This window comes from Phascolarctobacterium sp., from assembly GCF_045124115.1.
In the GTDB taxonomy this organism is placed as follows: Bacteria; Bacillota; Negativicutes; order Acidaminococcales; family Acidaminococcaceae; genus Phascolarctobacterium_A.
Genome location: NZ_JBGVLF010000065.1, coordinates 57,672 through 109,716 on the forward strand (window position 1 = coordinate 57,672; position 52,045 = coordinate 109,716).

The following is a 52,045-nucleotide window of genomic DNA, read 5'->3' on the forward strand; positions in this document are numbered from 1 at the left end:
GCTTTATTTCTGATATTGTTGAGCAGAATCAGCTTGTCGCTCCATTTTGGATCGATACCGATAACACCATTGAAGGCTCTACCTTCCATGCCAAGCTCTTTGCGGAGATTCTTGTCATTCATGTTAATGGTATCAATGTAGGTACCGTTTCTCTTATCAAAGAAGTGCATCTTGTAACCATTAGCTTCCTGAATAACAAGATAGCTCTTAGTGGAGATTACATGGCTGGGTTCCTTGAACTCGGATACGTCATGACGACCTGCCAAGGTGTATTTCTCCTTGCCATTGGTATTGAAGGCTGCAACTACAGCTTCACGCCCCATGCTGGGAGTTTGGCGCATGCCTGCAAAGTAAACAGTATCACTATCCATTTCCACATAGTTCAGTTTAGCCATATATGCGGCAGATTGCCAACCAACAGGTGGGAAGACATTCTTCTTAGGCTGTTGATCCAGCTTGCCATTGGACAACTTATAAACATCAATGGGCATATCCGGATTAATTACCAGACCGGTGCGTCCTTCGCTAGCAACGAACATACCGCCATCCATCTTCAAAGTCATTCTTGCAGGGCTAGCAAGCTCAATCTTCACATTATTGGAAACAGAATTAGTAGAGATAGCACGAACCTCTGCCTGATACAGCTTGTTAGGTACATCGTTAACAAAGTACAGATAGGAACCATCTTGGCTGATTTGATTCTTTTGCAGGGAGGAAGTCTTCAAAACGCCCTTATTGATCAGCTTATAGTTCTTATCGATTTCGTAAGTAAAGGTACCAATCGGACCGTTGTTGACATAGATTTTGTTTCTGTTGCTGGTACCATTGATTTTTTCATCATAGTTGTTGCTCAGAACTAAATCAGTAGAATCAAGTTTAACTACAACAGCTTTCTTGTTGCCTTTCAGGTCAAATACCTTCTTGAATTTCAGATTAGTGTCATTCATAATCTGCTCATATACAGGTACTTTCGGTTTGGGAGGCTCGCCGCTCTTACCACCGCCGCAGCCGGCAAGAATGCTGCATGCCAAAATACCGCTTAATACTACGTATGCTAATTTTTTGCTAAACATAGTGAACAACTCCCTATTTCAAATTTTTTGAAGTTTGTACTGCTTATGCCCAAGGATCGTCAGCAGCAGGAATACGGATACCGGACAGAATACCGGAATACTCCCACAGGAACCATTCGCCGGTACTATTTTTCTTGCGTAAGGTCATATAACGGGGATTATCTGCACCGGCACTAGTAACCTGCAGCTTTACATAGCCTTCAGACTGATAGGAATTTGCATATTCACTAACTTTGATTTCGTAAGGCTGTGTAGGAGTGTAATTGTTCTGTACGGTTGCACCCTTAAAGTAGGAATAAGGCAGATATTTTTTGTTAGCAAGGCGCTCCTTCAAGAATTGGATTTCTTGATTGCTCATGGGATTAGGCCCTCTTAGTGCATTGAGCATCTCAATGGCGCCTTGGGGATCTTCGGTATAGCGGCAGAAGGCTGCAATAGCGTTTGCTGCACAATAGAAACGATCTCTAATGTTCTCCATTTCCGCCGGGGATTTGGGCAAAGTTCTGAAAGTAATAGTTTCGCTCTTCATGCTCATTTTTTTCACTCCGTCTCTAATCGTAGAATCACTGATACCTGTTCTATTATAGACTCTGCTGCCACCGCTACGTCTGGCAACATCGGAAGCAACACCACCCCAACTAATACCCATTTCGATTTTATGAGGAGTAGTATCCAAGTCTGCCAAGGGATTTTCTGCTGCCATTACACCTGCAGGAACTGCTAGGATAGCAGCCACTGCCAAGGGTGCCAGTAATTTTTTTAGTGCCATAGTGTCATCTCCCTTCTTACTAACGGTATTAAGGCTTAGTAGCCGCCGCCACCGCCACCATTGCTGCTGGAGCCGCTACCGGAAGAACCGTTGTCATCATCACTCTTAGATGCTTTTTCAACTACGGTTGTTCTGGAGCCCATGTACATATCGTTTTGGTAGGTCAGATTGAAGCTTTCCTTATTAATGTAAGCATCTGCTGCTACTTGGTCAGCTACATTGCTCATGGTACCACGCAGGTAAGCCATGTAGATCAAGCCAATGCCTGCGGAGAGAATCAACGCGATGATAGCACCGGGAACGGTGTAATCAGGCTCCCAGCCCTTACCATTAGCCTTGTAGTAGGCAGCCAGTTCGCCAGCCTTAGTTGCGAAGGCTTTGTAAGCACCGACATTGTCTCCTTTTTTCAGAAGAGGCAGGAATTCCTTGCTCATGTATTCCAAACCGTCTTGACCAACTACAGCCTCTTTCATTTTCAAGTCAGTGGAAACATGCCATTTTCTGTTGCCTGTAACCTGCAGGAACAGAATCGTACCATTCTTGCCATCGGTATAAACATTATTAACCAAGCTATTAGCAAAATCTGCAGGAGTACCTTGAATAGCTTTTTCAGTTACTACTACACAGCGGATGCCGTTATCAGCCTCAACCTTTTTCAACAACGCAGTAACAGCTTGGCGTTCTTGCGGAGTCATTACTCTTGCATTATCCTGCAGGCTGGGCGCTGCTGCCCAGGAAACACTGGCTACCAAAAGGGTTACCAGCATGGTTAAAATTGCAAATATTTTCTTCATGATGGTCCCTCCTTAACCTAAGAACATTGCAGCAAGGAACTTGCCGACGAAGTACATAACGGGCAAAGATGCCGCAAAGGCAATTGCACCGTATTTCTTTTCCTTACCTTTATCAATGGGCAGTTGACCGATAAATTTGCCGGTTTGGCCGTTCATCATGAAGGTATAGGGAACATCTTCAAAGCGGGTAGTCAAAATCCAAACGGGCACCATTGCGTATTGCATGCTGCTATCGTTCTTCGTAACTATGCACTCGGAACCTGTTACACGGTCATAGCCGGTAACGGTTTTCGCCAGTTCTGCTTTCGCACTATTGCTGATACGCTCGTCCGCACGACCAGCCGCATCCTCAGCCTCAACGTCGTACTTATCTGCAAGATAGCCTGTCAGATAGCTAGCACTGAAGGGAACCATTTCGCTGTAATCGAAGGGCTCGATGCTTTCCATATAGGTATCGTCCATCTTTACGCTGCCGTCTACAGGAACCTTTTCAAAGCTCATTTCGCCTTCACGTTGGCATTTATAGAAGCTGGTTACGGTAATAGTACGGTCGCTGGTGGAAGTTACGGAATCATTTTCTGCGCTGTATTCGCCTTCGGCGCTAACATCAGTATTGAACAGCCAGAATGGTACATACATTGCTTGGATGTCTTCGATACGGTTATTAGCGGTGAAGGCATCAGGCAACAGCTTTTTGCCTTCGTAGAATTTTTTGAGGGCTGCCACAGCATCCTCTTTGGTCTTTTTAAAGGGGATTACCAGATCCGGTTTCAAGCTACCATCAAAACGTCCGGGAAGCATGGTGGGGTTGCCGCAGTAGCAGCACTCGGTCGCCATGGTGTTCTCGTCGCAGACAAGCTCAGCACCGCAACTGGAGCAGGTCAAGGTTTTCAGGGCTGCTGCCTCTTCTTCCGTCCATTCGCCGCCTGCCATAGCAGCGTCGAATTTTGCTTCCTTAGCGGCTTCAGCCTTCGCTGCCCGCTCTTGTTCCTTTTGGAACATTTCTTCAATAGCGGCTATAGTAAATTCAGCACCGCAGTATTCGCAAGTTACGTTTTCAGCGCCGGGCAAAAAGCTTAAAGGGGCGCCGCAGTTTGGGCATTTATAGCTTACAGAAGTATCTGCCATAATCGTCACCTCATTTTTTAGTACCACTCCCCTATCAACTCAGGGACAGGGGAGTGATGCTGTCAAATCTTATTGTCTATCGTTTTCGTTGATGATGTCGCCGCATTCAGGGCAGAACTTAGGCGGATTGTTAGGATCAGGAGCTACCCAACCGCATTTATCGCATTTGATCATGGTAGGAGCTGCTGCCGTTTTGGGGCTGCCGCAGTTAGCGCAGAACTTACCGGTGTTGGTAGTGCCGCAGCTGCATACCCAGCCTGCAGGAGCTTGTTCCGCTGGTTTGGGGCTGCCGCAGTTAGCGCAGAACTTGCCGGTGTTAGTGGTACCGCAGGTGCAAGTCCAACCGCCAGCCGGTTTAGGTTCCGGTTTGGGGCTACCACAATTAGCACAGAACTTGCCTTGGTTGGTAGTGCCGCAAGCACAGGTCCAACCGCCTGCAGCCGGTGCTGCTGCGCCCATGCCGCCTTGTTGAGGATATCCTTGAGGTGCTTGGCCATATTGACCATAACCGGGTTGAGGTTGTTGACCATATTGGCCGTAACCGGGTTGGCCGTAAGGATTTTGTTGTTGTTGCTGTTGAGCTTGCTGCATCAGGCTGCTGATTGCGCTGCCGCCAGCCTGTTGCGCCATGTTCATTCCCATGAAGCCCATTGCTGCGCCCATGCCGCCTTCGTTGGCAGCTGCCATTTTCATAGCTTCCATTTGTGCGCCTGCCATTTGCGCAGCCATCATAGCCGGGTTAGTGCTCATAGCAGCATTGCGTTGGAATTCTTTAATCATTTGCTCGTCTTCTTCGCTAGCTTTTACGCTGGATACGCCAAAGGAAACGATCTCGATACCGCGCAAATCCTTCCATTTTTTGGAAAGGACTTCGTTAAGAGCCTCGCTCATTTCAGTAGTATGTGCAGGCAGTGCGCTGTAGCGGATACCCATTTCAGAAATCTTAGCGAAGGCAGGTTGCAGAGCAGTCAGCAGCTCAGTTTTCAGCTGGCTGTCGATTTCTTTACGGTTATATTCTTCGGAAACGTTACCGCAGACATTGGTATAGAACAAAATGGGGTTGGTCAAACGATAGCTGTATTCACCGAAGCAGCGGATAGCGATATCGATATCCAGGCCGATACGTGCATCCAATACACGGAAGGGCACTGCACTGGGAGTACCGTATTTGTTGCCAACGATTTCCTTAATATTAAAGTAGTAAACCCTCTGGTCCTTGCCGGGGTCGCCGCCAAAGGTAAAGCGTTTACCCATGGTTTTGAAAACTGCCATCAGGTTAGAGCCTAAATTCTCACCAAAGATAGAAGGCTCGGTGGAGGTATCGTAGGTATATTCGCCGGGCTCGGAGCACAGGTCTACAACCTTGCCTTGCTCAACGATGATCATGCATTGACCCTCGTTAACTGCAATAACGGAGCCGTTAGAAATGATGTTGTCCTCTGCACTAGTGTTGGAGCTGCGACCTTGGGAAGAAGTACGCTTCTTGCCTTTCACAACCAATACGTCGGCAGGAATGCTTTCACAGTAAATAAACTCACGCCATTGGTCGGCAAGTACGCCACCAACAGAACCTAATGCCGCTTTAATTAAACCCATAATCATTTCCTCCTTATGATTAAATTCCGTATGCTTTACAACCTGCATCGTAAAATTGCTTTTTACTTTGACAGTCACGCAGCAAACGATTTATAATATACTTACGTGGATTAGGAGTTTTATCTCCCTCTCCTTGCTGAAATTATCCCACAAAATCATGAAAAACACCCCACCCCTACCCCCAAAAAGGGTGGGAAAGCGGGAATTTTTTCAAAAATATTTGATTGCGAGGCATGCTTTATGAACGTACGCACACAAAAAAAATATTTATTCGTCTTCATTCTACTATTCTTATCGATGATCATTTGGGGCTGCAGTAAGAACAGTGCTCCCGACCCCAAGAATCCTATTACCCTTTCCATCTGCCACGTTTATGGTCATCATACGATTTCTCCCTTAAACAAGCTCATTGAAGAATTCAATAGCACGGTCGGCAGGCAGAAGGGCGTCATCATTAAAGTCGCCTCCGTTACCAAAAGTAAAGATATTGATAAAAATATCGTAGCCTCCTTCCGCAAGGAACCTGGCAGCCTGCCCCTGCCGGATCTCTTCACCTCCTACCCCAGAGTGCTTAACTACCTGCCCCAAGAAGCTTTGTTGGACTGGAAGCAGCACCTTACCAAGGAAGAAATTGGTAGCTTTGTCCCTGAATTTTTAAATGACGGCACCTTTGACGGCAAACTGCTTATGCTGCCTATAGCCCGTTCCACCGAAGTAGTCTATGTCAACCAAACCTATTTTGATAAATTCACCTCTGCTACCGGCATTGGTACAGAAGCCTTTAAGGATATGGATTCCCTTTTAGCAGCCAGCCGTTCCTTCTACAAATGGAGCGGTGGCAAGGACATGCTCCAAGCAGACGACCTGTATAATCTCTTCCTTATTAATGTCGAAGCTATGGGCGGCAGCATGGTTAAAAATGGTAAGGCCGATTTTGACAGTCCTCAATTCCAACGTGTTTTTAAAGCCGTTGCCGGTACTGCTATTTGCGGTGGCCAGTCCCCCTATCCCGGCTTTTTTACAGACCGTATGAACACTGCCGAACTGGCTGTAGGTATTGGCTCTAGCGCAGGTATTCTTTACGTGCGTAATTATGTGACCTATCCGGATAATACTAAGGAAAATATCTCCCTGAAATTCTATCCCTACCCCAACTTTAAAGATTCCAACCCCACCGTTATCCAAAGAGGTGTGGGTCTGTTTGCATTTAAGAGCGATGACGAACGCCGCAACAAAGCTGCTACCATCTTCGCCCTGTGGCTTGCCGATAAAGAACGTAACCTGCCCTTTGCTACTAGCGCAGGCTATATTCCTGTAACCAAAGCTGCCAACGAAGCGCTTGACAAAGATGTGCAGCTTGTTGCCAACCCTGGCTACCATGAAATGTACACCACCATTGGTGAAATGCGTAAAACCTATAAATTCAGCACGGCCCCCCTGTATAAATCCACCAGCGTAGTCCAAGAAACCTTTGAAAGTGGATGGCGCAGAGATTTGTTAAACGCTAGACAACAATATAAAAAACGTGTTAGTGCCGGTGAAGATCCCCAAGCAGTAGAAAATGAGCTTGTAGAATCTACCTTAAAATCTCTCCGTCGCAGATTGAGTAATGTCTTATGAGTAAGCTGGAAGCGCGAGTCTATTCATTAATCAAACAGCTGCCTAATATCATAAAACAGTTGCCGGAAATGAACCGTACTTTGCGGGGGCGTTTGGCGGTTTATTTCGTGTTGCTTCTGTGCTGTTTTGCTACCGGTGCAATCCTGCTGCTGAGTCTTTTAGGCGTTCTTAATCCTGAGGATAAGAATGTGCAGACCGCTATGGATTACGAGTTGAAAAGTGCCGCTGTCAAGGTAAACGAAGAAGTTGATAAGACAGCTGCCATAGGCATAAGTCTTTCCCGGGAAATATCTGAGATTGTAGAACGCAAGTTGCTTGCCCGCCAAATAGAATTCAAAGACTTAAATAATAATCCGGAAGCACTTGAAGATATCCAAGCTGCTGTTTTTGGTTCTCTACGCCGGAATCTGCACATGTCATCCAGCAGCGGAGCCTTCTATATGCTTAATGCTACAGTCAACAGCCATGTACCGGATAAAACCAAACATGCACTGTATTTGAAATATATTAACGTCTATGCAGATAGCAAGTATAACGATACCCTGACTTTCATCCGTGGTATTCCCAGCTTGGCACGTAAGCATCAGATTGCCATGTATACTTCTTGGCAGCTGGAAATGCTCCCCAGTCTGCTGCCTCAATACAACCATGTAATGAACAATTATGTGGAGGATTTGAGCAACGCTTGGCTCATGACACAGTCAGGTCCCATCCGCGACACTTGGGAGAGGCCCACTATATTTTAGTTCCCATCCATCTCCAAGGTACTAATATCGGCGTTGTCGGCTTTGAAATGAATGACCTTGTCTTCCAAATGAAGTATGCTATCCATAACCCCAACTACCCTCAGCTTAGCTGCAACCTTTTTGACAGCAACGAGCAGGATAGTTTTTCAGGACGTATTACCGGTATCGCTAGTGAATATACTCCTGATCGTACCGATAATACCATTGACGGCTATAGCTACCTTTCCAGCAACGAGGATTCAACTGCCCCGCCCTATATTGGTAAGCAGATGGTTATGAATTTCGGCCGCAGCCGCCATCTTTTGACTGTTGTAATGCCTGAATCGGCATACAATAGTATTATTAATACCGGACGTCTGAAGCTGATAGCCATGGTCATTATCATCCTGATAGCATTTGCCTTGGCATGCTTATGGTTCAGCCACCGTTATGTGGTTCCCATTGTTGATACCATCGAGCACCTTAAAGATAAGCACTTAGACGGTTCTCTAGACAGTAATATTGTAGAAATCAATGACTTTTTGGACTATCTATCCGACAAGGATAAGGAGCAGGAGCAAAAGCTCTACGCCCTGCACCAGCAAAAGAATCGGTTGGAAATCGAGTATACAGCCCTAACCGAAGAACTGGAAAGGCAAAAGCTGGAAGCAGAGCATAACTACGCCCGTATCCACATGGAGTTGGAGGACCAGAAGCAACAAGCCTTTGCACAGTACCAACAAGCGAAGGCACAGCTTGATAGCCTTCTTGCCAAACAACAGCCCAAAATTGATAATTCCACCTATTCCCTGTTCGTAGAACAACTTAAAAATCTCACCAACAAGGAACGCCAAATCTTCGACATGTACATAGAGGGTAAGACCGGTAAGGATATCCAAGAGATTTTGGAGATTACCGATAATACGCTCAAATACCACAATAAAAATATCTACAGCAAGCTGGGCGTAAAATCACGTAAGGAGCTTTTGGTTTACGCCAAGGAACTGCAGAAGGGTTCTGCCCCCCACAAAAAGATTAATTTTTAGGTAAGGCAATAACGCAATACAAAAAAGCGCTTAGCTCACTCTCCATTGCTAGAGAGCAGCTAAGCGCTTTCGCTTTTACTGTTTTACTTAAACAGATTCTTTATTTTGTTCAAGAAGCTTTTTTCTTCCGGGTTGATGTCGTTGCCGCCAACCTTTTCAAAAGCACGCAAAGCTTCTTTTTGCTTTTCACTAAGCTTGGTAGGTACAACAACCTTGATGTGTACCAATTGGTCACCACGTTGACCGCCACGCAGGCTGGGAATACCTTTGCCTTTCAAGCGCAGGGTGCGACCGGGCTGAGTGCCTTCAGGAACCTTCATAGTTACCTTGCCATCCAAAGTAGGCACTTCGATTTCTGCGCCCAAAGTTGCTTGGACGATGTTAATGGGGATTTCGCAATGAACGTCCGTGCCATCACGGTCGAAGAACTTATGCTGCTTTACATACAGGTAAACGTACAAATCGCCCTTCGGTCCGCCCTTAGCACCTGCTTCGCCCTCGCCGGCCACACGCAGACGGGAACCATTATCCACACCTGCAGGAATCTTTACCTTCAAGTGTTTGTTCTTCTTCACAGTGCCTTTGCCGCGACATTCCTTACACGGCTCGGAAATAATCTTGCCTTCACCATGGCATTTAGAGCAAGGACGCTCGTTAACCATCTGGCCAAACATAGTGTTCTGGGTGAAACGGATATAGCCGCTACCATGGCACTCCGGACAAGTTTCCACTTTGGAACCGGGTTCTGCACCATTACCATGACAATGTTCACAGGTTTCGTCGCGATACAGGTTGATTTCCTTTTCTACGCCGAAAGCTGCTTCCTCAAAAGTGATTTCCAAATCAAAGCGCAGGTCGCTACCACGTTGAGGACCGTTGTTAGCGCCGCGTCCACCACGACCGCCCTGGCCGCCAAAGAACATATCAAAGATATCTTCCATACCGCTGCCACCGAAGCCGCCACCACCAAAACCACCAAAGGGGTTGCCGCCGGCTCCGCCGCCTTGTTGGGCTTGTTCAAAAGCATCAGGACCAAGTTGATCGTACTGTTGACGCTTAGTATCGTCGGAAAGTACTCCGTAAGCCTCATTGATCTCTTTAAACTTTTCCTCTGCTTCTGCATTACCCTTGTTGCGGTCAGGATGATATTTTAGGGCCAGTTTACGGTATGCTTTTTTCAGTTCATCAGCGCTAGCATTTTTATTTACGCCAAGCACCTCGTAATAATCTTTCTTAGCCAAAACAGGCGCCTCCTAATATCTTGCATATTGAAATGGTAATGCCCAAGTGCAGTTATCCTGCAGATGGGCACTAACCTTAAATGTTATTTCTTGTCGTCAACAACTTCAGCGTCAACTACATCGTCGTCAGCTTTCTTGGAACCTGCATCAGCAGCACCTTGAGCACCTGCAGCACCCTTTTCAGCTTCGGTTGCTTTGTAGAGTTCTTCGCTCAGCTTGTACAAAGGCTTGGTCAAAGCTTCGGTATCAGCCTTAATCTTATCCAGATCTTCACCCTTCATGGTTTCTTTCAAAGTATCAACTGCAGCTTTAACATCAGCAATCAGATCGTCATGGCCTTTGCCTTCCATGTCCTTCATGGTCTTTTCTGCTTGATATACCATGTTGTCAGCTTGGTTGCGAACTTCAACGCCTTCTTTACGTTTCTTATCTGCTTCAGCATTAGCTTCTGCTTCTTTAACCATTCTATCTACTTCGTCCTTATCCAAGGTGCCGGAAGAAGTAATGGTAATCTTTTGTTCCTTGCCGGTGCCCAAATCTTTAGCGCTTACGTTTACAATGCCGTTAGCATCGATATCGAAAGCAACTTCGATTTTAGGAATTCCACGGGGAGCAGCAGGAATACCGCTCAGTTCGAAACGGCCCAGAGTCTTGTTGTCGGCAGCCATTTCACGTTCGCCCTGCAGTACATGGATGTCAACGGAAGGTTGATTATCAGTTGCAGTGGAGAATACTTGCTTCTTGCTGGTAGGAATGGTGGTGTTACGGTCGATAATCTTAGTGAATACACCGCCCAGAGTTTCAATGCCCAAGGACAACGGAGTTACATCCAACAGCAGTACGCTGCCGGTGCCTTCTTCGCCGCTCAGTACGCCTGCTTGGATAGCAGCGCCTACTGCAACGCATTCGTCCGGGTTAACGCCTTTGAAGGGCTCTTTGCCCATGAATTTCTTAATAGCTGCTTGTACAGCAGGGATACGGGAAGAACCGCCAACCATGATAACTTTAGAGATGTCGCTAGCGCTCATGCCTGCATCGCTCATTGCTTGACGAACAGGACCCATGGTGCGTTCAACCAGATCTGCAGTCATGGATTCGAATTTAGCACGGGTCAGATCCATATCCAAGTGTTTCGGGCCATCAGCACCTGCGGTAATGAAGGGCAGGTTGATGTTGGTGCTCATTACGCCGGACAATTCGATTTTAGCTTTTTCTGCAGCTTCACGCAGACGTTGCATTGCCATACGGTCGGTGGACAGGTCAATGCCTTCTTGTTTCTTGAATTCTTCAACCATCCAATCCATGATCTTGTGGTCGAAATCATCGCCGCCCAGATGGGTATCGCCGTTGGTTGCTTTTACTTCGAATACGCCGTCGCCTACATCCAGGATGGATACGTCGAAGGTACCGCCGCCCAGGTCATATACCATAATGGTATGGTCATCGGTCTTATCGATGCCGTAAGCCAGGGATGCTGCGGTAGGTTCGTTTACGATACGCAGAACTTCCAAGCCTGCAATGCGGCCTGCGTCTTTAGTTGCTTGACGTTGGCTGTCAGAGAAGTATGCAGGAACAGTAATAACTGCTTGGGTTACTTTTTCGCCCAGATAAGCTTCAGCGTCAGCTTTCAGTTTTTGCAGAATCATTGCGGAAATTTCTTCCGGAGAATATTTCTTATCGTCAATGGTTACGCGGTAGTTGCCTTCGCCCATGTGACGTTTAATGGAGCTGATGGTACGATCCGGGTTGGAAACTGCTTGGCGTTTTGCCAATTGACCAACCAGACGCTCGCCGTTTTTAGCAAAGCCAACTACGGACGGAGTCAGACGAGAACCTTCTTGGTTAGTAATAACGGTAGGTTCGCCGCCTTCCATAACAGCTACAACAGAGTTAGTAGTACCTAAGTCAATACCAATTACTTTAGACATTTTGTATTCCTCCTGATTAAATCAATAGATGATATTTACATATTTTACAAAGCTTATGCTTTATTCGTTAGTGTTTACGCGGACTTTGCTGTGGCGGATAACCTTATCGCCCAGTTTGTAGCCCTTTTCAAAAACCATGTCGATGATTTCGTCATCCAGCTCCGGATTATGACCGCGCATAACGGCTTCATGGAACTTGGGATCGAATTTAGCATCCTGTGCGGGAATTTCTTCCACGTGCAAAGTTTTGAATGCTTCTTCGAACTGACGGCGGATCATGGACAAACCTTTGATAATGCCTTCAGCATCACCGGTTTTAGCGGCGCTGGCTTCGGCACGTTCAAAATTATCCAATACCTTCAAGAAATTGCCAACCACGTTAGCAGTAACGAAGGTGGAAAGCTGTTCTTTTTCGCTAGCAGTGCGGCGGCGGAAATTTTCAAAATCAGCCTGCAAACGCAACAAGCGATTAGTTAGTTCTTCAATTTTTGCATCCCTAGGATCGGGCTCCGGCGCTGCCTCCGCTGCTTCCGCAGTTTCTTCTGCAGCTTCAGCCTTAGCCTCAGCACTTTCTTCAGCAGCAGCCTGCTCGTTTTTCGCTGCAGCAGCTTCTGCTTCAGCTTGGGTGTTCTTTACATCATTCTCTTGCAAGGCGCTTCCTCCTTTAGTTTCTATTTATCATGCTCAAACATTGTCTTCAAATATTTATGTAGGTAATCCATAACGGAAATTACCTTGCCGTACTCCATACGGGTTGGTCCCAGCACCGCCATAGTGCCTACAATCTGACCGTTCAAACGGTAGGTTGCCTGTACCATACTGCAGTCTTGGATACCGGAGAACTTGTTCTCGCTACCGATGGTAACCTTCAAGCCGCTGTCCTCCCCTGCCTTCAGTAGGTCGCGGACAACTCTCTCTTCTTCCAAGATGCCCAGCAGATTGCGGACCCTGTCCACATCGCGGAATTCCGGTTGATTCAACAGCTGCTTGGTTCCGCCCAAGAAAACTTTTTGTTCCTGATGCTTATTGCGCAGCTTGCGGATGGACTGTACCAAAGAAGTGAAGAGAACCTTGTCTTCGGCAATGTCAGTGTGTACTGCCGCCAACAAATCTTCACTGATATTGGCTAATTCCCTGCCTTCCAAAATCCTGCTGACACGTCCTGCCAAGTAGTCCAGTTCCTCAGGCCGCATGCCCAAGGGAATTTCGACTACGCAATTGTCCACATTGCCGTCATTGGTGATGATGCAGAGGATGGCGTGATGCTCATCCAGCGGCAGGAACTTCATGTAGCGGAACCTAGCGCCAACATCCTTGTTGGCAAGAACCATGGACACGTTCTGAGTCATACGGGAGAGAATCTTCGCAGTGGACTGGAAGATTTCATCGATGCTCCTGCGCCTTTCAGTAAACCAGCCGTTAATTAAAGCTCTGTCGTTATCGGTCAACGCACCCGGTTCAATGAGGGAATCCACGTACAAGCGGTACGCTTGTGCGGAAGGAATTCGTCCTGCAGAAGTGTGGGGCTGTTCCAAATAACCTAAAAGCTCCAAATCACTCATCTCGTTACGGATGGTAGCGGGGCTCAGCCCTAAGTCATACTTGCGGGCAATGGTTCTGGAGCCTACAGGCTCGGCAGTTGAAATATAATCCTCAATTATGAGCTGGAGAATTTTTTTCTTTCTATCATTTAACATATTCCCACCTCATTAAAGTAAGCTTGTAATTTGCTTGCTTCGTTGTTAGCACTCGTGTTACTAGAGTGCTAACATCTTGGTATAAGAATAACACTACCTATATATATTGTCAACAGCTTTTTTGTGAAAAATTTTAGACACATATAAAAAGACTGAGACATGCTTGGTCATGTTGCCATATCCCGACTCACGTGCGATTTCTTAACGCTCATTTCGTGCAGAATCACAACGAAGATTCGTGGCCAATCTTGTTCGCAAAACAAGTTCGTATACGTTTCGCTTCACTTCGGTGATTCTAAGCACTTATGAGCTAAAATCGCAATGATTCGTCTAGGGATATGGCAACTATGACTGGTTTTGTCCCAGCCTCATACAAAAGCCTCAAATACTATATTGCCTAGCTCCATGCCTTTTTCTGTTAGCTGCAGGTGAGAGCCATCCGCACTGTACTGCACTAAGCCTTGGGCAAGCAAGGGCGCCAGCTGCTCTTTATAACGCTCCGCCACGTCCATCCCAAAGCGTTGGCGTGCCTCCGCCAAGTCCGCACCTACGCGGCGGCGCAAACCCATGAACATAAATTCCTGCAGCAGTTCCTCATTGCTGAGCTCTTCCACTGTGTATAAAGAACTGTTACGCCAAGAAGATTTTTCTAGCTGCTCCACTCCTTCTATATAATCATCCACAGTGTCAACCGCAGTACGGCGACGACGACCGTCAAAACCGCAGGCTGCAGCGCCAAAGGCGATATATGGATGATACTGCCAATAAACAGTATTATGGCGGGAATACTGACCATTTTTAGCATAGTTAGAAATTTCGTAGCGTTCAAAGCCCGCATCCTTGAGGAAGGACTGCACCATTTCGTACATGTCCGCCCCTACGTCTTCGTCCGGTAGCAGCAGTTTGCCCTGCGCTACAAGGCGCTCCAGCGGCGTCCCTTCCTCTACAATGAGTCCGTAGACGGAAACATGTTCGATACCTGTAGCTAGCAAACGCTCCAAAGTATCCTGCAGACTTGCCATGGTCTGTCCGGGCAAGCCGTAGATTAAATCGCAGCTGATACGAGCAAAGCCTGCCGCTTTCGCCAGCGCCACCGCCTCCAACGCCTGCTGAGCGCTGTGGATACGCCCAATAGTACGCAGTTCGCCGTCCTGCAAACTTTGTACGCCAAAACTAATGCGGTCGAAGCCCATAGCGCGCAAAGCTTGTAGTTTAGCAAGGTTTGCTGTCCCAGGATTCACTTCTATAGTAGCCTCCGCAGGCTGCTGCCAAAAACCGTACTCTTTGAGCCCTGCAACCAAACGCTCCAAGCAGGAGGTGGGAAGCACGCTGGGAGTGCCACCGCCAAAGTAAATGGTGGCGTCAGCTGCCATGTTTGCTGCTTCCTCCGCTCGGAGGCTGACCTCACGGCATACTGCCTCCGTATAGGCAGCCATCTGCGCCTCGCCATAGCCTGCATATGACGCAAAATCGCAATACAAACACTTCTGCCTACAAAAAGGGATGTGCAGGTACAGGGCACGATACTTCTGCCAAAGCTCTGGATTCATGGGTAGCCTCCTTGGAAAGTTTTTGTTATATAACTAATAGTTACGAGTGATATAATAGTATTATACCATACCAAAGGCGGTGAAATATAATGATTGACAAAATTGCTTCCTATCAAGAAGATAATCTAGAAAATTATATTATAAACGAAGCTCAACTTTTAATAGAAGCTTTAGAAGACGTTAACTCCAACAGGCTTCTTGATGGACCAGCTGCAATGGAAGCGTTAAAGAAAAAGTACCAATTCTAATATAACAAAGCATTGCACTTCGCAACTTTTTTCCGTGCTTATCGACGTAAATCTTACTATACTATAGTTGCAAGGAGAAAATCCTTGTAACAGCTGTTATAGAAGGGCGATGTTCAAACATTGACGTTCGTAGGATCAACACCACCTTATCGTTGTCCCCTACAAGAAGTTTGCTGCCGGTGGTAGTAGCAGGTGTGCGTGCGGACTCACTAATAACATGCCCTTCTAATCAAAAAAGCTCTGACCATGCTTGAGGACGAACCTTGAGTTTGAGTCAGAGCTTTATTTTTTATGCAGTTATATAAGCGTTAGCTTTACGCCTTGTTGCGTTTGAACAGCTTGCCAAATACCGGGGACAGCAAGGACAGCGCTGCAGCAACCAAGAAGAATAAGCACAACGGACGTTGGTAGAAGATAGCGAAATTGCCATCGCTCATAATCAAAGAACCAACAAAGTTCTGCTCCGCCATACCGCCCAAAATTATACCAATAATAATAGCGGACATGGAGAAGCCCAGCTTATTAAGGAAATAACCTACAAAACCACTGAAAACCATCAAATAAACATCATTGATAGAGTTGTTGTAGGAATAAGTACCAACAAAGGTCATCATAACAATAATGGGCAATAGAATATGAATGGGCACATTCACAACTTTAGTGAACAAGCGGATAAGGCTAAAGCCCATCAGACCCATGATCAAGTTTGCCAAAAGCAGACCAATGAAAATTGCATAAACATCCGGAGCCTTTTCTACAAACAGCAACGGACCGGGCTGCAAGCCCTGCACCATCAAAGCACCCATCATAATAGCAGTCGCACCGTCACCGGGGATGCCCAAAGTGAGTACAGGGATAAAGGCACCACCGGAAACAGCGTTGTTACCGGCTTCGGAAGCAACGATGCCTTCAGGTTCGCCATTGCCGAAATTGCTGCCATGTTTAGACCAACGCTTAGCTTGGTCATAGGAAACAAAGGAAGCAATATCACCACCGGTACCGGGCACGCAGCCGATGAAGGTACCAATAAAGGAAGAACGCAGCAGCGTCCCCAGAACACGTTTCACATCTGCCAAGGAAGGCAGTACACGGTCAATAAGCATGTGCTGCTCGTTACGCTCGTTATGATAGTATTCCTCAATGCTGCCCAACACCTGAGCAAAAGCAAATACGCCGATCAAAACAGGAATGAAGGATACACCGCCCAAAAGATAGGTAGTGTCCAAAGTAAAGCGGATAGCGCCCGTCATACTGTCAATACCCACAGTTGCCAGGAACAAGCCAAACAGACCGCCCATAATGCCCTTGATAACACTGCCGGAAGAAACGCTGGTGATAATGCTGAGGCCAAAAATCGCCAAAGCAAAATATTCCGGTTTGCTAAACTGCAGCGCCACCTTTGCCAACTGGGGTGCCAACAAAATCAGGCAGATGGTACTGAACACGCCACCGAAGGTACTGGCCATGGTGGACAGGCCCAATGCACGACCTGGCTGCCCCATTTTGGTAGCCATGGGATAACCATCCAGCGTAGTCGCCACAGAAGCAGGCGTACCGGGAGTCTTCAGCAAAATAGCGCTGATACTGCCGCCATAAATAGCACCACAATAAATACCCAGCAGCATCAAGATTCCGCCAATACCATGGAAAGTAAATGCCAAAGGAAACAGCAAAGCCAAGCCCATATTAACAGACAGACCTGGCATACAGCCAAAGGCGATACCCACCAAAACACCAAAGAACAAGCCCAAGAGGTTCAGGGGCACAAAAATCATATTTAAGGCACTGATTATATCACCCATTATGCAACCTCCTAGGATAAGAATATGGATTGGGGCAGCTGCGTCCGCAGGAGCATTCCAAACACCAGATAAATAAAGAGCAATGTCAGTATGGTAGTCAAAGCAATACCTTTTTTATTATGATAATCCATGAGTACCATTACCGCGGGAATCAACAGCGCCGCTGCAGGGAAGAACCCCAGCAGGTTAATCAAAATGCAGAACAGCACTACAAGCCCCATCATCAAGTAGACACGCTTGTTGGCAGCAGTCGCCAGATTGACCTTTTGCGCAGATAAATCACAGCGCTTGCTAAAGGTGTACAGTAAAAGCACTGCTGCACACACTGTCATGGCAAAGCCTAAACTGAAGGGCCAGAAGCCGGGTCCGGGGCCGTTTTCCGTAAATTCCATAGGAAAAACAGCTGCAGCCTGCATAATCAACGCGCCAATCACTAATCCCGCCAAGCTGACTATGTAATTGCAAATAGTCATATTATTCATCATTAAACAACCTCCCAATGGAGTTAAGCCTTAGGACCTACTCTCTTAGCAGCGGCCATAATTGCCAAACGACCATGTTCAAAGGTCAAGCCGCCTTGGAAAAAGACGTTGAAAGGTTCGCGGCAGGGGCCATCAGCGCTCAATTCGATAGATGCGCCTTGTACGAAGGTACCTGCTGCCATAATAATATCATCCTGATAACCGGGCAGAGGACTGGGAACAGGCTCTACATGGGCATCAACAGGAGAATTGCTTTGAATAGCTACGCAGAAGTCGCACAGACGTTGCTTGCTTTCCAAAGTAATAGCTTGAATAATATCGCTGCGACGTTCTTCCGGCAAAGGCTTAACAGCGTAACCCAGACCTTTGAAAACTGCAGCCGCAAAAATAGCTGTTTTCACAGCTTGCACAACAACATGAGGAGCAAGGAAAAGTCCTTGGTAGAATTCACGCTGAGTGTCGCCCAAAGTAGCGCCCATTTCACCGCCCAAACCGGGAGCGGTCAAACGATAGGAAGCATTTTCTACTAAATCCTTGCGGCCTACGATATAACCACCGGTAGGTGCAAAACCGCCGCCCAAGTTTTTAATCAGAGAGCCTGCCATCAGGTCAGCACCAACTTCAGTTGGCTCCTGCTTTTCGATAAATTCGCCGTAGCAGTTATCTACAAAGCAGATTACCTTGGGATTTACTTCCTTGGCAGCTTGACAGATGCGACCGATTTCGGCAACATCAATGGTTTTACGCACACTGCTGTAACCGCAGGAGCGTTGAATATGGATCATGGTAGTCTTTTCGGTAACAGCAGCCTTTACTGCTTCCAAATCCACATGGTCCCCTGTCATGGGCAGTTCTTTATAAGTTACGCCCATATCAACCAAACTTCCGAGAGTCTTCACCGGAGAACCGATGATGGTCTGCATAGTGTCATAGGGAGCACCGGTTACAGCCAACAGTTCGTCGCCGGGACGCAGGTTGCCCAAAAGCGCCACTGCTAAAGCATGGGTACCGCTGACAAATTGGGAGCGCACCAAGGCAGCCTCCGCTTTGAACAATTCTGCGTAAATCAAATCCAAAGTGTCACGGCCTACATCGCTGTAACCATAACCTGTAGTGGGTTTTAAATAATAATCGCTGACCATATTGTTACGGAAAGCAGTAATTACTTTTTCCGTATTGTACAGAGCAGCTGCTTCCAATTCAGGGGTGTGCTTGGCAACCTCTGCTAAAGCTGCTTGCTCCAATGCGTTAAAATCTACCAAATCTCTTCACCTTTCAATGCTTGATATATTTTTCAAATTCGCTGACCTGTTCTGCTTCCAGACGCACCTTCAACAAAGTGCCTTCCGCCAAATATTCCTGCTCCAGCACTGTACCTGCCTCATGAAGACGGGATACAGCTGCAGAATCGCTGTAGGGAATAAGGAAGCTTTCCTCTACGGACTTCATTTGCAGGTTTTCAGCAATCAGCTCCAGCAAGGCGTCTAAATTAATCCCTGCTTTAGCGCTGATGCAGATACTGTTTTCTTCCTTAGCCAAGCGTGCAGGCAAGGCAGAATCGAGAGGCAGCTTATCAATCTTATTATAAACTGTAATAATGGTTTTATCCTTAGCGCCCAGTTCGTCCAGCACTTGGTACACAGAGGCAGCCTGCTCTTTATAAAGCTCATGGCTGACGTCAATAACGTGGAGCAGGACATCCGCTTCCACAACTTCCTCCAAAGTAGATTGGAAAGCCGCTACCAGCTGGTGGGGCAAGCGTTGGATAAAGCCAACGGTATCCGTCAAAATAGCCTGCTGCTTATTGGGCAGGTCTAATTGGCGGGTTGTGGGATCAAGTGTTGCAAACAGTTGGTCCTGAGCATAAATATCGGAGTTCGTCAAAGTATTGAGCAAAGTGGACTTGCCTGCGTTAGTATAGCCTACTAAGCTTACTGTAGGCACGTTGGCTTTAGCACGTCCTGCTCGATGCAGACTGCGAACGCTCTTTACTTTGCCGATGCAGTCTTTAATATATGCTATACGATCGCGGATACGGCGGCGGTCCACTTCCAATTTAGTTTCGCCGGGGCCGCGGGTACCGATGCCGCCGCCCAAACGGGAGAGGGACAAACCTTTACCCATAATACGCGGCAAAATATACTGTAGCTGCGCCAATTCTACCTGCAGCTTGCCTTCATTGGTACGGGCACGTTGAGCGAAAATGTCAAGAATCAAAGCTGTGCGGTCCAAAACACGGACGCCCATAGCCTGTTCGATATTGCGCTGTTGAGCAGGAGAAAGCTCATCATCAAAAATGCACAAATCAATATTTTCCTGCTGTACATACAGTGCCAGCTCCTGCACCTTGCCTCTGCCAATAAAGAAGGCAGGGTCCGGCTTAGGACGCTTCTGCAGAAATTTTTGTACAACCTCTGCGCCTGCAGTATCTGCCAACTGCTTTAATTCTTCCAAAGAATCTTCTGCAGTCCACAAAGTATTGCTACCGCCATATTCCATGCCCACTAAAATAGCACGTTCCGTGCCTTGGGCAAGGCTGGCGCTACCGCTTTGCTTGTCCAAAATACGCTCTACCATAGCTGCCAGATTGGGGAAGAAAATGCCTTCCGCCTGCTCCAGTGTCGCAGGGCCATAGCATTCTACAGTGTACTGCTCATTTTGGTCGATGCCTGTAATCATCCCAAAAGTCAAAGTGCTTTGGGTAAAATCAGGTGCTGCCACACCAATGGCAACCATAGCATCGAAGCGGTTATTTTTTAAGGCGGAAATATCCACACCGCTAAGGGCGGGATTACCGTTGGGATGGGTGTGGACGCAGCGCACACCGCTCAAACGACTGCTGCCGCGGCGTCCTTCGATGGGGGGCAGCTCCACGCTTTGGTCATCCCCCACCGCTACAGCCAACACTTGGCCGCTACGGCTGATATACACGGACACCTCGCGGTTAATAAAATCCGTAACATCCGCCATCCGCGCGCCCAGCTCCGCTGTCACCAGCTGGCCGAACTCCAAGCGCAGGTCGTAAAAGGTTTTCAGTTCTTCAATAACGGAGTTTCTGATACCCTTCAGATTGCCGTAGATTTCTTTCGCCATAATCTCACTTTCTTACTTTTGCAGGCTCAATATTTACCCTGTAGCCTTTGATGAAGTTTTTGTGCATAGCGCCAATAACTTTTTCAGCCACATCTTCAGGTACTTCTACAAAGGTAAATTTATCATAAATATTAATCAAACCGATGTCGCGGGCAGGAATGTCAGCTTCAATAGCAATAGTGCTGACAATATCTTTTACCATAATCTTTTGGCTGCGACCGATGTTCATAAACAAGCGTACCATACCGGGACGACCGCCGGTGTTGCGCAAATCGTGGCTCAGCACATCCTCTTGGGGAGCTTCCAAAGCCTTGATGCCTTCCTGCATCAATTTCAAAGCTGCTGCAGCAACTTCTTCTGCGCTGTAATCATCCAGCAGGCTTTCAGCAATGGGCATATAGTCATGGTATGCGTTCAGCTCCAGTACGGTCTGCATCTTGCTAATGATTTGGTCGCGTTGACGCTCAATAACATTGGCAGCTGTAGGCAGTTGACGGCGTTGGATTTTAGTTTTTACAGTACGCTCGATCAACTTCAATTGACGGAACTCACGGGGAGTGATAAAGGTCATGGCTACACCGGTGTTACCTGCGCGACCGGTACGACCAATGCGGTGTACATAGCTTTCCGGATCTTGCGGAATATCAAAGTTGATAACATGGGTAATATTGTCAACATCGATACCACGGGCAGCAACATCAGTAGCAATCAAGATATCGCAAGCGCCTTCGCGGAATTTCTTCATTACGCGGTCACGTTGGTTTTGGCTCAAATCGCCATGGAGACCTTCAGCCATGTAGCCACGGGAGCTGAGCGCGATGGACAAATCATCAACTCCTTTTTTAGTACGGCAGAAGATAATCAGCTTGCCATCGATTTCTGCATCCAGCAGACGACACAAGCCTTCAACCTTATCCTTAGTTTCAAAATAATATTGTTCAATCAGAGGAACAGTCAAATCTTCCTTGGAAATAGTTACGTTCTTGGGAGCCTTCATGTATTTTTTGGTCAGGCTCAAGATGGGACGGGGCATAGTTGCAGAGAACAACAAGGTTTGACGCTCGGTGGGCAGGGAACGCATGATTTCTTCAATATCATCAACAAAGCCCATATCCAGCATTTCATCTGCTTCGTCCAGAACCAGGAACTTAATGTGATCCAATTTAATGGTGCCACGATTAATATGGTCAATCAAACGACCGGGAGTGCCGATAACAATCTGCACATTGTTTTTCAAAGCACGGATTTGGCGTTCAATAGGTTGACCGCCGTAAACAGGCAGAGCACGTACGCGGCGTACACGGCCAATCTTGCCGATTTCTTCTGCAACTTGGATTGCCAACTCACGAGTCGGGCACATAACAAGAGCTTGAATGTGCTTGAAGTTATCGATAGCTTGCACCAAGGGAATACCAAAAGCTGCAGTTTTACCGGTACCGGTTTGGGCTTGACCAATAACGTCATTACCTTCCAGTACAAGGGGAATGGTAGCAGCCTGAATGGGAGAAGGTTCTTCAAAGCCCATGTCAGTCAAAGCTGTTACGATTTTTTTATCTAATTCTAATTGTCCAAACATTTCTTTTTGTGTAGTCATTCGTTACCTCCACTATCTATTCTTCTTTAAGTTTATCTAACGCCATACCAATGGCAGTTTGAGCTATACGTAATTTATTTTCCGTTCTGGTAGATGAAAAATGATGCTCTTGGCAGTAAACCACATCTTCCAGGGCAACTGCAATATACACCAAGCCTACAGGCTTGCCTTCGCTAGGCTCAGGCCCTGCGTTGCCGGTAATGCTGACGCCCATGTCGCTGCCCAGCAGTCGGCGAACGCCCACTGCCATTTCGCAGGCAGTTTCCCTGCTCACCGCACTAAAGCGGTTCAAGGTTTCTTCCTGCACATTCAGCAGTTTCATCTTCGCCATGTTAGTGTAGGTTACAACGCTGCCCAAAAGGTACGCGCTGCTACCGGGGACGTCGGTTACTAGGCTGCTTGCCAAACCGCCGCTACATGATTCGGCAAAGGCAATGGTTTTGCCCCGCGCCAACAACTCCCGTCCTAAGCAGGCTGCCACACTGTCATCATCAACACCATATACATATTCTGCAACATATTGGCGTACCTCCGCTTCGCAAGCATCCAAAAGAGCTACTGCCTTGTCTTGGTTAGCTGCTTTAGCGGTCAGGCGTACTAAAATTTCGCCATAACGGGCATAAAGAGCAATGGTGGGATTGGTCTGCGCCATAATCACAGCATCCAGTTTTTCTGCCACTAGGGACTCGCCTACACCCCGTAGATGCAACGTGCGGGAAAGGATGATTCCCTGATCGGCGAAACGCTCCAAGAGGCGGGGCCACAACTGCTTTTCACACATATCCATCAGCTCGGAAGGAGGACCGGGGAGCAGGATGAAAAGCTTGCCTGCGTATTCCAGCCACAGTCCGGGAGCAGTACCAACTTCGTTTTGCAGTACTTCCGCCCCCACAGGCACTAAAGCCTGTTTTTCATTATTGGCAGAGCAAAGGCGACCTTTCTTACGGAAGTAGGCATCAATTCGCCCCCAAGTGTCCAAATCCAAGTAGCACTCCGCTTGGCACAGCTCTGCTACTGTTTCTTTGGTAATATCGCCACGAGTGGGGCCTAAGCCACCACTGGTGATAATAATATCAGCCCGCGCCATGGCCTGTTCCAACACTGCCCGCATGCGCTCAGGATTATCGCCAACCGTAGTATGGTAAAGCACATCAAAGCCCATGCTGTTCAGCTTACGGGATAAATACTGCACATTGGTGTTGATTATTTCGCCAAGCAGTAATTCAGTTCCAGTGGTGACTATTTCTACTTTCATTTTTTACGCCCGCTCTCCAACCATTTCGTAAGTAAAGCCTTGCAGAATGCGTACTTTTACTATATCGCCTACCTGCAGACCTTCCACACCTTCAATAAAGATGGTGCCATCAATATCAGGAGCTTCATGCTCGCTGCGTCCATAAGCAAGATTATCTTCGTCAAAACCTTCGACCAAAACATCCAGCACCATGTCTTCACGTTCCTTGTGAATATCTTCGGAAATACCTGCCTGCAAAGCCATCAGCTCATGGTAGCGGTTTTCCTTGATTTCCGGTGCAATTTGGTTTTCCATAGCGCCTGCTACAGTATTTTCCTCTTGGGAATATTGGAAAACACCGGCATTTTCAAAGCGTTGCTGCTCAACAAAATCTTTTAATTGCTCAAAATCATCTTCAGTTTCACCGGGGAAGCCTACGATGAAGGTAGTGCGGATAGTGATACTGGGGATGCGTGTACGCAGCTTGGTTAACAGCGCTTCCACTTCAGCACGGGTATCGTAGCGGTTCATGCTTGCCAGCAAAGTGTCGCTGGCGTGTTGCAAGGGAATATCAATATATTTGCAAACTTTATCACAAGTAGCAAAAGCCTCAATCAGCTCATCAGTAAAGTTGTTAGGATAGAGATACATGACTCTAATCCATTCGATGCCTTCCAGCTCGTTTAAGTCATGGAGCAGTTTGGGCAAAAGCAGCTTGCCTGTCAAATCTTCGCCGTAACGAGTAGTGTCTTGGGCAACAACAATCAACTCTTTCACACCTGCATCCGCCAAAGCACGTGCCTCCGCCATTACTTCGTCATAGGGACGGGAAGTGTACGGACCGCGCAGTTGGGGAATAATGCAGTAGGAGCAGCAGTTATCACAGCCTTCCGCAATCTTCAAATAAGCCATATAGTTGGGAGTAGTCAGCATACGCGGCGGCATTGCCACATTTTTACTTGTCAATTTTTCCATGTGCTTAACGCGTTTGCCTGCCATAACTTGGTCGATAACCCAGCCAATGTCAGTGAAAGCGTCAGTACCCACAATAGCATCTACTTCCGGCATACTTTCAAAAAGTTCGTCCACATAACGTTGTGCCAAGCAACCGGTCATTACCAAATACTTGCAGCTGCCGCTTTTTTTGTATTCTGCCATTTGCAAAACTGTGCTAATGGATTCTTCCTTCGCACTTTCAATAAAGCCACAGGTATTGACGATAATCAACCCTGCTTCCGCCGGGTCGTTAGTAATTTCCAATTGCTTATCACGAATCAAGCCCAGCATAACCTCAGAATCCACCAGATTCTTGGGGCATCCCAAGCTGACCATACCAATTTTCATTATTTAACCTCCTACTTGCTAAAACGCACCCTGCCCAACCAGCGATTGGTCAGAGCTTCCTGCTCCCGCTGGGTCAAATAGCTTTGGTTCAGCCACAGCTTATCCATGTCCGGAGCTTCCCCACCGGAGGGAAAGAAGAACATATAGCCTGTGGCATCCGCTTGGGAAACTGCTTGTACCTTTTCATCGGTCAAAAGCCATTCAACTAAATCGGACGCATACTCCACCTTGTTGCAATTTTTAAACACACCCGTGCCATATAAGTTTACAGGCGTACCCTCTTTAGGAAAAACCACATAGGCGGGAAATTTACTTTCAAGATATTTAAACACATAGCTTTGTCTGGTAATCGCCACATCCGCATCACCTACAGCCGTTATCCGCACAGGTGTAAAAGGAAACTTGGCGTATTTTTCTACAAAGCGGTTAATGTTCCACAAATAATTTAGGGAAGTCGTTTCTCCCTTAGCGTCAGCAAAAGCACCTAAAAAGTTTTGGGTACTGTTGCTGTCCGAAAGATTCTCCATAGCGATACGCAGGTTTTCGATATTCTCCAAATCCTGCCAGCTATGCAGTCTGCTTTGTCCCACAGTGCGGGCAAACTGCTGGTTCACAAGGAGTACGGCAGGGTCATAGAAAATACCATACCACAAATTGTCTTTATGGCGTAATTTAGCAGGCAGGCTTTTGCCTGCAGCCACAGGTACTGCTTGCAATCGTCCCTGCAGCCATAAGCCGTTTAAGGTACGCTGTTCGGCAAGCACCACATCGGGATCAGCCTCCCCCTGCTTGATTTCATAAATCGCACGGGCAGTAACTTTTCCCTTATGCTCCTTGTTGAACTCCTGCAATAAATCTTCGGTAAATTTATTATCCAATTCAGAGTAAAGGACTATCTCCTTGCTCGAATTGAAAGATATATTCTTATCATCGTCGCCACAACCGGCAGTGATGCCTGCCAAAAGCAGCAACGCTACCATCCATAGTCGCAGCATCTTCTACCTCCGTTTGGAAGGACGACCGCTTTGCCGCTGCCCTCCCTTAGGCTGGGAAGCTTTACCCTTTCTGCCATCAAAAGGCTTTCTCCCCTCTGCGGGAATCAGGCATTTAGGCCCATCGCCTACTAAATCCATGCGCCCCGCTTTTTGCAGCGCTTCCAAAACCAGCTGGCGGTTACGCGGTGCACGATACTGCATCAAAGCCCGCTGCATAGCCTTATCATGGGGATTGCGCGCTACAAAGACGCTTTGCCCAGTAGCAGGATCCACACCGGAATAGTACATGGCTGTAGCCGCACTACCGGGAGTAGGGATAAAGTCCTGTACCTGTTCAGGCTGATGCTTAATGTCGCGCAGGAACTCTGCCAATTCAATAGCATTGTTCAGAGTACAACCGGGATGGCTGCTAATAAAATACGGAACCAAAAATTGCGGTAGACCGATCTCTTTATTCTTCTTAGCGTAAGCACGCATAAACTTCATATAGACGTCCTTGCCGGGCTTGCCCATTTTAGCGAGAACCGGGGGTGAAATATGCTCCGGCGCTACCTTGAGCAGGCCGCTGATATGGTAACGGCACAGCTCATCCAAGAATTTTTGCTCTTTATCTGCCAACAGATAGTCGTAACGAATACCGCTGCGGACGAAAACCTTCTTCACCCCGGGCAGCGCACGTACCTTGCGCAGCAAGGCAATATAGTCGCCGTGGTCCGCATCCAGATTGGGACAAGGTGCAGGGAACAAGCACTGCCTATCTTTGCAGGCACCATATTTCAACTGCTTGCTGCAGGCAGGATGACGGAAGTTGGCAGTGGGACCGCCTACGTCATGAATATAGCCTTTAAACCCGGGCAGCTGGGTCAGCAGTTTAGCCTCACGCAGAATGGACTCATGGCTGCGTGCTTGAATTATACGCCCTTGGTGGGCATGAATAGCGCAGAAAGCACAGCTACCGAAACAACCGCGACAGCTGACAATAGAAAACTGTACTTCCTCCAGTGCAGCCACACCGCCTAAAGCATCATAGCTGGGATGCCATGCGCGCATATAATCTAAATCGTAAATGCTGTCCATTTCCTCCTGTGTCAGCGGATAGGGAGTAGGATTTTGGACAACATATTTCTTTTGACCTCTTTGCACAACGATTTTACCGCTAAATGGGTCCTGTTCCCTACTTTGCAGATGAAATGCTTGGGCAAAGAACTTTTTATCATCACGGATAGCCTTCCACCCAGGCAGTTTCACGAACTCTTCGCCTTCAGGCAGTTCATCAGCCACATAAGCAGTACCGCGAATATAGCGCATATCTTCAATAGATGCGCCACCAGCAAGATAGTCAGCGATTTCTACAACTTGCTTTTCGCCCATGCCGTAGACCAGAAGGTCCGCACCACTGCTTTCCAAAATAGAAGGCAGTAATTTATTTTCCCAATAGTCGAAATGCACAAAACGGCGCAAGCTGGCCTCAACGCCGCCAATAATTACAGGGATCTCCGGCCACAGGCGTTTCACCATTTGGGCATAAACTGCAGTAGCATGGTCAGGACGTTTGCCCACCGTGCCACCGGGAGTGTATTTATCTACGCTGCGCTCGTTTTTCGCCGCCGTATAGCGGCAAAGCATGGAATCAAGGTTGCCACCGGAAATCAGCACGCCCAGACGCGGCTTGCCCAAAACGGCAAAATTTTCCGGTTTGTCCCAAGCAGGCTGGCACAACAACGCAACCTTATAGCCCTGTGCCTCCAGCACTCTGCAGATAACTGCAGGTCCAAAGCTAGGATGATCCACATAAGCGTCACCACTAACAAAAAGGAAGTCGATTTGCTCCCAACCGCGGGCAGCGATTTCCTCCGGGGTAATCGGTAAAAACTGTTTCATGAATTACTCCTGTTTTAATCTAGTATATGTCTTCACTGCTACACCATGCTCACCCTGTAAGTTTACGGGCTCGCCGTTCACAGTAATCTTCATTACGCCAATATTGCCATATTTGATAATCAGCTTATCCTTAGCTTCGTAAACTTTCTTATCTTTGGCTTGCAGCATACCTGCAAAAATTTCCTTGCCGTCAGCAGTAACCTCTAACCAGCATTGATCAGCGGCTTCCATTTCCACCTGTACTTTATCCAAAATAACAGGTGCTTTCGGCACCTCCACCTGCTGCTCTGCCTTGGTTTCGTTTTTAGGCAGACTGCTAAAATAGTCAATGGCCTTAGGAATGCCAAAATAACCTGCAGCCAAAACAATAACAGCCACAGCACCCATAGCAATCTGTTTCATAGGCAGTTCCGGCATTTCAAAGCGACCTGTACCGCTGCCAATATCACGGGGATCCTTCAGTTGGATGTTCAAACGAACCTTCTCCACCTCGCGAATCCCTGCGCTACGCACATCCTCAGCGGATTTCCCTGCAGCGCTTGCCTTATATAAATCAACTAATGCAGGGCCATCCAATCCCAAATAGTTGCCATAATTACGGATCATGCCTTTTACAAACACTTCTCCGGGTGTTATCTCGTAGGCATCATTTTCCACAGCTTCCAAATATTTGCTGCGAATACTGGTACCCTTCTCCACTTCGGCCAAAGATAAGCCCTTCGCCAAACGCGCTTCCCGCAGAATTGTACCAACGCTTTTTTCGGTTTCCATATCAGTACAACCTCCAATGAGCAATTTATTTATTAAGGAAGCGCTCTTCCGCTTCCTGTCGTGCCATAATTACTTCCCTAGGCTTGCTGCCTACGGATTGACCTACAATCCCCAACTCTTCCATGGTATCGACTAGACGCGCCGCACGGGTATAGCCAATGCGGAAACGACGTTGAAGCATGGATGCAGAAGCCTGTCCCATGTCCAGGACTAAGCTCAGGGCATCCTCGAACAATTCATCTTCAGCCGGGGAAGCAGTGCCTGTTTCTTCAACAGCAGCACCTTTACTATCACACTCCAATTCCTGTTGGGTAACTTCTTCCGTATAGTTTACAGGAATGGACTGTCCTACAATGGAATCAACAATTTTATTCAACTCGGCATCGGTGACGAAGGCGCCCTGTACGCGCACCGGCTTGTTGAAACCGATGGGATAATAAAGCATATCGCCCTTGCCCAACAGCTTTTCTGCACCGCCCATATCGATAATGGTGCGGGAATCCGTTTGCGAAGAAACGGCGAAAGCAATACGGGAAGGGATATTCGCCTTGACGATACCGGTAATAACATCTACAGAAGGACGCTGAGTTGCCAGAATCAGGTGAATGCCTGCAGCGCGGGCTTTTTGCGCCAAACGCAGGATGGCATCTTCCACGTCCACCTTAGCTACCATCATCAAATCAGAAAGTTCGTCGATGATAATAACGATAAAAGGCAGTTTTTCGGCCGCTTGGGAATTATAGCTTTTGATTTCACGAACGTGGCTCTCGGCGAACAGTTTATAACGGCGTTCCATCTCCGCCACCGCCCAATGCAGTGCAGAAGCTGCCTTTTTAGGCTCCGTCACTACAGGAGTAAGCAAATGAGGAATACCATTGTAGTTGGAAAGTTCAACTACCTTGGGGTCAACCAGAATCAGCTTGACCTCCTCCGGACGGGCGCGGTACAAAAGCCCTGCAATAATCGTGTTGATGCAGACGGATTTGCCGCTGCCTGTAGAACCTGCCACCAGCAAGTGGGGCATTTTCGCCAAATCAGCAGGAATAATATTACCGCTGATGTCCTTGCCTAAGCCTATACAAAGGGGGGCAGGATCACCGCTGACCTTGCTATCCTCTACTACCTCACGGAAGCAGACCATATCGTTCTTAATATTCGGTGCTTCGATGCCGATAGCAGATTTGCCGGGAATAGGCGCTTCAATACGCACACCGGGTGCAGCCAGACGCAGCGCAATATCATCGGCAAGATTTACTACACTGCTAACCTTGACACCGGGTGCAGGCTCCAGTTCAAAACGAGTAACGGAGGGACCGCGGGTTACAGCTACAACCTTGGCACGGACGCGGAAGTCCGCCAAAGTCTGCTCCAACACAGCACATTGCTCCATAATATCCTTTTGGTAGGACGCAGGGTCGCTAACCTTGGGTTTATCCAGCAAATCTAACGGAGGAAGAATGTACTGTCCTTGTGCCTGATCCGCTTGCTCCTGCTCTACTGCAGGCTGCACAGGTGCGGGCACAGGAGTGGACTCTTTTTGCTCCGTGCGCAGTTTTTCCGCACTATCGAAAATGGCAATCTTGCGTTCTTCCTCTTGTTTAGGAACTACCGCAGGCTCAACATGCTGACGATGCTGCAGCTGCTCTCTAAACCGATTGTGGATGGCGGCGCTGCCGTCATCGTGATGCACATTACTTGCTAAAGGACGTTCCGGCTCCGGTGCAGGAGTACTGCCGTCCAAAAAGCTACGCTCAGGCATTGCCACAGGTACATCTTCCGCATCATAGTTAATCACAGGCCGCAAAACTACCGCAGGACGCTTTTCTTCCTGCCAGATAGGCACCTGCACAGGATCACGCTCCACCTCTTGCTTTACAGGTTCTTGTTTATAGGGGTCGCTATTATTAAAATTCAAAATGCGCTGAAAAGAAGATTTTTTCTCTATTCCATCGGTGAAAGCGCCAAATTCGCTGTTACGATAAACATCTTTAATGGTATTGCCACCGTTCTCCCTACGGGCTGCAGTCTGTTTAAAGACAGGCTTTGCTTTGCGTTCTTTAGGTTCCGCAGCCACCGTCTTTTGCGATTGTTCAGCTTCTTCCTCTGCAGCTGCAGTACCTTGCAGGTACTCCTTCAGCTTGCCCCAAGGAGCAAGCAATCCCGCGGCAAGCAGCCAACCACCTGCCAACACTACGGTAGTACCGCTTTCCCCAGCCAAACGGTGTAAAGCCAAGGCGATACAGCCGCCTAATAAGCCACCGCCTTCTAAAAGACGGTTGGGATAGAGTTCTTCTTTAAAAGGCACAAAAACATGATGAGCTGTGCCCAACAGGCACAGCATCACCAATAAAAATCCTAGTGTTTTTTTATGCAAAAATGCTACACGGCCGTCCACCAAAAGCTTTAAGGACACAACAAAGCAGCATACGGGCAGCAAGAAAACGCCCTTGCCCAATACATAATACTGCATTTTGGCAAGACTGCCCCACACTCCGCTTTCCGCCCCTACCACGAGAGCGACCGTCAGTAGTACGCCTACGGCCAGCAAAAGCCAACCGCACCAGGTAGCAGAACCGGTGTCTTTATTCTGTTGTTTTCTACGAGTTCTGTCCTTTTGCAAAATGCGTACTCCTTATAAATATTTTTAAATCAACATCAAATTTCCATGATAATGGGTAAAATCATAGGACGGCGACGGGTACGCTCGTAAAGGAAGCGCCCCAAGCTGTCGCGTACAGTGGATTTAATAGTGCTCCATTCGGAAACACCGTTTTCTTCGCAACGCTCCAGTGCCAACTGTACCTTGTCACGAGCTTCGTCCATCAAGCCTTCCGCTTCGCGTACATAGACGAAACCGCGGGAAACAATGTCCGGACCGGAAACTACATGGCAGCTTTCTTTGTCGATGGTCACTACCACAATCATAATACCGTCTTGGGACAGCTGACGGCGGTCACGCAGGACGATATTACCAACATCGCCAACGCCCAATCCGTCAACAAGAACTTTGCCGGACGGTACTTTGCCGGTAATGCCGATGCTGTTTTTGGTCAGCTCGATAACACTGCCGTTTTCAGCAATGACGATATTTTCCTTGGGCATACCCAAACTTCTAGCAATATTGGCATGCTTGATCAAGTGACGGAATTCGCCATGTACAGGGATGAAGAAACGAGGACGCACCAAATTGTGCATCAGTTTGATTTCCTCTTGGCTGGCGTGACCGGAAACATGGACGCCGTTGCTCTTTTCGTAAATAACGTCTGCACCCAGTTTGTAAAGATGGTCGATAGTACGGGAAACCAACTTTTCATTACCGGGAATAGGAGTTGCAGAAATAATTACCGTATCACCGGGGATAATATCCACCTTTTTATGATCGTTCATAGCCATACGTGTCAGCGCGCTCATAGGCTCGCCCTGACTGCCGGTAGTGATAATGACAATCTTGTCGGGAGTATAGTTATGACATTCATCAATGTCGATGATCTCGCCTTCAGGCGCTTTTAAATAGCCCAACTCTTTAGCAATGCTCACAACATTTACCATGCTGCGACCGATAACTGCCACCTTGCGGTCATACTTGAGGGCAGCATCAATAACCTGCTGAATGCGGTGTACATTAGAAGAGAAAGTCGCTACAATAATACGATTTTTTGCGTAACGGAATTCATCATCAAAGGTTTTGCCAACCATCTTCTCGCTGGGGGTAAAACCTGGGCGTTCTGCATTGGTGCTATCAGCCAGCAGCGCCAATACGCCTTTATCGCCGTACTCTGCAAATTTATTGAACTCGGTAACTTGACCATCTACAGGAGTGTGGTCGATTTTGAAGTCGCCGGTGTGAATAATCGTGCCGATAGGAGTGTTGATAGCAATTGCCACAGCATCAGGAATACTGTGGTTTACGCGGATAAAGTCTAATTTAAATGCACCTGCAGTAATCTTGTCGCCGGGCTTGATTGTGCGCAGGTTTTCAGAACTAACGCCGTTTTCCTTTAAACGGCCTTGTAAAATACCCAGAGTAAGTGCGGTACCATAAACAGGACAATCTATTTGTTTCATTACGTAGGGCAAAGCACCGATATGGTCCTCGTGACCGTGAGTCAGAAAAATGCCCTTCAATTTATCTTTATTCTCCACCAAATAAGTAATATCAGGAATTACTAAATCTATGCCAAGCATGTCATCTTCGGGGAACATTAAACCTGCATCGATCAAAATCATGTCGTCGCCATAACGGAAGACGGTCATATTTTTACCGATTTCGCCTAAGCCGCCCAAAGGGATGATTTGCACTTTATGTTGAAATTTTCCCAAAAAAAATACACCTCCATGTTATTTTTTGCATTTATCCGTACAAATGTAGAACTAAATTAATTTGAAATTGTGTCCGCACACATACTCTCACGTTATATTATACACTATAGAAGCACTTATGACAAATATACAGAGGATATTTTTGTAAAAAATAAGTGAAGGCAGAACAAAAAAGCTGCAGAGCATAACGCTCTACAGCTTGCGAAACTATTCTTCCTCTTCTGCTTTTACACCCCACAGTAAACCTGTAGTGAGGAATATTAAATTATAAACTAACGCCGGGAACAGGCTGTTAATCTGCCACGGACTGATATGTTTCCAAAAAACTGCAGCAAAGATGCCTGAACCCATTGCGGCAACACCCATGGAAGCACGCACCCGCTTATGGAAGAAGACGCAGAAAGTCAAAGGCAGGAAGATACCGCTGCCACGCAAAGCCATGGACAGATAGTTCCACTCCAATACGGAAGATTCCAAATGGAAGAAGACGAAAACAATAGCGCTGACAGTAGCTGCCAAAACGCTGAAACGGCTTGCCCACAGCAAATTAGTAGAAGTAGCACTGCGCCACATATTGCTGATTATGTCCCGGGAAATCATAGTGCCGATGCCCAAGGACAAACCGGCAATGGAGCCTAAAGCAGAAAGCAGCAAAGCCGCCAAGCCGATACCTCCCAGCCAATCTGGCAAATACGTTGCCAAATACAAGGGCAATGCGTCAATAGAATTAATCGTAGGATGATTTACGTGCATAAACATGCCAATCATTACGGAAGGCAGACCTACAGGAATAACTACCAGCGCTGCAGCTACGCAACCTGCAGCAGCAGTCTTGCTATCCTTGGCGCTGAACAGCGCCTGCACATAGGTCTGGGTTGAAATTACGCCTACAATCATGGAGCACAGGCTCACAAGCCCGTCCTCCACACCTTTACCAAACAAACTGAACCAAGGGTGCGCAGGGAAGGTAGCGGCAAGTCCGCTCCAAGAGCCCAAATCGCTGTAAGCCATAAAACCGCCTACGAAGATGCTGGCAAAAATCAAGCAGATTTTTATAATGCCCGCCATACCGCTGCCGCTAATGCCTCCAAAGAAGACAAAGCCTGCTGTAATCAATAGGATGAGTACAGCAGAAACGTATAAATCAACGTTAAAAACCCCTGCTACCAAATGCAGCGCGGTCAAAGTGCTGGCTACAATGCTGAAGAAAATACCGCCGCAAGAGGAAAGAGTTGCCAGCCAGCCTGCAGGCTTACCGTAGTTGACTACAAGGAACTCTGCCACCGTTGTCAAACCGCTAGCGCGTAAAGACTTCGCATAGAAAAGCGCCATAATCAAAAGGGCAATACCGCTGCCTAAAGTAAACCACCACGCCGTCAGCCCCAGCTTAAAGCCCAGCTGCGCCGTGCCTACGGTAGCAGCACCGCCAACAATAGTGCCGATAATACTGCCTGCTACCAAGCCCACGCCTGCACTGCGGCCGCCTACATTGTAATCATCCGCAGATTTAATGCGTCGGGAAGCAATAATGCCCGGCAGCATGGTTAAGATCAGCGTCAGCACAAGGCTGACCATATGTACAAATGAAAGTTTCACAACAACTCACGCCCTTTAATTTTGACAAATCCGTATATGCTTTATTTTACTACAAAGAGCAAATTTTGACTAATTATGAAACATTCTAATTCAGAATAAGTTTTATCCGTCTATTTTTTGTTAACTTTGTAACGAAATTTTATTGTTTGTAATCAATATGCAGATAGCGATTGTGCAGTTCATGGTGTTCGCCCAATAATAAATTGCTTAAGAAAAGCTCTAAATATTCCGTAGTAGCATAAATATCCCGCTGCCAATCATTATAATTGGCGCGCACTAAAGCATTACGGAAATACCAAGAATGTTTCTCAAAGGCATCATTATTTACCTTGTATCCCATAGTGCGCAGATATTTAATCGCAAAAACTGCGGTAGCACGAGTGTTGCCCTCGCAAAATGGATGAATCTGCCAAATATCGCACAAGAATTTAGCAAAATGCCGAACTTTTTCCGAAGCACTCAGACCGCGATAGGAAAACTCTTTTTCAGTACGAAAATCATAATCCAAAAGGCTGGCTATACTTTCATGGGCTGCGTAAATCACGCTAGTACCATTCAGTACCCATTCATTCTTGCTAATATTGTAAGTGCGTAGCTCCCCTGCATGGTCAAAAACTCCGCTAAACAAGCGTCGATGAATATTGCGCCATTCTACAGGAGAAAATTGAAAAGCATCCTCACCTAAGAGCTCGGTAATACGCGCAGAAACAATATCTGCTTCCCTAGTAGAGCTTTCGATTTGTTGGCGTGCTCCCAAAGCCTTGTAGTAGCTGTGAAGCTGTTCCTGTGCCTGCTTAATAGTGATCTTACCTTCGATATGCTCTTTAGCAGTATCCAAAAGATAAGCAGATGTTTCTAACCCATCTACCTGCTGCAAGCCAATAGCAGTCTGCCAAGCTATAGTTTTCTCTTGCTGATTAGGTTCACCCAGCTTAATATATTCACTTAGTTCTGCTTGCCACTTCTTTTCATCCATGGTTAGCCTCCTACTCCTTCTTCCCTCTGTAGTGCTTGTAACCGAAGAAGATCAATGCCACTACCACAACCAAAATAGCTAAGCGCATACTGTTTTCCTGGAAGTTGACGATATCATGGCCGATGACCACTTCCAAAGCGGTAGAAGGGAATTTGCCGATCAGGTTGGCGATAATATAATCACGGGCGCTGATACGGCTTACAGCGCCTACTGCTGTCAAAATGCCGGAGGGGAAATATGGCAGCGCCCTAGCAAAAGCCATCCACTCCAAACCATGCTTACCGCTGGCCTCGTCAATATGCTTCAAGGCATTGCTCTTTTCAATCAGCGCCTCCGCTGTACTGCGGAAGAAGAAGCGCATCAAGTAGAAACTAATAACAACGCCCACAGTTTCCGCCAACCAAGAAATCAAAATGCCCAAGGGCAGTCCAAAAATCAAACCATTGGCTGTGGACAGAAAAATAGACGGAAAAATACTGCCTGCGTTAATCAGTACATCCAGGATAAAGCTAATCACCATGGCCCAAGGGCCGAAGGACCGCAGGTACTCTACCAGTCCATCCACATTACCGCTAATAGCTAAGGTAAAAGTTTTACTGAAAAAGTCCTCTGCAAAATATTGAATACCACCAACTAACACTACCAAAAGCACAGCAGCTACAATTTTTGTAACTGTATCAGGATCCTGTAGCCACTTTTTATCTTTACTCACATCTATAACCCCATTACGTATTAAAAATCATTTTAAATCTTTCACCGAACTGCATTTCTACCAAAGCACGGATTTCCTGCATAGCTCCCGGCTTCGCCAGTTCTTCCACTGCCAGCTTCCGTGCTTGGACAATAGTCTCGGTATCTCGCATTATATCAGCAATGCGTAAATCTGGCAAGCCGTGCTGCCGCAGGCCGAAAAGCTGTCCTGCCCCGCGCTGCTCCATATCTTTTTCCGCCAGATAGAAGCCATCTTCGCTGTCATGGAGTACTGCCAGCCTAGCCAATGCTTCCGGGGTATCCGTTCCTGCCAAAAGTACACAATAGCTCTGCTTGTCGCCACGACCTACGCGCCCACGCAATTGATGCAGCTGCGCCAAACCAAAACGCTCGGCATTCTCCACAATCATCAGCGTTGCGTTAGGCACGTTGACACCTACCTCAATGACAGTAGTAGTTACGAGAACGCTGATTTCACCGGCGGCAAAGCCCTGCATTAAGGCTTCCTTCTCCGCCCCTTTCATCCGTCCGTGCAGCAAAGCACAGTTGACGTTTTTCAGCACGCCGCTTTTCAGCTCCTCATACACGCTTTCCGCGCTACGCGCCTCCAGCTGCTCCGAATGCTCAATCAAGGGACAGACCACATAAGCCTGCCGCCCTGCCTGCACTTGCCGCAGCAGCCCCGCATACACTTCCTGACGCTTTTGTTCATTGTAGCACAGTGTCTGTACAGGTTTACGTCCAGGTGGACGTCCTTTCATCAAAGAAATATCTAAATCGCCATAAACAGTCAACGCCAAAGTGCGGGGAATAGGTGTTGCCGTCATAACCAGCACATCAGGAGCGTACTCTGATTTATTGGTCAAGCGTGCCCGCTGCTCCACACCAAAACGATGCTGTTCGTCCGTCACCGCCAAGGACAGATGCTTAAAGCGCACATCCTCCTCTAAAAGAGCATGGGTGCCAACCAGTACATCTACCAGGCCCAGTTCCAAGTTCAATAGCAGTTCCCGCCGCGCCTTAGCGCGCATACCGCCTGTAAGCAGGCCTACACGCACGCCTGCAGGCTCTAGAAAGCTTTGCAGGGTTTCATAATGCTGTGCCGCCAAAATCTCCGTAGGTGCCATAATACAGCCTTGAAAACCGTTCTCCACTGCCTTAGCCAATGCCAAAGCGCTGATAACCGTTTTACCGCTGCCAACATCGCCCTGCAAAATGCGGTGCATAGGATGCACGTCCTGCATATCCAGGCTTATCTCCTGCCACGCTTTTTCCTGCTGTTCCGTCAGGGAGAAGGGCAACCCAGCCCTCACTTTGGCAAGCAGCTCGCCGTCTGCGCCATGCTTGATGCCTTGGCGCGTATCATGGCTCTGCCTGCGGTAATATAGCAGACCGCATTGCAGTAAAAACAGTTCCTCGAAGACGAAGCGCGCCTTTGCCTCCCGCAACGCCTGCCAATTGGGTGGAAAATGAATATTCTTTAACGCCGTCAGGCGGTCAGGCAGCTTGCACTTCTTTACTACGCTCGGAGGTAAACTTTCCGGTAGACCCTCCGCAGCCTTGGCCAAAGCAAGACGTATCCACTTGCGCAGATTGTTCTGCGTAAGCTTGCCCGTTAAAGGATATACGGGCATAATTCCCGGCGCTGTAGCCTCTTTGCCGTCCATCTCTTGAATAATACATTCAGAGACGGATTTAGCAGTGCGTCCCGGCCGTACTCTGCCCATAATCAGCAGTTCCTGCCCCGGTTTTAATTTTTGCGCCTTATAACGCTGGTACGAAAAAAAATAAAGCGTTGCGTAAGCAGTTTCGTCACGGACCGTTACCGCCGTATAGTTTTTGCCATGAGCACCATACCCGCTGCGGGCAGAGCAGACTTCGCCCTTGAAAATCTGCCTGCTGCCGTCCATTGCCAACTCTTTAATCTTTTGCAAACGACTATAATCTATATACGCTTCTTGACGGGGATAATACTCCAGTAAATCGCCAACGGTGTTAATGCCGGCCAAAGCTAAATCAGCCGCCGTTTTTGCGCCCACGCCTTTTAAAATTGTAACGGGTTCTTGCCACCACATGAAAATTACCTGCCTATTATAAATTCTTCTTGCTTTTCTTTGCGCTTTATGGTAGAATACTCATGTTAAATTTGTATGTGCCTTATGACTTATCACGTTTAAGGAGGTGGGAAATCATGGCATCTATCTGCGAAATCTGCGGTAAAGGTAAACTCGCTGGCAACAACGTCAGCCACTCCAATAGACACACTAAACGTGCTTGGAACCCGAACATCCAACAAGTAAGAGCAGTTGTTGAAGGCTCTGTAAAACGCGTAAACGTTTGCACCCGTTGCCTGCGTTCCGGCAAAGTAAACCGCGCTATCTAATCTTCGGATTTAAAAAGAAGCCAAATACCTTTCGGTATTTGGTTTCTTTTTTTGCGCTTTTTACTTTAATTTATAGCCACATTCCGGACAGAATTTAGCCAAGGAGCTAACTTTAGCACTGCAACCGGGACACAGAATGAAAGCACGGTATTCCGTAAGCTTCTTTTCAAAGAGATCATAGAATTGGTTTACTTCACCATCTTCACGTTTCCAGTTATAAATCTGCAAGCGTTCCTTGGTAGAGTCCATAATAACTTGGACAGTTTCTTCATCCAAAATTTGGAAAGCCAGCTGCATAATCTTATTCTTATTGTGGAATTTGATTACGCGGTTAGTTTCGTCAAGCTCATCAATAGTTACGCCCATTTCATTAATGGACAGCAACGCAATACGCCAAGCAACATCTACATCAATCTCATAAAGGCGGTTATCAAAACATCCGCCCGCACCATCTATTCTCATGATATCCTCCAAAAAATATATTTATTGTTCGTACTATTATACCACAAAATAGACTTATCGTCGATAAATGCACAAGCAAAAAGCAGAAAGCCTATCCCTATGCTCAGTAAAGTTAGGGATAGGCTTTTTTATTTAAAATAGTACTGACTTAGCAAGGGAATATCCGTCAACCATCCTTTAATTTTGCCTTTTTTCAAATATTTCTACCGTTTTCCCACCCGAATTGACCCTAGGGGTGGGGTTTTTCTCGGGAAATTGTAGGATAATATGACTAACAAAGCTGATATCTTACTCTAAAAAATAAGGAGGCTGTTAATATGTCAAGCAATGTAACAACAAAACCAAAATCCAAGCGCATTGACGAACTGGATATGGCGAAGGGGATTGCCATCTTTTCCGTAGTACTCATCCACCTTTCTGAAGTAGCAGGCGTTAACGTTCATAACCAAAAACTCTTCTTCCTCTTCACCCTGATGACAGAGGTTACCATGGGGATGTTCTTCCTCTGCTCCGGTTACGTGTTTAAGATGAAGGGTTCTGTCATGGAGGAGATTACAAAAAGATTCAAACAGATTATGCTCCCCTACTACAAAACCATCCTCATCATTACTGCTATGTATTATCCCATGTACGTAATGACAAGTAAAATCGACCTTTCCGTCTATATCGACAAATCCATTAGCAATTTACTCGCTATTGTAAACTACAGCGTCCTCCAAGGTAAAATTGATGTTAACATCCTTTGCTATGGTTATGTGCCTTTGTGGTTTATGGTAGAAATCTTCATGGCGTTCTGCCTGCTGATGCCGGTAGCAAGCTATTTAAAGGACAAAGGCATCACTACTCATCTTGTTGCTATGGCTGCCTTCTTGGGCATGGCAATGCTCATGACTGTATATGATCCGCAAGGCAATCTGGCTAACACCTACAATTCCACTACCAGCTTCTACTTTGTAGGCATTAATATTTTTGGTTTTGCAGGCTTACTGCTTTTAGGTCATATTTTAAAGAAATTTTCCTTCTTCGAGTTGGATGCCCAATCCAATAGTTATATCTACGGCATGTTTGCTGCATCCGTAATCGTATACTTCGGTGTTTATTCCCAATATAGCTGGATGGGCTATGCAATGCAGTTTGGCCGTTGGGGACAATATGGTTGCTGGAGCATCCTCGTTACTTCCATTGCAGCTATCGCCTTCACCTATATGTTGGTGTGCATCTGCCGTGTATTGACAAAGGCTGCTGCAGTTAAGGATGTCCTCCTCTTCTTAGGTACCAACACCCTCACCATCCTCCTGTGGCATTACTTCACTGCAGAACTCATTGCCAACCTGGGCGGTTTTTGGCGTCCTGTTTATTTCACCCCTGTTCCTGCAGAGGAATACAGCTTCACTCGTTTCGTTTGGTTAGTAGCTGCAACTTTGGCAACCATTACTGCCTACATTAAAGTTAAAGACCATATGGCTCTCAAAAAAGCCTAGTCACAATATTACTACACAAAAAAGCACTTCGGACGTTCTCCTTCATGTGCTGACCATCAAAGTTAGACTTCCAAAGCTAACTAATGAAGGTCAGTACATAATGTTCGAAGTGTTTTTTTACGATATTTCGCTAACTAAGATCAACCGCATAGTATTTTCTGTAAAGCACTTCTCAACTTTTTGTATCTCTACATCTAACAAAACTCTCAATTTCTCTAATTTCGTTTAGTGTAGAAATACAAAAACCTGAAATTTACCAATTTCGTTTAGTGTAGAAATACAAAAACTAGGACAATCTTGATTTTATATAGTACAACATACGCAGAGCCACAATTTTACGAAAAAAAGAAACTCTCGAAATCCGCTTGGACTCGAGAGTTTCACTTTTTATAGTTGCTTCCGCTTATTTACCGGTACGGCCGCGTTTGGTAAAGGGAATACCTTTAGCGCACAGGGGGCAGGTAGCGGGATCAAAGGTTTCAACGTTCAGGTGCAGCAAAGCTTCGGTACGGATGCCGAAATCAACTTTGCCACCGCTGCGGTCAACCAACAGGCCAACGCCAACCAGTTCGCCACCATGTTCTTTAACAACTTCCATAACCTCTTTAACACTGCCACCGGTAGTAACGATATCTTCTACTACCAGTACACGGGTGCCTGCAGGGATTTGGAAGCCACGACGCAGGGTCATCTTGCCATTTTCACGTTCGGTGAAGATTGCACGGGTGCCCAGTGCCTTGCCAACTTCGTGAGCCAGCAGAATGCCACCGGTTACAGGGCCAACTACCAATTCAACATTGTCGTTTTCATAACGACGTGCGATTTCTTGGCACAGGCGCTCGGTGTATTTAGGATGTTGCAGTACGTTGAATTTTTCTACATACATGGGGCTGTGCAGACCGCTGGTCAGCAAAAAGTGACCATGGAGCACTGCTTCGGTTTCTTCAAGCATTTTGAGTACGTCTTTTTCTTCTAAAACTGCCATTTGCTTACACTCCTTTGATTTCTTCTACAATTGCCAAAGCTGCTTCCTGACGATTTTCTGCCTTAGTAATGGGGCGACCAACTACAATGTGGCTAGAACCATTCTTGAAAGCGCCTGCAGGGGTTGCAACGCGGCTTTGATCGTCCAAGGATGCGCCTGCAGGACGCACGCCCGGGGTAACGATTAAAAAGTCAGGGCCGCAAGCTTCACGGATACCTGCTGCTTCGCGGGGGGAAGCAACAACGCCGTCCATGCCTGCTTCTTTAGCCAACTTAGCCAAAGCAATAACCTGCTCAGCAATAGTGTTCTTATAGTTCAAATCTGCAAATTGCTCATCGTCCATGCTGGTGAGAATAGTAACAGCAATCAGCTTCGGTGCCGGACGACCTGCTTTTTCTGCAGCTTCGCGTACAGCCTTCACTGCTTCGCCCATCATCTTCTTGCCGCCAACAGCATGTACGTTCATCATATCTGCACCCAGATCGCTGAGTACAGTGAGAGCGTGAGCAACAGTGTTGGGGATATCCTGCAATTTCAAATCCAAGAAAACGTGCTTGCCTTGGGATTTCAAAAAGCGGATAATTTCGCTGCCTACTGCATAGTACAGCTCCATACCAACTTTATAGTAGCTAACAGCATCGCCAAGCTCTAAAACGCAAGCCTTAGCTTGTTCCAAAGTGGGGAAATCCAGAGCGACGATTAAACGATCATCATGTTGCATTTGTCGTTCTCCTATTTATACAGGGGCATACTTGCCTTGCCCTCGGGCAGAGCCAAGCCCACAATCTCAGTAATATTTTGTACCTTATGACGGTCCAAATAAGCCAACATACCATGAGCAATGCTTTCAGCAATGTCAGGGTGGACAAAGTTTGCAGTACCCACTGCCACAGCACTGGCACCTGCCAGCATGAACTCGATAGCATCTTCAGCGCACATAATGCCGCCCATGCCGATAATGGGCACTTTAACAGCCTGTGCTACTTGGTACACTAAGCGTACTGCTACAGGACGCACAGCAGGGCCGCTGAGGCCGCCGGTAATATTGCCCAATACAGGGCGTTGGCGTTCAATATCAATCTTGGTGCCCAACAGGGTGTTAATCATGGAAATGGCATCAGTACCTGCGGCTTCCACTGCCTTAGCCATTGCCACAATATCAGTAACATTGGGGCTCAGCTTGGTAATAACAGGCTTGGAGGTGTTAGCCTTTACTTGGGCTACAACCTCTGCTGCAGCTTCGGGGCAGGTGCCGAAAACAATACCGCCCTCTTTAACATTGGGGCAGGAAATATTGATTTCCACAGCATCCACGCCGTCCACATCCAGTTTCTTAGCAACCTGGCCGTATTCTTCGGGAGAATGGCCATAGATGTTGACGATTACAGGTACATTATATTTGCGCAACTCAGGCAGAGTGTGCTCCAAGAAGTAGTCACTGCCGGGGTTCTCCAAACCAATGCAGTTCAGCATACCGGAAGGAGTTTCCACTGCGCGTTGGCCTTTATTACCCGCTGCAGGCAGCAGGCTGGTGCCTTTGACAGTCACCGCGCCAACTTTTTCCAAATCCAGAAAATCCGTAAATTCCAAGCCAAAGCCGAAGGTACCGGAGCCGGTAGTAACCGGGGTTTGCATCTTCACGCCGGCAATATCCACTGCCAAACGTCCATCATACAACGCCTTTACCATTCTCCTACCTCCTCTGCCCAGAACACAGGACCATCCTTGCACACCTTAATGCGCTTGCCAATGCCTTCACAGGCACAGGACAGGCAGGCACCAAGGCCGCAAGCCATGTATTTTTCTAAGGAAACCTGGCATTTTACGCCGGCTTCCATGCAAGCGTTAGCAACTGCACGCATCATGGGCACGGGGCCGCATACGTAAACGCAGTCGTATTTACCGCTAGCCAAAAGCTCCGGCAGCACTGCCATAACAGTACCCTTGGTACCTGCGCTGCCATCGTCGGTGGTCAGATACATATTGGGGCAGATGCCCTCGTATAATTTAGTCCAGAACAGTTCTTCAGCAGTACGACCGCCCATGAGGATATCGGGCTTACCTTCGCCAAAGCCCTCTGCCAAAAATTTCAGAGGCGCCAGGCCCAGACCGCCGCCAACCAAAAGAGGCTTTTCTGCTTCCATATTAAAACCGTGACCTAAAGGACCAACGATGCTCAGAATATCGCCTGCGCATACATCAGCCAAAATGTGGGTACCTTCGCCAATGATGCGGTAGATCATGGTAAAGGTGCCTTGTTCACGGTGAACCCCTGCCACGCCGAAGGGACGGCGCAGCAAAGGAGCAGTATTCTTGCACACCTGCACATTGACAAACTGGCCGGGTTCAGCCACATTGGCAATCTCAGGAGCATATACATCAATTAATTTAGTAGTACTGTTTAAAAGGCGTTGGCCAATAACCTTGGCCGCAGCTATGGTCTTAGCCATAATCAGTCCTCCCAGCTCAGGCTCAAATCCTGCAGAGCTACAACGCTTACTACACGACGACGGCGCATAGCGCTCATTACACGTTGCAATTCACGGGCAGTATCCATGGAGGTCAGGCAGGGAATTGCATGTTCAACGGTGGAACGACGGATTTTGAAGCCATCGCGTTCAGCATCGCGGCCATGGTTGGTGGTGTTGATAACCATGCTGATGTGACCGGATTTGATATCATCCAAAATGTTGGGGCTGCCTTCGCTAACCTTGGTAGCAACATGTACGTTAACGCCATTTTGCTGCAGGTATTCAGCAGTACCGCCGGTAGCAGTGATTACATAGCCCAGGGATTCAAAGCCACGGGCAATTTCTACTGCTTCGGGTTTATCCATATCAGCAACGGTAATCAGGATGCTGCCTTCGTGAGGAACATTGATACCGGAAGCCAAGCATGCTTTGTACAGAGCGCGGCTGAACTGGTAGTCGCAGGCCATAACTTCACCGGTGGATTTCATTTCAGGCCCTAAGGTGATATCAACGTTGGACATCTTGTTGAAGGAGAATACAGGAGCCTTAACAGCATAGTAGTCCGGGAACAGACGCAGACCGGGGCGCAGGCCTTGAGCACGAATGCTTTCGCCCATAGCGCACTTGGTTGCTACGTCTACCATAGGAATGCTGGTAACTTTGCTCAGGAAAGGTACGGTTCTGGAGGAACGGGGGTTAACTTCGATTACATACACATTTTCATCACGAACGATGTATTGGATGTTGATCATGCCCTTAACTTCCAAGCCCAGAGCCATTTTATTGGTATAGTTGATAATAGTCTTGATAACTTTTTCGCTGAGGCTGCGCGGCGGATATACAGCGATGGAGTCACCGGAGTGTACGCCTGCGCGTTCAACGTGTTCCATGATACCGGGGATCAATACTTCCTTGCCGTCGCAGATAGCGTCAACTTCTACTTCGGTACCTTGCAGGTAATGGTCAACCAGTACAGGATGTTCCGGAGAAGCTTTTACAGCGCTGGACATGTAGTGTTTCAGTTCGTCATCGTTATAAACGATTTCCATTGCACGGCCGCCCAATACGTAGGAAGGACGAACCATGGTGGGATAGCCGACATCATGAGCTGCAGCCAACGCGCCTTCGGTATCGAATACGGTGTGTCCTTTAGGACGAGGAATATCACAGCTGGTCAGGAGTTCGTCAAAGCGTTCGCGGTCTTCTGCACGGTCAATGCTGTCCACGCTGGAGCCCAGGATTTGTACGCCTGCTTTAGCCAGAGGACCTGCCAGGTTAATAGCGGTTTGGCCACCGAATTGTACGATAACGCCTTCCGGTTTTTCTTTTTCAATTACATTCAGTACATCTTCCACAGTCAAGGGTTCGAAGTACAGCTTGTCTGCAATGTCAAAGTCGGTGGAAACGGTTTCAGGGTTATTGTTGATGATGATGGTTTCGTAACCCAGTTCCTTCAACGCCCATACGCAGTGTACGGAGCAGTAGTCAAATTCTACGCCTTGACCGATACGGATAGGACCGGAGCCCAGTACAACGACTTTCTTCTTATCGCTAACCTTAACTTCGTCTTCGGTTTCGTAGCAAGAGTAGTAGTAGGGAGTCGCAGCTTCGAATTCTGCAGCGCAGGTATCAACCATCTTGTAGGTGGGCAGGATACCGTTTGCTTTACGCATATCGCGAATTTCGAACTCAGTCTTGCCTACGCGTTCAGCGATGGTGCGGTCAGCGAAGCCCATCTTTTTAGCCTTACGCAGTAAAGAAGGAGTCAGCTCATGGGTTTCCAAAGCTTTTTCCATCTTCACGATGTTCATAATTTTAACCAGGAACCATCTATCAATCTTGGTTACATTGTAAATATCGTCAATGGTGGCAACGCCGCGACGCATTGCTTCAGCAATAACGAAAGGACGCTCGTCATCAATCAGTTTAATACGGCTAACGATTTCTTCGTCGCTCAATGCCTTCAGTTCAGGCATTTCCAAGTGATGCAGGCCGATTTCCAAGCAACGTACAGCTTTCAACAAGGAAGCTTCCATGGTACGTTCAATAGCCATAACTTCGCCGGTAGCCTTCATCTGGGTACCCAAAGTGCGGTCAGCAGTTACAAATTTATCGAATGGCCAACGGGGGAACTTCAATACGATATAGTCAATGGTGGGTTCGAAGCAAGCCTTGGTCTTTTTGGTAACAGCGTTTTCAATTTCGTCCAGATTGTAGCCAACAGCAATCTTACTGGTAACCTTGGCAATGGGGTAACCGGTTGCCTTGGAAGCCAGTGCGGAAGAACGGCTTACGCGGGGGTTTACTTCGATTACATAGTAGTTTTCGCTAAAGGGATCCAGTGCCAGCTGTACGTTACAGCCGCCAACTACGCCCAGTTCGCGGACAATGTCGATGGATGCTTGGCGCAGCATCTGTACTTCTCTATCGTTCAAAGTTTGTGCAGGAGCAACTACGATGGAGTCGCCGGTGTGTACGCCGACAGGGTCCATGTTTTCCATGGAGCAAACGGTGATGCAGTTATCTGCAGCGTCACGGATAACCTCGAATTCGATTTCCTTCCAGCCTGCGATAGAACGCTCGATCAAGCATTGACCGATGGGGCTGTAGCCCAAACCTTTTTGTACGATATCAACCAGCTCGTCCTCGTCATTAGCAATACCGCCGCCGGTACCGCCCAGAGTGTAGGCAGGGCGTACAATCAGAGGATAGCCGATTTGACGACCGAATTCGCAAGCAGCCATGATGGTTTCTACGATGGTAGATTCCGGAATAGGTTGGTTGATCTTTTCCATGGTTTCCTTGAACATTTCGCGGTCTTCACCACGTTTGATAGCGGAAACCTGGGTACCCAGCAGGCGTACTTGGTATTCTTTCAGGATGCCCTTTTCTTCCAGCTTCATAGCCATGTTCAGACCAACTTGGCCGCCCAAGGTTGCCAGCAGGGAGTCAGGACGTTCACGTTTGATAACAGTTTCTAAGAATTCAATGCTGATGGGCTCAACATAGACGCGGTCCGCAATGTGCACATCAGTCATAATGGTTGCAGGGTTGGAGTTAACCAGAACTACCTCGAAGCCCTCTTCTTTCAGAGCACGGCAGGCCTGGGTACCTGCATAGTCAAATTCTGCAGCTTGGCCGATGATAATGGGGCCGGAGCCGATTACAAGAACTTTTTTAATATTAGCAAGCTTCGGCATAATTAACGACCCTCCATCAAATCAACAAAATGTTTAAACAGGTATTCATGACCACCGGGGCCGGGGCAGGCTTCCGGATGGTATTGTACGGTGAAGGAAGGATGTTTGGTGTATTCCAAACCTTCAATAGTACCGTCATTCATAGAGATATGGGTGATGTTGATGCCCTTGCCTTCAATGGAAGCAGGATCAACAGCATAGCCATGGTTTTGGGAGCTAATGTAGATGCGACCGCTACGCAGATCCTTTACAGGTTGGTTTACACCGCGATGACCGAATTTCATCTTGTAGGTGTCGCAACCGTTAGCCAGTGCCATCAATTGGTGGCCCAGGCAGATGCCGAACATGGGACGACGACCCATTACTTGTTTAATGCATTCGATAGCGTAGGGCATATCTTTGGGGTCGCCAGGGCCGTTGGACAGGAAGATGCCGTCCGGATTGCAAGCCATAACGTCGTCAACAGTTGCAGTTGCCGGGAATACGGTCAGATGGCAGTCGAAGCTGAGCAGGAAGTTCAGGATGTTTTGCTTAATACCGAAGTCCAAAACTGCAATATGGTATTTGCCGCTGCCCATCTTGTAGATTTCAGGAGTGGTAACGGTGAATACCTGGTCATGGATATCAGCTTGAGGCATCAGTGCCATTGCTTCTTCCATGGGCATTTCTGCAGGCACGATTACGCCGGGCAGAACGCCGTTATCGCGAATCTTGCGGGTAATGGCACGAGTATCTACGCCAACCAGAGTGGGCAGATTCTGTTCTTCCAAGAAGCTTTCCAGGGTGCCCTCGCTACGCCAGTTGCTGGGATGGTCGCACAGCTCGCCGATTACATAGCCTTGGAAGAAGCATTTACGGCCTTGGTTGAACATGGGGTTAATGCCATAGTTGCCAATCAAAGGATAAGTCATAACTACGATCTGACCACAGAAGGAAGGGTCAGTCAAAGTTTCTTGATAGCCGCTCATGCCGGTGGTGAAAACAACTTCACCAACAGCATTGCGTTTGCCGCCGTAGAGAGTACCCTCAAATACGGAGCCATCCTTTAAAACTAATTTACCTTTTCTTTCTACTTTGTGCATACTACACCATCTTTCATAACGAACTTGCCATGCAGCATAGTTGCGACTGCTTTACCCTTACATTCTTTACCTTCATAGGGAGTAAATTTACCGCGGGTATAGAATTTAGAGCTGTCTACAGTCCATTCTTTATCCAAATCCATAATGGTAATATCAGCAACGCCGCCCTCTTTCAGGGTACCGCCAGCCAGTTTGAAGACTTTGGCAGGCTCGCAGCTCATCTTGCTGATAATGGTTTTCAAATCAAACACACCGGTGTGATATAAATCGGTGAGCATTACGCCCAAGGAAGTTTCCAGACCGCAGAAACCGCAGGGAGCATAGCGGAACTCAACGTCCTTTTCTTCAGGAGCATGAGGAGCATGGTCGGTTACGATGCAGTCAACAGTGCCGTCCAGTACTGCTTCACGCATTGCTTGAACATGGTCCCAGCTACGCAGAGGCGGACTAACGCGGGTTGCAGAGTTATAGCCTGCGCAAGCTTCGTCGGTCAAGGTCAGATGGTGTACAGTAACTTCGCTGGTTACGTTTACGCCGCGTTTTTTAGCTTGGCGGATAATGTCGATTGCGCCTTTAGAAGCTACGTGGCAGATATGTACATGCGCGCCTGCATATTCAGCAATGATGCAGTCACGAGCTACAGCGATATCTTCGGAGATAGCAGGTACGCCGGGTACGCCGATACGTGCGGAAACAACGCCTTCATGCATATAGCCTTCGGAAGCCAGTTCCGGGTCGATGGCATGGCACATCAAAGGTTTGTCAAACGCGGTGATGTATTTTGCTGCCAGCATAAACAGGCGGCTGCTGTCTACATAGTGGCCGTCATCGGAGAAACCAACAGCGCCCTTTTCAGCCATATCGCCCATTTCGGCCAATTCTTCGCCTTTTTCGCCTTTGGAGATTGCACCAACTACTTCTACATTTGCATAGCTTTCTTCAGCAGCACGTTGTTTGATACCGCTTACGATAATGGAGCTATCTACAACAGGTTTGGTGTTAGGCATGCAGGCAACGGTGGTTACACCGCCGGCAGCAGCTGCCATAGTACCGCTGATAATATCTTCTTTTGCTTCCAAACCGGGTTCGCGCATATGGGTGTGCATATCGATGAGGCCCGGGGTTACTACCTTACCGGTAGCATCATATACTTCGTCCGCTGCTTCAGTAATGCCTGCAGCAACAGTTTTAATTACGCCATCCTCTACCAGGATGTCCATTACAGCGTCTAAATTTTGGCTGGGGTCAACTACCCTGCCGTTTTTAATCAACGTTTTCAATGTGTTTACCTCCTGTCAAAGTCAAGAATAAGAGAGCCATACGTACTGCTACGCCGTTTTGTACTTCAGTACGGATTGCAGCGTTATCGCAGTAGCCAACCTCCCAGGAGATTTCCAAGCCACGGTTCATGGGACCCGGATGGAGTACGGTTACATCGGGTTTAGCCAGAGCCAGACGTTTTTCGTTAATGCCGAAGATGCGGGCATATTCACGAGTGGTGGGGAACAGGCCTTTCTTTTGGCGTTCCAGCTGGATACGCAGGATATCTACAACGTCTGCATCAGCAATAGCATCTTCTACATGCTTGTGTACGGTTACGCCCAGTGCCTCGATATCATGGGGTAGCAAGGTCATGGGGCCTGCTACATGGACATCAGCGCCCATTTTCTTCCAAGCAGCGATATTGGTACGAGCAACACGGCTGTACAGAATATCGCCGATAATAGCCATCTTTAAGCCTTTCAGATCCTTGCCTTGCTCACGGATGGTGAACATATCCAAGAAGCCTTGGGAAGGATGAGCATGAGCGCCGTCGCCTGCGTTAATGATTACAGGGTCGGCAACGTTGGCAGCATAAGCAGCTGCACCTTCAATAGGATGGCGCATAACGATAGCGTCACAAGCCATGGATTGTACGGTCAAAATGGTATCGCGCAAGCATTCGCCTTTTACTACGCTGGAGTTGCCGGTGGTGATGTTTACAACATCGGCACCCAGGTATTTGCCTGCCAGTTCAAAGGAAGTACGAGTACGGGTACTGGGCTCGTAGAACAGATTGATGATGGACTTGCCACGCAGGGAAGGTACCTTTTTGATATCCCTTTTCATAATCTTCTTCATTTCCTCAGCAGTTTTCAAAACCAGCTCGATTTCTTCTACGCTGAGGCTTTCCAGATCCAGTATATCTCTACCGCTGAGAGATACATTTGATTTAGCCATTAGCTTTACCTCCTGTGTATTTTAATAATGTTTTGAGTATAATAAAAAACCTTCTCGCCCCGTGAGGGTACAAGAAGGCCTTGCTGCGTCAACAATAGTCAAACCTTGCAGTCTCACGGGACCAATTTAAAGGTGCATCATAGTTACATATTATTTTACACCTGTAGTGCCCATACGTCAAATATTTATAGAAAAAATTTACCTGTTTCTGACAAAAAAACTTAGAATCGGTGTATAATGTGTAAAGAAATTTTTCACGAAAGGAATGCACTATGCGTAATAATATAGTTGATAATCTGCGCGGGCTGTGTATGCTAGGGGTAATCGGCATCCACGTAGGCAGCTTGGCTTTGGCGCCCAACAGTTTCGCCCTCTACTGCTGGCTGGAAATTTTGAGCCGTTACAGCGTCCCTGCCTTCTTTTTCATCTCCGGGTACGGCCTGTGCTGCACGGATAAGGGCTTATTGACAGGCAAGCCGCTGAACTACATTGAGTTTATGAAAAAACGCCTGCAAGGCGCAGGGCTGCCCTACGTGGCGTGGTCCTTCTTCTATCTTTTTTATTTTTGGTGTACACTGCCACCGGGATATATCAGTTGGAACCCCCTCCACGTAGCCTACGTGCTGTTCTTTGGCTTAGGCTGCTATCATTTGTACTTTATGGTGATCTTGCTGTGGTTCTACGCCAGCTATCCCCTGTGGCGCGCTCTACTCCGCTTTATGCTGCGCCATAGCCTGCCCCTCTGCCTCGGTGCTTTATTCATCTTCCAATTGGCGATGAATTGGTGGACCACCCACACCGGCATTACTACTGACGGTTGGTCCCTTTTAGCGAAGAACTTTTTCGACCACCGTTTAAACTATCTGCCCCTGCACTACCTGCTGATCTTTATGGGCGGTGGCTTGGCTGCAGTTTATTGGGAAAAATTTTTGGCACTGCTCAAAAAGCACGCCGGCATCGTCCTCGCCTTCTATGCAGCTTCCATTGTCTACATCGTCGGCAGTGCTTGGTACTCCTTCCGCTACGAAGGCTACAGCCTTTTGGAACTTGCCTACACTTATCACCAGCTAAGCCCCCAAGGCTTGGTTTATACCATTGGCTCTTTGTTGGCGTTCTGCCTAGGCTTGCACTGGTTGGAAGCACGCAGCAGCACAGGCTGGACAAGCTACCTGCAGCACGCCCTCGATACTTTGTCCGCCTACTCCATGCTTATCTATTTCGTCCATCCTTTGCTTTTGGAATGGATGACCAGTTTCTACACAAAATTCGGCATTGTGATGACTGTTAAGAAAGTAGTGTTCTCCTACTTCTTCCTTGTCATTACTGCTCTCATTGCCAGCATCCTGCTGACGCAGTTCTTTAAACGCGTACCATTTATTAAGCTGCTGTTTACCGGGAAAAGTAAATAACTAAAACTTCCCACACCTAAAAATAGGTTAGAACCTTGAAAACTCAATATTTCAGCCAATAAAAAAGGCATAAACCGTATCCCTTTGGTATAATTAAAGCGCTAACAAAATCAAAGCAAAGGGGATTTATGCCATGTC

General features: G+C 47.5%; 42 protein-coding genes (1 of these 42 running past the window's edge). 7 read left to right on the top strand and 35 right to left on the bottom strand.

What is annotated here, in order from left to right:
- The 5 genes from ACJMM4_RS09505 to ACJMM4_RS09525 all read right to left on the bottom strand — a co-directional run.
- Positions 1 to 1,073, bottom strand: the 5' portion of a protein-coding gene (locus ACJMM4_RS09505) for a hypothetical protein (RefSeq protein ID WP_405378466.1). The gene continues 46 nt to the left of window position 1, outside the view; the window shows 1,073 of its 1,119 coding nt (coding positions 1-1,073); the start codon lies at positions 1,071 to 1,073; its stop codon lies off the left edge, out of view.
- Positions 1,074 to 1,116: 43 nt separating this feature from the next.
- The gene (locus tag ACJMM4_RS09510) at positions 1,117 to 1,842 is read right to left on the bottom strand and encodes a DUF6935 domain-containing protein (RefSeq protein WP_405384197.1); all 726 of its coding nucleotides are present in this window, start codon (positions 1,840 to 1,842) and stop codon (positions 1,117 to 1,119) included.
- Between the two features lie 35 nt (positions 1,843 to 1,877).
- Entirely contained in the window at positions 1,878 to 2,636 is a 759-nt protein-coding gene (locus tag ACJMM4_RS09515; RefSeq protein WP_405384199.1) for a TPM domain-containing protein, read from the bottom strand.
- Positions 2,637 to 2,648: 12 nt separating this feature from the next.
- A complete protein-coding gene (locus ACJMM4_RS09520; protein ID WP_405384201.1) occupies positions 2,649 to 3,764 on the bottom strand; it encodes a zinc finger domain-containing protein in 1,116 nt (371 codons plus the stop codon).
- Between the two features lie 69 nt (positions 3,765 to 3,833).
- Entirely contained in the window at positions 3,834 to 5,360 is a 1,527-nt protein-coding gene (locus ACJMM4_RS09525) for an SPFH domain-containing protein (protein WP_405384203.1), read from the bottom strand.
- Positions 5,361 to 5,600: 240 nt separating this feature from the next.
- On the opposite strand from ACJMM4_RS09525, the gene ACJMM4_RS09530 reads away from it, so the two are divergent.
- The 3 genes from ACJMM4_RS09530 to ACJMM4_RS09540 are packed head-to-tail and all read left to right on the top strand — an operon-like array spanning position 5,601 to position 8,751.
- Positions 5,601 to 6,980: an extracellular solute-binding protein gene (locus ACJMM4_RS09530; protein ID WP_405384205.1), complete on the top strand. Its 1,380-nt coding sequence runs from the start codon at positions 5,601 to 5,603 to the stop codon at positions 6,978 to 6,980.
- Positions 6,977 to 7,726: a hypothetical protein gene (locus ACJMM4_RS09535; protein ID WP_405384207.1), complete on the top strand. Its 750-nt coding sequence runs from the start codon at positions 6,977 to 6,979 to the stop codon at positions 7,724 to 7,726. Before ACJMM4_RS09530 ends, ACJMM4_RS09535 begins: the two co-directional genes overlap by 4 nt.
- A complete protein-coding gene (locus ACJMM4_RS09540) occupies positions 7,666 to 8,751 on the top strand; it encodes a LuxR C-terminal-related transcriptional regulator (protein ID WP_405384209.1) in 1,086 nt (361 codons plus the stop codon). The genes ACJMM4_RS09535 and ACJMM4_RS09540 overlap by 61 nt, the downstream gene beginning before the upstream one ends.
- Before the next feature lie 83 nt (positions 8,752 to 8,834).
- Here ACJMM4_RS09540 and dnaJ read toward each other — a convergent pair whose 3' ends face one another.
- The 5 genes from dnaJ to hemW all read right to left on the bottom strand — a co-directional run bounded on the left by dnaJ (position 8,835) and on the right by hemW (position 15,167).
- The gene (dnaJ, locus tag ACJMM4_RS09545; protein WP_405378452.1) at positions 8,835 to 9,992 is read right to left on the bottom strand and encodes a molecular chaperone DnaJ; all 1,158 of its coding nucleotides are present in this window, start codon (positions 9,990 to 9,992) and stop codon (positions 8,835 to 8,837) included.
- Positions 9,993 to 10,075: 83 nt separating this feature from the next.
- Positions 10,076 to 11,920, bottom strand: coding sequence for a molecular chaperone DnaK (gene dnaK, locus ACJMM4_RS09550; RefSeq protein WP_405378450.1), 1,845 nt, complete (start codon positions 11,918 to 11,920; stop codon positions 10,076 to 10,078).
- Positions 11,921 to 11,980: 60 nt separating this feature from the next.
- Positions 11,981 to 12,571, bottom strand: a complete 591-nt coding sequence (gene grpE, locus ACJMM4_RS09555; protein ID WP_405378448.1) for a nucleotide exchange factor GrpE — start codon at positions 12,569 to 12,571, stop codon at positions 11,981 to 11,983.
- A 20-nt stretch (positions 12,572 to 12,591) separates the two neighbouring features.
- The gene (gene hrcA, locus ACJMM4_RS09560; protein WP_405378446.1) at positions 12,592 to 13,617 is read right to left on the bottom strand and encodes a heat-inducible transcriptional repressor HrcA; all 1,026 of its coding nucleotides are present in this window, start codon (positions 13,615 to 13,617) and stop codon (positions 12,592 to 12,594) included.
- A gap of 368 nt (positions 13,618 to 13,985) precedes the next feature.
- Entirely contained in the window at positions 13,986 to 15,167 is a 1,182-nt protein-coding gene (hemW, locus tag ACJMM4_RS09565) for a radical SAM family heme chaperone HemW (protein WP_405378444.1), read from the bottom strand.
- 89 nt (positions 15,168 to 15,256) lie between these two features.
- Here hemW and ACJMM4_RS09570 point away from each other — a divergent pair, with 89 nt between their 5' ends.
- The gene (locus ACJMM4_RS09570; protein WP_405378442.1) at positions 15,257 to 15,415 is read left to right on the top strand and encodes a hypothetical protein; all 159 of its coding nucleotides are present in this window, start codon (positions 15,257 to 15,259) and stop codon (positions 15,413 to 15,415) included.
- 314 nt (positions 15,416 to 15,729) lie between these two features.
- On the opposite strand, the gene ACJMM4_RS09575 is transcribed toward ACJMM4_RS09570, so the two are convergent.
- The 16 genes from ACJMM4_RS09575 to recG form a co-directional block, all read right to left on the bottom strand.
- Positions 15,730 to 17,217, bottom strand: coding sequence for a tripartite tricarboxylate transporter permease (locus ACJMM4_RS09575; protein ID WP_405384211.1), 1,488 nt, complete (start codon positions 17,215 to 17,217; stop codon positions 15,730 to 15,732).
- 11 nt (positions 17,218 to 17,228) lie between these two features.
- Entirely contained in the window at positions 17,229 to 17,702 is a 474-nt protein-coding gene (locus ACJMM4_RS09580; protein WP_405378438.1) for a tripartite tricarboxylate transporter TctB family protein, read from the bottom strand.
- A 20-nt stretch (positions 17,703 to 17,722) separates the two neighbouring features.
- On the bottom strand, positions 17,723 to 18,961 hold the full coding sequence (locus ACJMM4_RS09585; protein ID WP_405378436.1) for an aminotransferase class I/II-fold pyridoxal phosphate-dependent enzyme: 1,239 nt from the start codon (positions 18,959 to 18,961) through the stop codon (positions 17,723 to 17,725).
- A 13-nt stretch (positions 18,962 to 18,974) separates the two neighbouring features.
- Positions 18,975 to 20,792 (bottom strand): GTPase HflX, encoded by a 1,818-nt coding sequence (hflX, locus tag ACJMM4_RS09590; protein ID WP_405384213.1) that lies wholly within the window; start codon positions 20,790 to 20,792, stop codon positions 18,975 to 18,977.
- 4 nt (positions 20,793 to 20,796) lie between these two features.
- A complete protein-coding gene (locus ACJMM4_RS09595; RefSeq protein WP_405378432.1) occupies positions 20,797 to 22,386 on the bottom strand; it encodes a DEAD/DEAH box helicase in 1,590 nt (529 codons plus the stop codon).
- Positions 22,387 to 22,402: 16 nt separating this feature from the next.
- Positions 22,403 to 23,641: a competence/damage-inducible protein A gene (locus ACJMM4_RS09600; protein WP_405378430.1), complete on the bottom strand. Its 1,239-nt coding sequence runs from the start codon at positions 23,639 to 23,641 to the stop codon at positions 22,403 to 22,405.
- A 3-nt stretch (positions 23,642 to 23,644) separates the two neighbouring features.
- On the bottom strand, positions 23,645 to 24,964 hold the full coding sequence (rimO, locus tag ACJMM4_RS09605) for a 30S ribosomal protein S12 methylthiotransferase RimO (protein WP_405378428.1): 1,320 nt from the start codon (positions 24,962 to 24,964) through the stop codon (positions 23,645 to 23,647).
- 11 nt (positions 24,965 to 24,975) lie between these two features.
- The gene (locus tag ACJMM4_RS09610; RefSeq protein ID WP_405378426.1) at positions 24,976 to 25,959 is read right to left on the bottom strand and encodes an ABC transporter substrate-binding protein; all 984 of its coding nucleotides are present in this window, start codon (positions 25,957 to 25,959) and stop codon (positions 24,976 to 24,978) included.
- A gap of 3 nt (positions 25,960 to 25,962) precedes the next feature.
- A complete protein-coding gene (locus ACJMM4_RS09615) occupies positions 25,963 to 27,840 on the bottom strand; it encodes a YgiQ family radical SAM protein (protein ID WP_405378424.1) in 1,878 nt (625 codons plus the stop codon).
- Between the two features lie 3 nt (positions 27,841 to 27,843).
- Entirely contained in the window at positions 27,844 to 28,611 is a 768-nt protein-coding gene (locus tag ACJMM4_RS09620; protein WP_405384215.1) for a helix-turn-helix domain-containing protein, read from the bottom strand.
- A 25-nt stretch (positions 28,612 to 28,636) separates the two neighbouring features.
- Positions 28,637 to 31,231 carry a DNA translocase FtsK 4TM domain-containing protein gene (locus tag ACJMM4_RS09625; protein WP_405384217.1) on the bottom strand — a complete coding sequence of 865 codons (2,595 nt, stop codon included), beginning with the start codon at positions 31,229 to 31,231 and terminating at the stop codon, positions 28,637 to 28,639.
- A gap of 35 nt (positions 31,232 to 31,266) precedes the next feature.
- The gene (locus ACJMM4_RS09630) at positions 31,267 to 32,931 is read right to left on the bottom strand and encodes a ribonuclease J (protein ID WP_405378418.1); all 1,665 of its coding nucleotides are present in this window, start codon (positions 32,929 to 32,931) and stop codon (positions 31,267 to 31,269) included.
- 207 nt (positions 32,932 to 33,138) lie between these two features.
- Positions 33,139 to 34,527, bottom strand: a complete 1,389-nt coding sequence (locus tag ACJMM4_RS09635) for a sodium:solute symporter (RefSeq protein WP_405384219.1) — start codon at positions 34,525 to 34,527, stop codon at positions 33,139 to 33,141.
- A gap of 139 nt (positions 34,528 to 34,666) precedes the next feature.
- Positions 34,667 to 35,503: a Fic family protein gene (locus ACJMM4_RS09640; protein WP_405378983.1), complete on the bottom strand. Its 837-nt coding sequence runs from the start codon at positions 35,501 to 35,503 to the stop codon at positions 34,667 to 34,669.
- Positions 35,504 to 35,513: 10 nt separating this feature from the next.
- Positions 35,514 to 36,215, bottom strand: coding sequence for a TVP38/TMEM64 family protein (locus ACJMM4_RS09645; protein ID WP_405378986.1), 702 nt, complete (start codon positions 36,213 to 36,215; stop codon positions 35,514 to 35,516).
- A gap of 13 nt (positions 36,216 to 36,228) precedes the next feature.
- Complete coding sequence (gene recG, locus ACJMM4_RS09650; RefSeq protein WP_405384221.1) at positions 36,229 to 38,289, bottom strand: ATP-dependent DNA helicase RecG; 2,061 nt, start codon at positions 38,287 to 38,289, stop codon at positions 36,229 to 36,231.
- A 116-nt stretch (positions 38,290 to 38,405) separates the two neighbouring features.
- Between recG and rpmB the strand changes: the two genes are divergently transcribed.
- Positions 38,406 to 38,597, top strand: a complete 192-nt coding sequence (rpmB, locus tag ACJMM4_RS09655) for a 50S ribosomal protein L28 (protein WP_405378991.1) — start codon at positions 38,406 to 38,408, stop codon at positions 38,595 to 38,597.
- 60 nt (positions 38,598 to 38,657) lie between these two features.
- Here the strand turns inward: rpmB and ACJMM4_RS09660 are convergent, their stop codons facing one another.
- Positions 38,658 to 39,059 (bottom strand): hypothetical protein, encoded by a 402-nt coding sequence (locus ACJMM4_RS09660; RefSeq protein WP_405378994.1) that lies wholly within the window; start codon positions 39,057 to 39,059, stop codon positions 38,658 to 38,660.
- A 317-nt stretch (positions 39,060 to 39,376) separates the two neighbouring features.
- Here ACJMM4_RS09660 and ACJMM4_RS09665 point away from each other — a divergent pair, with 317 nt between their 5' ends.
- Entirely contained in the window at positions 39,377 to 40,540 is a 1,164-nt protein-coding gene (locus ACJMM4_RS09665; RefSeq protein ID WP_405384223.1) for an acyltransferase family protein, read from the top strand.
- Between the two features lie 403 nt (positions 40,541 to 40,943).
- On the opposite strand, the gene pyrE is transcribed toward ACJMM4_RS09665, so the two are convergent.
- The 8 genes from pyrE to ACJMM4_RS09705 are packed head-to-tail and all read right to left on the bottom strand — an operon-like array spanning position 40,944 to position 50,498.
- The gene (gene pyrE, locus ACJMM4_RS09670) at positions 40,944 to 41,525 is read right to left on the bottom strand and encodes an orotate phosphoribosyltransferase (RefSeq protein WP_405384225.1); all 582 of its coding nucleotides are present in this window, start codon (positions 41,523 to 41,525) and stop codon (positions 40,944 to 40,946) included.
- Positions 41,526 to 41,529: 4 nt separating this feature from the next.
- On the bottom strand, positions 41,530 to 42,246 hold the full coding sequence (gene pyrF, locus ACJMM4_RS09675; protein ID WP_405380201.1) for an orotidine-5'-phosphate decarboxylase: 717 nt from the start codon (positions 42,244 to 42,246) through the stop codon (positions 41,530 to 41,532).
- A gap of 11 nt (positions 42,247 to 42,257) precedes the next feature.
- Positions 42,258 to 43,214, bottom strand: coding sequence for a dihydroorotate dehydrogenase (locus tag ACJMM4_RS09680; RefSeq protein WP_405384227.1), 957 nt, complete (start codon positions 43,212 to 43,214; stop codon positions 42,258 to 42,260).
- Positions 43,208 to 43,975, bottom strand: a complete 768-nt coding sequence (locus tag ACJMM4_RS09685) for a dihydroorotate dehydrogenase electron transfer subunit (protein ID WP_405380205.1) — start codon at positions 43,973 to 43,975, stop codon at positions 43,208 to 43,210. Before ACJMM4_RS09685 ends, ACJMM4_RS09680 begins: the two co-directional genes overlap by 7 nt.
- 2 nt (positions 43,976 to 43,977) lie before the next feature.
- Positions 43,978 to 47,196 (bottom strand): carbamoyl-phosphate synthase large subunit, encoded by a 3,219-nt coding sequence (gene carB, locus ACJMM4_RS09690; protein WP_405380207.1) that lies wholly within the window; start codon positions 47,194 to 47,196, stop codon positions 43,978 to 43,980.
- A gap of 2 nt (positions 47,197 to 47,198) precedes the next feature.
- Positions 47,199 to 48,278: a glutamine-hydrolyzing carbamoyl-phosphate synthase small subunit gene (carA, locus tag ACJMM4_RS09695; RefSeq protein WP_405380209.1), complete on the bottom strand. Its 1,080-nt coding sequence runs from the start codon at positions 48,276 to 48,278 to the stop codon at positions 47,199 to 47,201.
- Entirely contained in the window at positions 48,266 to 49,558 is a 1,293-nt protein-coding gene (locus ACJMM4_RS09700; protein ID WP_405380211.1) for a dihydroorotase, read from the bottom strand. The genes carA and ACJMM4_RS09700 overlap by 13 nt, the downstream gene beginning before the upstream one ends.
- The gene (locus ACJMM4_RS09705; RefSeq protein ID WP_405380213.1) at positions 49,542 to 50,498 is read right to left on the bottom strand and encodes an aspartate carbamoyltransferase catalytic subunit; all 957 of its coding nucleotides are present in this window, start codon (positions 50,496 to 50,498) and stop codon (positions 49,542 to 49,544) included. The genes ACJMM4_RS09700 and ACJMM4_RS09705 overlap by 17 nt, the downstream gene beginning before the upstream one ends.
- Positions 50,499 to 50,770: 272 nt before the next feature.
- Here ACJMM4_RS09705 and ACJMM4_RS09710 point away from each other — a divergent pair, with 272 nt between their 5' ends.
- Positions 50,771 to 51,907: an acyltransferase gene (locus tag ACJMM4_RS09710; RefSeq protein WP_405384229.1), complete on the top strand. Its 1,137-nt coding sequence runs from the start codon at positions 50,771 to 50,773 to the stop codon at positions 51,905 to 51,907.
- The last annotated feature ends 138 nt before the right edge of the window (positions 51,908 to 52,045 follow it).

What these genes read in the sequence shown, in the direction of transcription:
- ACJMM4_RS09515 (WP_405384199.1), bottom strand. Translation starts at nt 2,636, where the DNA reads ATGAAGAAAATATTTGCAATTTTAACCATGCTGGTAACCCTTTTGGTA.
- hrcA (WP_405378446.1), bottom strand. Translation starts at nt 13,617, where the DNA reads ATGTTAAATGATAGAAAGAAAAAAATTCTCCAGCTCATAATTGAGGAT.
- carB (WP_405380207.1), bottom strand. Translation starts at nt 47,196, where the DNA reads ATGCCGAAGCTTGCTAATATTAAAAAAGTTCTTGTAATCGGCTCCGGC.
- ACJMM4_RS09575 (WP_405384211.1), bottom strand. Translation starts at nt 17,217, where the DNA reads ATGGGTGATATAATCAGTGCCTTAAATATGATTTTTGTGCCCCTGAAC.
- ACJMM4_RS09640 (WP_405378983.1), bottom strand. Translation starts at nt 35,503, where the DNA reads ATGGATGAAAAGAAGTGGCAAGCAGAACTAAGTGAATATATTAAGCTG.
- rimO (WP_405378428.1), bottom strand. Translation starts at nt 24,964, where the DNA reads ATGAAAATTGGTATGGTCAGCTTGGGATGCCCCAAGAATCTGGTGGAT.
- dnaK (WP_405378450.1), bottom strand. Translation starts at nt 11,920, where the DNA reads ATGTCTAAAGTAATTGGTATTGACTTAGGTACTACTAACTCTGTTGTA.
- ACJMM4_RS09660 (WP_405378994.1), bottom strand. Translation starts at nt 39,059, where the DNA reads ATGAGAATAGATGGTGCGGGCGGATGTTTTGATAACCGCCTTTATGAG.
- ACJMM4_RS09570 (WP_405378442.1), top strand. Translation starts at nt 15,257, where the DNA reads ATGATTGACAAAATTGCTTCCTATCAAGAAGATAATCTAGAAAATTAT.
- pyrF (WP_405380201.1), bottom strand. Translation starts at nt 42,246, where the DNA reads ATGCAACATGATGATCGTTTAATCGTCGCTCTGGATTTCCCCACTTTG.
- ACJMM4_RS09525 (WP_405384203.1), bottom strand. Translation starts at nt 5,360, where the DNA reads ATGGGTTTAATTAAAGCGGCATTAGGTTCTGTTGGTGGCGTACTTGCC.
- ACJMM4_RS09520 (WP_405384201.1), bottom strand. Translation starts at nt 3,764, where the DNA reads ATGGCAGATACTTCTGTAAGCTATAAATGCCCAAACTGCGGCGCCCCT.
- ACJMM4_RS09610 (WP_405378426.1), bottom strand. Translation starts at nt 25,959, where the DNA reads ATGCTGCGACTATGGATGGTAGCGTTGCTGCTTTTGGCAGGCATCACT.
- ACJMM4_RS09600 (WP_405378430.1), bottom strand. Translation starts at nt 23,641, where the DNA reads ATGAAAGTAGAAATAGTCACCACTGGAACTGAATTACTGCTTGGCGAA.
- ACJMM4_RS09530 (WP_405384205.1), top strand. Translation starts at nt 5,601, where the DNA reads ATGAACGTACGCACACAAAAAAAATATTTATTCGTCTTCATTCTACTA.
- hemW (WP_405378444.1), bottom strand. Translation starts at nt 15,167, where the DNA reads ATGAATCCAGAGCTTTGGCAGAAGTATCGTGCCCTGTACCTGCACATC.
- recG (WP_405384221.1), bottom strand. Translation starts at nt 38,289, where the DNA reads ATGTGGTGGCAAGAACCCGTTACAATTTTAAAAGGCGTGGGCGCAAAA.
- carA (WP_405380209.1), bottom strand. Translation starts at nt 48,278, where the DNA reads ATGCACAAAGTAGAAAGAAAAGGTAAATTAGTTTTAAAGGATGGCTCC.
- ACJMM4_RS09580 (WP_405378438.1), bottom strand. Translation starts at nt 17,702, where the DNA reads ATGATGAATAATATGACTATTTGCAATTACATAGTCAGCTTGGCGGGA.
- ACJMM4_RS09680 (WP_405384227.1), bottom strand. Translation starts at nt 43,214, where the DNA reads ATGGTAAAGGCGTTGTATGATGGACGTTTGGCAGTGGATATTGCCGGC.
- ACJMM4_RS09535 (WP_405384207.1), top strand. Translation starts at nt 6,977, where the DNA reads ATGAGTAAGCTGGAAGCGCGAGTCTATTCATTAATCAAACAGCTGCCT.
- ACJMM4_RS09510 (WP_405384197.1), bottom strand. Translation starts at nt 1,842, where the DNA reads ATGGCACTAAAAAAATTACTGGCACCCTTGGCAGTGGCTGCTATCCTA.
- ACJMM4_RS09620 (WP_405384215.1), bottom strand. Translation starts at nt 28,611, where the DNA reads ATGGAAACCGAAAAAAGCGTTGGTACAATTCTGCGGGAAGCGCGTTTG.
- pyrE (WP_405384225.1), bottom strand. Translation starts at nt 41,525, where the DNA reads ATGGCAGTTTTAGAAGAAAAAGACGTACTCAAAATGCTTGAAGAAACC.
- hflX (WP_405384213.1), bottom strand. Translation starts at nt 20,792, where the DNA reads ATGGCGAAAGAAATCTACGGCAATCTGAAGGGTATCAGAAACTCCGTT.
- ACJMM4_RS09705 (WP_405380213.1), bottom strand. Translation starts at nt 50,498, where the DNA reads ATGGCTAAATCAAATGTATCTCTCAGCGGTAGAGATATACTGGATCTG.
- ACJMM4_RS09710 (WP_405384229.1), top strand. Translation starts at nt 50,771, where the DNA reads ATGCGTAATAATATAGTTGATAATCTGCGCGGGCTGTGTATGCTAGGG.
- ACJMM4_RS09595 (WP_405378432.1), bottom strand. Translation starts at nt 22,386, where the DNA reads ATGACTACACAAAAAGAAATGTTTGGACAATTAGAATTAGATAAAAAA.
- ACJMM4_RS09665 (WP_405384223.1), top strand. Translation starts at nt 39,377, where the DNA reads ATGTCAAGCAATGTAACAACAAAACCAAAATCCAAGCGCATTGACGAA.
- ACJMM4_RS09685 (WP_405380205.1), bottom strand. Translation starts at nt 43,975, where the DNA reads ATGGCTAAGACCATAGCTGCGGCCAAGGTTATTGGCCAACGCCTTTTA.
- ACJMM4_RS09615 (WP_405378424.1), bottom strand. Translation starts at nt 27,840, where the DNA reads ATGAAACAGTTTTTACCGATTACCCCGGAGGAAATCGCTGCCCGCGGT.
- rpmB (WP_405378991.1), top strand. Translation starts at nt 38,406, where the DNA reads ATGGCATCTATCTGCGAAATCTGCGGTAAAGGTAAACTCGCTGGCAAC.